This window comes from Anaerolineae bacterium (genome assembly GCA_013178165.1).
Classification (GTDB): Bacteria; Chloroflexota; Anaerolineae; order Aggregatilineales; family Ch27; genus Ch27.
The window spans coordinates 1-57,377 of the sequence record JABLXG010000023.1 but is presented as its reverse complement, the minus strand read 5'-3'; the positions used below and the strand labels follow the sequence as shown (position 1 = coordinate 57,377).

General features: G+C 65.1%; 55 protein-coding genes and 1 pseudogene (1 of these 56 running past the window's edge). 17 read left to right on the top strand and 39 right to left on the bottom strand.

Translation table 11 applies throughout. The annotated features are described in order from the left end of the window. The 4 genes and pseudogenes from HPY64_13075 to HPY64_13060 form a co-directional block, all read left to right on the top strand. Window positions 1-2,260 carry the 3' portion of a serine/threonine protein kinase gene (locus tag HPY64_13075; GenBank protein NPV68069.1) on the top strand. It extends 581 nt beyond the left edge of the window, so the window shows 2,260 of its 2,841 coding nt (coding positions 582-2,841); its start codon lies beyond the left edge, outside the window; its stop codon occupies window positions 2,258-2,260. 23 nt (window positions 2,261-2,283) lie between these two features. Further along, on the top strand, window positions 2,284-2,832 hold the full coding sequence (locus tag HPY64_13070; GenBank protein NPV68068.1) for a YkgJ family cysteine cluster protein: 549 nt from the start codon (window positions 2,284-2,286) through the stop codon (window positions 2,830-2,832). A 37-nt stretch (window positions 2,833-2,869) separates the two neighbouring features. Beyond that, window positions 2,870-4,001: pseudogene (locus HPY64_13065) on the top strand (ISAs1 family transposase). Between the two features lie 155 nt (window positions 4,002-4,156). Then, window positions 4,157-4,492, top strand: coding sequence for a hypothetical protein (locus HPY64_13060; GenBank protein ID NPV68067.1), 336 nt, complete (start codon window positions 4,157-4,159; stop codon window positions 4,490-4,492). Window positions 4,493-4,583: 91 nt separating this feature from the next. Here the strand turns inward: HPY64_13060 and rny are convergent, their stop codons facing one another. From rny to HPY64_12975, 17 genes are all read right to left on the bottom strand, one after another. Continuing rightward, window positions 4,584-6,113, bottom strand: coding sequence for a ribonuclease Y (gene rny / locus HPY64_13055; protein NPV68066.1), 1,530 nt, complete (start codon window positions 6,111-6,113; stop codon window positions 4,584-4,586). 5 nt (window positions 6,114-6,118) lie between these two features. Then, complete coding sequence (locus HPY64_13050; protein ID NPV68065.1) at window positions 6,119-6,781, bottom strand: RecX family transcriptional regulator; 663 nt, start codon at window positions 6,779-6,781, stop codon at window positions 6,119-6,121. Between the two features lie 787 nt (window positions 6,782-7,568). Continuing rightward, window positions 7,569-9,665: a DUF5050 domain-containing protein gene (locus tag HPY64_13045; protein ID NPV68064.1), complete on the bottom strand. Its 2,097-nt coding sequence runs from the start codon at window positions 9,663-9,665 to the stop codon at window positions 7,569-7,571. Window positions 9,666-9,756: 91 nt separating this feature from the next. Further along, entirely contained in the window at window positions 9,757-10,902 is a 1,146-nt protein-coding gene (locus HPY64_13040) for a hypothetical protein (GenBank protein NPV68063.1), read from the bottom strand. Window positions 10,903-10,925: 23 nt separating this feature from the next. Beyond that, the gene (locus HPY64_13035) at window positions 10,926-12,464 is read right to left on the bottom strand and encodes a hypothetical protein (protein NPV68062.1); all 1,539 of its coding nucleotides are present in this window, start codon (window positions 12,462-12,464) and stop codon (window positions 10,926-10,928) included. A gap of 37 nt (window positions 12,465-12,501) precedes the next feature. After that, window positions 12,502-12,738: a hypothetical protein gene (locus tag HPY64_13030; GenBank protein NPV68061.1), complete on the bottom strand. Its 237-nt coding sequence runs from the start codon at window positions 12,736-12,738 to the stop codon at window positions 12,502-12,504. Window positions 12,739-13,123: 385 nt separating this feature from the next. After that, window positions 13,124-14,080, bottom strand: a complete 957-nt coding sequence (locus HPY64_13025) for a response regulator (GenBank protein NPV68060.1) — start codon at window positions 14,078-14,080, stop codon at window positions 13,124-13,126. Continuing rightward, window positions 14,077-14,544 (bottom strand): chemotaxis protein CheW, encoded by a 468-nt coding sequence (locus tag HPY64_13020; protein ID NPV68059.1) that lies wholly within the window; start codon window positions 14,542-14,544, stop codon window positions 14,077-14,079. The genes HPY64_13025 and HPY64_13020 overlap by 4 nt, the downstream gene beginning before the upstream one ends. Next, complete coding sequence (locus HPY64_13015) at window positions 14,541-14,984, bottom strand: hypothetical protein (protein NPV68058.1); 444 nt, start codon at window positions 14,982-14,984, stop codon at window positions 14,541-14,543. The genes HPY64_13020 and HPY64_13015 overlap by 4 nt, the downstream gene beginning before the upstream one ends. A gap of 24 nt (window positions 14,985-15,008) precedes the next feature. After that, entirely contained in the window at window positions 15,009-15,383 is a 375-nt protein-coding gene (locus HPY64_13010; protein NPV68057.1) for a response regulator, read from the bottom strand. A 138-nt stretch (window positions 15,384-15,521) separates the two neighbouring features. Beyond that, window positions 15,522-16,592 carry a chemotaxis-specific protein-glutamate methyltransferase CheB gene (gene cheB, locus HPY64_13005; protein NPV68056.1) on the bottom strand — a complete coding sequence of 357 codons (1,071 nt, stop codon included), beginning with the start codon at window positions 16,590-16,592 and terminating at the stop codon, window positions 15,522-15,524. Then, window positions 16,589-18,838 carry a hybrid sensor histidine kinase/response regulator gene (locus tag HPY64_13000; protein NPV68055.1) on the bottom strand — a complete coding sequence of 750 codons (2,250 nt, stop codon included), beginning with the start codon at window positions 18,836-18,838 and terminating at the stop codon, window positions 16,589-16,591. The genes cheB and HPY64_13000 overlap by 4 nt, the downstream gene beginning before the upstream one ends. Window positions 18,839-18,864: 26 nt before the next feature. Next, entirely contained in the window at window positions 18,865-20,178 is a 1,314-nt protein-coding gene (locus tag HPY64_12995; protein NPV68054.1) for a methyl-accepting chemotaxis protein, read from the bottom strand. Between the two features lie 20 nt (window positions 20,179-20,198). Beyond that, window positions 20,199-20,768, bottom strand: a complete 570-nt coding sequence (locus tag HPY64_12990; GenBank protein NPV68053.1) for a hypothetical protein — start codon at window positions 20,766-20,768, stop codon at window positions 20,199-20,201. Window positions 20,769-20,963: 195 nt separating this feature from the next. Continuing rightward, window positions 20,964-21,836: a hypothetical protein gene (locus HPY64_12985; GenBank protein NPV68052.1), complete on the bottom strand. Its 873-nt coding sequence runs from the start codon at window positions 21,834-21,836 to the stop codon at window positions 20,964-20,966. Window positions 21,837-21,881: 45 nt separating this feature from the next. Further along, complete coding sequence (locus HPY64_12980; GenBank protein ID NPV68051.1) at window positions 21,882-22,250, bottom strand: hypothetical protein; 369 nt, start codon at window positions 22,248-22,250, stop codon at window positions 21,882-21,884. A 105-nt stretch (window positions 22,251-22,355) separates the two neighbouring features. Further along, entirely contained in the window at window positions 22,356-23,978 is a 1,623-nt protein-coding gene (locus HPY64_12975) for an alpha-amylase (protein ID NPV68050.1), read from the bottom strand. Between the two features lie 17 nt (window positions 23,979-23,995). On the opposite strand from HPY64_12975, the gene HPY64_12970 reads away from it, so the two are divergent. After that, window positions 23,996-24,139, top strand: a complete 144-nt coding sequence (locus tag HPY64_12970) for a hypothetical protein (protein ID NPV68049.1) — start codon at window positions 23,996-23,998, stop codon at window positions 24,137-24,139. Here HPY64_12970 and HPY64_12965 read toward each other — a convergent pair. The 10 genes from HPY64_12965 to HPY64_12920 form a co-directional block, all read right to left on the bottom strand. Continuing rightward, window positions 24,136-25,098 (bottom strand): sugar ABC transporter permease, encoded by a 963-nt coding sequence (locus tag HPY64_12965; GenBank protein ID NPV68048.1) that lies wholly within the window; start codon window positions 25,096-25,098, stop codon window positions 24,136-24,138. The genes HPY64_12970 and HPY64_12965 overlap by 4 nt on opposite strands. After that, complete coding sequence (gene malF / locus HPY64_12960; GenBank protein ID NPV68047.1) at window positions 25,091-26,686, bottom strand: maltose ABC transporter permease MalF; 1,596 nt, start codon at window positions 26,684-26,686, stop codon at window positions 25,091-25,093. Before malF ends, HPY64_12965 begins: the two co-directional genes overlap by 8 nt. A gap of 4 nt (window positions 26,687-26,690) precedes the next feature. Further along, window positions 26,691-28,187, bottom strand: coding sequence for an extracellular solute-binding protein (locus HPY64_12955; protein ID NPV68046.1), 1,497 nt, complete (start codon window positions 28,185-28,187; stop codon window positions 26,691-26,693). A 256-nt stretch (window positions 28,188-28,443) separates the two neighbouring features. Next, on the bottom strand, window positions 28,444-28,872 hold the full coding sequence (locus tag HPY64_12950) for a MarR family transcriptional regulator (GenBank protein NPV68045.1): 429 nt from the start codon (window positions 28,870-28,872) through the stop codon (window positions 28,444-28,446). 209 nt (window positions 28,873-29,081) lie between these two features. Beyond that, window positions 29,082-29,744, bottom strand: a complete 663-nt coding sequence (locus HPY64_12945; protein NPV68044.1) for an LON peptidase substrate-binding domain-containing protein — start codon at window positions 29,742-29,744, stop codon at window positions 29,082-29,084. A 211-nt stretch (window positions 29,745-29,955) separates the two neighbouring features. After that, window positions 29,956-31,335 carry an SH3 domain-containing protein gene (locus tag HPY64_12940; protein ID NPV68043.1) on the bottom strand — a complete coding sequence of 460 codons (1,380 nt, stop codon included), beginning with the start codon at window positions 31,333-31,335 and terminating at the stop codon, window positions 29,956-29,958. A 101-nt stretch (window positions 31,336-31,436) separates the two neighbouring features. Then, on the bottom strand, window positions 31,437-32,009 hold the full coding sequence (locus tag HPY64_12935) for a cytochrome c (GenBank protein ID NPV68042.1): 573 nt from the start codon (window positions 32,007-32,009) through the stop codon (window positions 31,437-31,439). 220 nt (window positions 32,010-32,229) lie between these two features. Further along, window positions 32,230-33,192, bottom strand: a complete 963-nt coding sequence (gene corA, locus HPY64_12930) for a magnesium/cobalt transporter CorA (GenBank protein NPV68041.1) — start codon at window positions 33,190-33,192, stop codon at window positions 32,230-32,232. 25 nt (window positions 33,193-33,217) lie between these two features. Continuing rightward, window positions 33,218-34,468: an MFS transporter gene (locus HPY64_12925; protein NPV68040.1), complete on the bottom strand. Its 1,251-nt coding sequence runs from the start codon at window positions 34,466-34,468 to the stop codon at window positions 33,218-33,220. Window positions 34,469-34,499: 31 nt separating this feature from the next. Beyond that, window positions 34,500-35,273, bottom strand: a complete 774-nt coding sequence (locus HPY64_12920; GenBank protein NPV68039.1) for a class I SAM-dependent methyltransferase — start codon at window positions 35,271-35,273, stop codon at window positions 34,500-34,502. Window positions 35,274-35,451: 178 nt separating this feature from the next. On the opposite strand from HPY64_12920, the gene HPY64_12915 reads away from it, so the two are divergent. From HPY64_12915 to hisA, 3 genes are all read left to right on the top strand, one after another. Next, entirely contained in the window at window positions 35,452-35,742 is a 291-nt protein-coding gene (locus HPY64_12915; GenBank protein NPV68038.1) for a DUF503 domain-containing protein, read from the top strand. Window positions 35,743-35,757: 15 nt separating this feature from the next. Next, window positions 35,758-36,369, top strand: a complete 612-nt coding sequence (gene hisH, locus HPY64_12910) for an imidazole glycerol phosphate synthase subunit HisH (protein ID NPV68037.1) — start codon at window positions 35,758-35,760, stop codon at window positions 36,367-36,369. Between the two features lie 97 nt (window positions 36,370-36,466). Beyond that, on the top strand, window positions 36,467-37,198 hold the full coding sequence (gene hisA / locus HPY64_12905; GenBank protein ID NPV68036.1) for a 1-(5-phosphoribosyl)-5-[(5-phosphoribosylamino)methylideneamino]imidazole-4-carboxamide isomerase: 732 nt from the start codon (window positions 36,467-36,469) through the stop codon (window positions 37,196-37,198). A gap of 7 nt (window positions 37,199-37,205) precedes the next feature. Here hisA and HPY64_12900 read toward each other — a convergent pair whose 3' ends face one another. Further along, entirely contained in the window at window positions 37,206-37,829 is a 624-nt protein-coding gene (locus tag HPY64_12900) for a hypothetical protein (GenBank protein NPV68035.1), read from the bottom strand. A 566-nt stretch (window positions 37,830-38,395) separates the two neighbouring features. Continuing rightward, window positions 38,396-39,133, bottom strand: a complete 738-nt coding sequence (locus tag HPY64_12895) for an SIMPL domain-containing protein (GenBank protein ID NPV68034.1) — start codon at window positions 39,131-39,133, stop codon at window positions 38,396-38,398. A 193-nt stretch (window positions 39,134-39,326) separates the two neighbouring features. Here HPY64_12895 and HPY64_12890 point away from each other — a divergent pair, with 193 nt between their 5' ends. The 5 genes from HPY64_12890 (at window position 39,327) to HPY64_12870 (ending at window position 43,249) form a co-directional block, all read left to right on the top strand. After that, window positions 39,327-39,653 (top strand): hypothetical protein, encoded by a 327-nt coding sequence (locus HPY64_12890; protein NPV68033.1) that lies wholly within the window; start codon window positions 39,327-39,329, stop codon window positions 39,651-39,653. A 234-nt stretch (window positions 39,654-39,887) separates the two neighbouring features. Beyond that, window positions 39,888-40,934 (top strand): hypothetical protein, encoded by a 1,047-nt coding sequence (locus tag HPY64_12885; GenBank protein NPV68032.1) that lies wholly within the window; start codon window positions 39,888-39,890, stop codon window positions 40,932-40,934. A 362-nt stretch (window positions 40,935-41,296) separates the two neighbouring features. Further along, entirely contained in the window at window positions 41,297-41,824 is a 528-nt protein-coding gene (locus HPY64_12880) for an NAD(P)H-dependent oxidoreductase subunit E (GenBank protein NPV68031.1), read from the top strand. An 85-nt stretch (window positions 41,825-41,909) separates the two neighbouring features. After that, window positions 41,910-42,368: a GNAT family N-acetyltransferase gene (locus tag HPY64_12875; protein ID NPV68030.1), complete on the top strand. Its 459-nt coding sequence runs from the start codon at window positions 41,910-41,912 to the stop codon at window positions 42,366-42,368. Window positions 42,369-42,406: 38 nt separating this feature from the next. After that, window positions 42,407-43,249, top strand: a complete 843-nt coding sequence (locus HPY64_12870) for a hypothetical protein (GenBank protein ID NPV68029.1) — start codon at window positions 42,407-42,409, stop codon at window positions 43,247-43,249. A gap of 3 nt (window positions 43,250-43,252) precedes the next feature. Here HPY64_12870 and HPY64_12865 read toward each other — a convergent pair whose 3' ends face one another. The 5 genes from HPY64_12865 to HPY64_12845 form a co-directional block, all read right to left on the bottom strand. Further along, a complete protein-coding gene (locus tag HPY64_12865) occupies window positions 43,253-43,762 on the bottom strand; it encodes a hypothetical protein (protein ID NPV68028.1) in 510 nt (169 codons plus the stop codon). Continuing rightward, window positions 43,759-46,155 (bottom strand): hypothetical protein, encoded by a 2,397-nt coding sequence (locus tag HPY64_12860; protein ID NPV68027.1) that lies wholly within the window; start codon window positions 46,153-46,155, stop codon window positions 43,759-43,761. The genes HPY64_12865 and HPY64_12860 overlap by 4 nt, the downstream gene beginning before the upstream one ends. A 12-nt stretch (window positions 46,156-46,167) precedes the next feature. After that, on the bottom strand, window positions 46,168-46,521 hold the full coding sequence (locus HPY64_12855; protein ID NPV68026.1) for a hypothetical protein: 354 nt from the start codon (window positions 46,519-46,521) through the stop codon (window positions 46,168-46,170). Window positions 46,522-46,602: 81 nt separating this feature from the next. Continuing rightward, entirely contained in the window at window positions 46,603-47,616 is a 1,014-nt protein-coding gene (locus HPY64_12850) for an NAD-dependent epimerase/dehydratase family protein (GenBank protein NPV68025.1), read from the bottom strand. A gap of 22 nt (window positions 47,617-47,638) precedes the next feature. Then, entirely contained in the window at window positions 47,639-48,073 is a 435-nt protein-coding gene (locus HPY64_12845) for a rhodanese-like domain-containing protein (GenBank protein NPV68024.1), read from the bottom strand. 269 nt (window positions 48,074-48,342) lie between these two features. On the opposite strand from HPY64_12845, the gene HPY64_12840 reads away from it, so the two are divergent. From HPY64_12840 to HPY64_12825, 4 genes are all read left to right on the top strand, one after another. Then, window positions 48,343-49,440 (top strand): ABC transporter permease, encoded by a 1,098-nt coding sequence (locus HPY64_12840; GenBank protein ID NPV68023.1) that lies wholly within the window; start codon window positions 48,343-48,345, stop codon window positions 49,438-49,440. 5 nt (window positions 49,441-49,445) lie between these two features. Beyond that, the gene (locus HPY64_12835; GenBank protein ID NPV68022.1) at window positions 49,446-50,393 is read left to right on the top strand and encodes an ABC transporter permease; all 948 of its coding nucleotides are present in this window, start codon (window positions 49,446-49,448) and stop codon (window positions 50,391-50,393) included. A 147-nt stretch (window positions 50,394-50,540) separates the two neighbouring features. Beyond that, on the top strand, window positions 50,541-52,445 hold the full coding sequence (locus HPY64_12830) for a BMP family protein (protein ID NPV68021.1): 1,905 nt from the start codon (window positions 50,541-50,543) through the stop codon (window positions 52,443-52,445). A 179-nt stretch (window positions 52,446-52,624) separates the two neighbouring features. Then, entirely contained in the window at window positions 52,625-53,626 is a 1,002-nt protein-coding gene (locus HPY64_12825) for a GNAT family N-acetyltransferase (GenBank protein ID NPV68020.1), read from the top strand. A 16-nt stretch (window positions 53,627-53,642) separates the two neighbouring features. Here the strand turns inward: HPY64_12825 and HPY64_12820 are convergent, their stop codons facing one another. The 5 genes from HPY64_12820 to HPY64_12800 form a co-directional block, all read right to left on the bottom strand. Then, window positions 53,643-54,014 (bottom strand): DUF2304 domain-containing protein, encoded by a 372-nt coding sequence (locus tag HPY64_12820; GenBank protein NPV68019.1) that lies wholly within the window; start codon window positions 54,012-54,014, stop codon window positions 53,643-53,645. Between the two features lie 70 nt (window positions 54,015-54,084). Then, window positions 54,085-54,897, bottom strand: coding sequence for a hypothetical protein (locus HPY64_12815; protein NPV68018.1), 813 nt, complete (start codon window positions 54,895-54,897; stop codon window positions 54,085-54,087). A 71-nt stretch (window positions 54,898-54,968) separates the two neighbouring features. Beyond that, window positions 54,969-55,733 carry a glycosyltransferase family 2 protein gene (locus tag HPY64_12810; GenBank protein ID NPV68017.1) on the bottom strand — a complete coding sequence of 255 codons (765 nt, stop codon included), beginning with the start codon at window positions 55,731-55,733 and terminating at the stop codon, window positions 54,969-54,971. After that, the gene (locus HPY64_12805) at window positions 55,730-57,031 is read right to left on the bottom strand and encodes a glycosyltransferase (protein ID NPV68016.1); all 1,302 of its coding nucleotides are present in this window, start codon (window positions 57,029-57,031) and stop codon (window positions 55,730-55,732) included. The genes HPY64_12810 and HPY64_12805 overlap by 4 nt, the downstream gene beginning before the upstream one ends. 80 nt (window positions 57,032-57,111) lie before the next feature. Further along, window positions 57,112-57,377: transposase (locus HPY64_12800; GenBank protein NPV68015.1), on the bottom strand; the 266-nt coding region annotated here is incomplete at its 5' end.

Below are 57,377 nucleotides of genomic sequence, written 5' to 3'. Positions count from 1 at the left end.
GAGCCTGGGCGTGGTGATGTTCGAGATGCTGGCCGGGCAATTGCCTTTCTATGGGCGCACTGAGATGGCGACCATGCACGCCATCTGGAATGATCCCACGCCTGACCTGCGCGAGATCCGCCCTGACCTGCCGCCCGGTTACGCCGCCATCATCGAACGCTGCCTGGAAAAGCTGCCGGCGCGGCGCTACAACCTGATGCGCCGGGTCGCCGCCGACCTGGAAGCCGGTCAACCGGCGGACGGGGTGACCAAAAGGCGGGATGGCCGCTTCCCGGCCTATCATCGCTGGCGGCGGCGGTTGCTGGCCCTGGCGGCGATTGTGGCCGTTGTGCTGATCGGCGCGGGCGGGCTGTGGCTCTCCCGCCGAGGGGCTGAGTCGACCCCGACAGCTGCAGCATTCGCCGCCACGCGGACACCCCCGCCAACCTTCACGCCGCTGATCGTCACCGCCACGCCGTTCGGCGGCGCGGTAGCAGTGCCAGCCACACCGCGCCCGACCCTGACGCCATTCATCGTCACGGCCACGCCAGAACCGACGCTCACGCCCAGCCCGTCGCCAACACCGACCGCTTCGCCGACGCCGACGCTTTCCGCCACGCCAACTGAGACGCCGACGCCTTCCGCCACGTCATCCCCGACAGCGACGGCGACACCCACCATCACGCCCACAGCCACGCCAACGGCGACGCCCAGCGCCACGCCGACCGCTTCCGCCACGCCGACCGCAACAGTGACGCCGACGGCCACGCCCACGATCACTAACACGCCACGCCCAACCCTGACGCCATCCGATACGCCCACCAGCACGCCGGACGTGCCCGCCACGCAGCAGGCCATCGTGCTGGCGACTCTGGCCCGTCTTTCCACCGAAACGGCGCCAACAGCCACGATCATCCCATCCCCCATCCCGACGGTCACCCCTTCGCCGGTCCCGGTGGACTGGCCGGAAAGTGTCCGCGTGCTGGATGATTTCAGCGGCGGGGCGGGACGCTGGGAGTTGCCAGCCGGCTGGCGGCTGGACATGGCCGAGGGCAACATGGTTCTGTGGGCGGGGGTGGTGGGCAGCGGTCGCCGCCTGGACGCCGCTGACTGGGGCCGGCACTTCTCAGTTCAATTCAGTTTTCTGCTGGGCCAGGGCGGCGCGTTCAGCTTTGACCTGTTCGGCGACCTGACCCGCTGCCAGAGCCTGCAGGCCAGTGTCAACGAGGGCGGCATCACCATCCTCTACAACAACCAGCCGCCGGTCGGCGGAACCTGCCAGCGGCAGAATACCCTGCTGGGAGAATTCAACCAGCCGATCAGCGGCTTTGTCTGGCACACTCTGCGTCTGGAAGGGCGCGACCGCCTGGCGATCGTGCATCTCGATGGCGTGCGGCTGGGCGTGGTGGCCAACCCGTTGCCCGAATCGATCGGCCCATCCGGTCTCCTGACGGTGGCGGAGGGATCGGCCCTGCCCATCCTGTTTGACGATTTCGTGGTCAATCTGCTTAGCCCGCGCGACGACATCGATCTGGTCTGGCGGCTAGGCGACGCTTACTGCCTGCAGGACTTTGCCACCGGCGAGGAAGGCGTGGCCCTGGAGGCAGCCATCGACGGCACCTATGTCGACGCGATCTGGGCGGTTGGCCCCGCCGATGTGGCGGAGCAATCGTACATGCTTTCTCCACACCGGGAGACAGGGATGCCCGCCCGCCATTTTGTCTATCACGGTTACGGGCGCTCGCTCCTGCCGGGCAACTACACCATGATCCCGCTGCACAATGGCGTAGAGGTAACCGGTCGCCGCCTGAGCATAGCGCATCGCGGCCAGTACCGGCTGACCGGCGCGCCGCGCGGTGTGACCGCCACACTGACCGAACAGGGTATCCTGCTGACCTGGGAACCTGCGCCGTCGGTCGAGGGCGGTTTCAACCCTGGCGGCGCTTACCTGATCCGCATCCATAGCGCCCTCAGCAGCGCCATTGACCGGATGTTCAACCCGCTTTATGAGGATCGCGGTGCGGCCAGCGTGCCCCGCTATGTGATCCCCTGGGGACGTCTGTACCGCCCGCCGGACGCCCGCGGCCTGAGCCTGGAAGAGCTGCCCGATGGCGACTACCTGATCGAGGTCTGGGCGGTCAGCGCACGGCCTTCCACCGGCGACGAATGCCGCGCCATTGACTCGTCGGAAGTGCTGGGCCTGCGCATCCGCGAGGGGCAGGTGTGGATCACCATGCGCAGCGGTCAGATCGTTGGCCGCCTGGGGCAGGCCGCGCCCTGATTGCCCGCCCCGTGGAGGCTTCCATGAGCACCCTGGAAACCGATCTGGAGCGCATCGCCGCCCTGGCCGCCGCCCGGCGGGATGAATTCGAGGTGCTACGCTACACGCTGGAACTGCTGGAAGATGAACTGCCCGATCCGGCGCTGGACGCCCTGGTGGAAGCAGTGGCCGCGCCGATCGTCGCCGCCATCGACTGCACGCAGTGCGCCCACTGCTGCCGGACGCTGGATGTCTACCTGACTCCGGCAGATGCTGCGCGGCTGGCCGAAGGATTGGGCCTCCCGGTTGAGGAAGTCATCGCCCGGCACATCGACCGCGATACAGCGGCGGTAGACGAATGGGGCAAACTCAACTGCCACCCCTGTGCCTTTCTGGATGGCCGGCTGTGCCGGGTTTACGCCTGGCGCCCGGAATCCTGCCGTACCTATCCGGCGTTCACCCCTGACTTCCGCTGGACACTGGCCGATACACTGGCGGGGGCGGGCAGCTGCCCGATCATCTATCATGTACTGGATGCGCTCAGCCGTCGCTTCAATGGCGACCTGTTAGGGCAATCGCATGTGAAACTCTAATGTAGGACAATGGCAGCCAAACGACAAGGAGGCTGCCATGCTACCCGAAACGAGCTTGCTCGCATACTTTGCAGACCTGGAAGACCCGCGCAATGACCATAATGCACACATCCGCTGATGAATATCATTGTCATCGCCATCCTGGGGGTGATTTGTGGAGCCGACAACTGGGTAGACATCGAACGGTACGGCAAGGCGAAGCAGGGGTGGCTGGCAAGCTTCCTGGACTTGAGCCATGGGATACCGTCGCATGACACCTTTGGCCGAGTGTTTCGCTGGCTAGACCCGGAAGCGTTTCAAGCCCGGTTCATCACCTGGACACAAAGCCTGTGCCAACACACGCAAGGTCAGTTAGTCAGTGTGGATGGCAAGAAGCTACGGCGGTCGCATGACCGGCCCCATGGCCGAGAGGGCATTTGGATGGTGAATGCCTGGGCAACAGCGAACCGACTGGTGCTGGGACAGCGGCAGGTGGAGGACAAAAGCAATGAAATCACCGCCATACCGCCGTTGTTAGAGGCCCTGGACATAACCGGGTGTGTGGTGACGATTGACGCCATGGGCACACAAAGTGCGATTGCCGAGGCTATCGTGGCGGCAGATGCCGACTACATCCTGGCGGTCAAAGAGAACCAGGGCACACTCTACGAAGACCTGGAGATGTTATTTGAGGGTTTTGAAGACACCGAATATGCCGATGCGCTCTACGATGACTACAAACAGGTCACCGAAGGGCATGGCCGCCGTGAAATCCGGCACTGTTGGGTCGTGGCCCACCCCGATTACTGGGCCTACCTGCGCCGTGCGTCCACCTGGCCACGCCTAACCAGCCTGGTCAAACTGATAACCGTGCGCACCATCGGTACCAGGACGGAAATCACAACCCGCTACTTCATCAGTAGTTGGCGGGCTTCCGCCCGGCAGTTCTTGCAGCGCATCCAGGCCCATTGGCAGATTGAAAACGGCCTCCACTGGGTGCTGGACATCGCTTTCCGTGAAGATGAAGCCCGCCTTCGCAAAGACCATGCCCCCCAGAACATGGCCGTGCTCCGCCACATGGCAACCACCTGCTCAAACAGGATAAATCCGTCAAAGTGGGTATCGCGGCCAAACGCAAGATGGCCGGCTGGGACAATGACTATCTATTCCGCGTGCTATGCCCAGATTAGAGAAGCACATGCGATTGCCCTAGCGACCTGTTCGGTGTATAATGAGAGTGATCGGGTGTCTGTCATCCCCGCTTCATCGCCTTACCCCCTGACACTGCCGCGCCGCCTTCCCCGGCGGCTCTCCCGTCCGAAGCAGTCCGTTCGGGAGGCAGATCATGAGCAAGCGCCTTGTACCGATCCTCGTCTGCGACGGCTGCGGCACCGAGATCACAGTCGATTTCTACATCACCCGCCAGCCCGGCAATCAGAAAGTCATCCAGCGAGACCGCCATGCCTTGCCGGAGCGTCATTTTTGCTGCGCTGCCTGTGAAGGCTGGTGGGATGCCCAGTTCCCGCCCCAGGGTCCCTGGGGACCGGCCTGGGATGAGCGCGACTGGTGGTGCGAGCATGTCGGCCCCTGCGCGGAGCGCGCCCGTGTGCGCACCGTCCACAAGGAAGAGCCGCTCGTCGACCTGGAGTTCCACGACCGCGATCCGGAGCCGATTGGCTGAGGCGGCCCTTCCCAGCCAGGGAACAAAGAAATGAACAGCGGAGGCGTCCGGGTGGAGCGCCTCCGCTGGCGATGCTGTTTCGAGCTGGCGATCAGCGGGCGTAATCCGTTGAGCGCGTTTCCCGGATGACCTGCACTTTGATCTGGCCGGGGTATTGCATCGTCTCTTCGATCTTGCGGGCGATATCGCGGGCCAGCCGCAGCGCAGCCAGGTCGTCGATCTCTTCCGGGCGGACGATGATCCGCACCTCACGCCCGGCCTGCAGGGCGTAGCATTGCTCCACACCGGGGAAGGCCGCCGCCAGGTCCTCCAGCGCCTTGACGCGCTTGATGTACGATTCCAGGCTCTCCCGCCGGGCGCCGGGCCGGGCGCCGCTGATAGCATCGGCGGCCTCCACGATCACGGCTTCCACGCACGTCTGCTCTTCCTCATGGTGGTGGGAAGCAATGCAATTGACCACCTTCTCCGGCACTTTATAGCGGCGGGCCAGTTCCGCACCCAGCGCGGCGTGCGTGCCTTCCATGTCATGGTCAACGGCCTTGCCGATGTCATGCAGCAGGCCGCCCATCTTGGCAACGGTGACATCGGCGCCCAGTTCGGCAGCGATGATCCCGGCGATATGGGCGGTTTCGATGGCATGGGCGTGCTGGTTCTGGCCGTAGCTGGTGCGGAACTTGAGCTGGCCGACCAGCTTGATCAACTCCGGGTGCAGGCCGGGCAGGCCGACTTCGTAGACGGCGCGCTCGCCCTCTTCCTGGATCACCCGCTCGACTTCCTTGCGCGAATCTTCCACCAGTTTTTCGATCCGGGCCGGGTGGATGCGACCATCTACAACCAGCTTGGCCAACGCCCGCTTGGCGACCTCGCGCCGCACAGGGTTAAAGCTGCTGATGGTGACTGCTTCCGGCGTGTCATCGACGACAACATCGACGCCAGTAGCCTGCTCAAAGGCGCGGATGTTGCGCCCGTTGCGTCCGATGATGCGGCCCTTCATCTCATCGGAGGGCAGGACCACCACGCTGACCGCGGTTTCGGAGACATGCTCAGAGGCAATGCGCTGGATGGCCAGCGAGATGATGTCGCGGGCGCGGTCATCGGCGGTAGCTTTTAGCTCGGCCTCGACCTCGCGGATGCGGCGGGCCATATCCTGGCGGGCTTCCTGTTCGACTGCGTTGAGCAAATGCTCGCGCGCTTCTTCGACAGTCATCTGCGCCACGCGCTGCAGTTCGTCCAGATGCTGCTGGTGCAGGGCTTCGATCTCGGCAGCCCGCTTATCGATCTTGCTCTGACGTTTATTCAGGGCCTGCTCGCGCTGGTCCAGGCGCTCGATGCGCTGATCCAGGTCTTCACGGCGCTTTTGCAGGCGGTCTTCTTCCCGTTCCAGTTCGCGCCGGCGACGCTCGACAAGCTTGCTGGCCTCCCGTTCCACTTCCAGCGCGTTGCTTTTGGCCTGGTCTTCGATCTCAAGGGCGCGGGCTTCGGCCTCCGCGATCAGGCGGGCGGCTTCTTCTTCCGCCGCCAGCCGTCGCTTGTTGGAGCGGCTGTTGGCGTAGTACCACACCGCCCCGCCCCCGATGATCAGGCCTACCACAGCGGCCACGATCACGGCGAATACTTCCATGCTGTTTACTCCTGCCATTCGTCATCATCAATCCGGTCGTCAGCGGGCAACTCAAGCTCCGCCAGCAGGCGATCAAGCACTTCCCGGCAGGTTTCGGTCGGGAAGCCACGGCGGGCCAGGTAGGCGTACAGCTTTTGCCGGAAGACCTGGCGGTTCAGGCTTGTCCAGCGGGCCGCCTGCGCCCTGGCCGCCCGGTAAGCGGCCTCAGCGAAGTCGACTTCGCCGAGCACCTGAGTGATGATCGAGCCTGAGATGCCCTTTTGCTTAAGCTCCTGCCGCAATGCCAGGGGGCCACGTGGGCGGAATTCGTCACGGTTCTGCACCCAGTAGCGGGCGAAAGCCAGGTCGTCCAAGTAACCCAGGCGTTCAAGCTCGGCGATGACCTGATCGATCACCGGTGGTTCGACGCCTTTTTCCTGCAGGTTGCGGCGCACCTCGCTGATGGAGCGAGGGCGGTAAGAGAGGAAGCGCACGGCCCGATCCAGCGCGGTAGCGACTGCGTCACGCGCTTTCAGTTCGGCGATCTCCGCTTCGGTCAGCACCTGGCCACGTCGCAGGCGGGCCGCTTCTACCAGTGGCAGCGCAAAAGCGTATTCGCCGTCAAGGTAGACATTCACCCGCTCCTTGTTGCGGGCCTGGACTTCCAGGGCGGTGATCTGGCCGGGCACGGGCTGCCCTCCTCAAAAAACACAAAAGCCGTGGCGGGTTCGCCACGGCAAAGCTTGGCGGCCAGTGTATACAACCGGCGCAGCGACAGAACAACGGACTCAGGCGCGGAAAACGATCAATTCTTCAGGTCAAGATTCCCTGAAGAACCTGTTGATTCCAGATCGACGACTGATCCCCGCAGGCGATCGGAAAACAACCTTCGGGGCCAAGGTTTTTCGTCAATCGGGTCAGTAAACCGAATGGCGGGTTTTCACCCATCTATCCATCTCCCCGGAATGGGGTTGTGATCTTCGGCTGTCCAGGGCCGCACCGGCCCGCTACCTGTCACGTCCGCCTGGACGTTCCCGGCCCTTGTGTCGGGTCGGGAACCCCGCGGCAGAACCCGGATGCCACTGCCTGACTTTTTTGTCTTTAGCCGGGTTCCGCCCGTCAATCCTGAACGGCGGAGTCAATTGACCAGACTGGTATGTTCTATCGGATGCAAGCTTTGCGCGTGGCGGAAAACCACGCTCATGACACAAATTCTTAACATCTATTATTATGCGCTGTTGCATCCGATTATGCAAGAAAGAGACCGGGAGAACAGGAGGCCAGGTCGGGAGACCGGGAAATTACCGGGAGATATGGCGGTACTGCGCCCGAAGATTAACAGGGTGCGCGGGCGCCCCGCCACCGCTGTACCCCGCTGCTTGTTCCAGCGTAGCAGTTTACAGCGACGACAGCATGTGCAGGGGCCAGGAGGCCGGGAGCAACATCTGCGCTTCTCCCGGTCTCCTGGTCCCTTTCCTACCAGTCCGGCTCCAGCCCGCCGGAAGCTAGCAATGTCTCCCCGGAGCCATCGCGCCAGGCGCGGTAGACCGCCCATGAACCGCCGTTGTCACGGTAGTACACCACCCAGTTAGCGTCCCCCGACCAGGCTGGCCAGCGGTTAGGCGGGCTGTTCACCAGGCGGGCCTGGCCGGAGCCATCACCATTCATCACGAAGATGTCAAAGCTCCCGCCATCGCGGTTCGAAGCAAAGACAATCCGCCCGTTAGCGCCCCAGTCGGGTTCAACGTTGGCGCCGCTGGAAGTCAGCTGCTGCTCCCCGCCGCCGTCGCTGGCCCGGATCGAGTAGATCTGGGTGCTGCCGCCGCCGTCGCGCTGGAAGGCGATGCGCTGCCCGTCCGGCGAATAGGTCGGGTGCTGGTCGCTGACGAAATTGCTGGTGAGGCGGGTGGGGGATGCGCCGCTGGCCTGCATCCGCCAGATTTCGGCACTGTCGTTGCGGTCAGAGACAAAGGCGATGAAGTTGCCGTCCGGCGACCAGGCCGGCTGACTATCAGTAGCCGGGTCAGCAGTCAGAGCGGTCACGCCGGAGCCATCCACGTTCATCACGTAGATGTTGGCGTTGCCATCGCGGTTGGACATAAAGGCGATCCGCGAGCCATCCGGCGAGAGGGCTGGCTGGCGCTCATCCGACGCTGGCGCGTTGGAGACGTTGGTGATGCCGGATCCGTCAGCATTCATGGTGTAGATTTCCCAGTTCCCGCTGCTGTTGGAGGCAAAGACGATCTTGCCACCTGGCGGGGGCGGGGTGACATTGAGCGTGATCGTGCCCTGCGCATAGGCCGGGCTGCTGTCCGTCACGCTCCAGACAAACTGGGTTGTGCCGGTAAAGCCCGCCGGTGGGGTGTAGTAGAACTTGAACGGGTCAATGCCGTCGGGCGTCAGCGTGCCCTGCGCTGGCGAGGTGACGATGGTCACCGTGGTATACGGCGGCACGCCATTGCGGGCCTGCAGCGTGATCGGGAAGTTGACCGCATCCAGCGGGACGCTGATCGTCTGACTGACCGCCTCCAGCGGGTTAGAGCCGACGGTCACGCGCACAATGCCCACATCGGACTGCCCGCTGCTGTCACTGGCCAGGTACGTAAAGGTGTCATTGCCCAGGAAGCCCGCATTGGGCCGGTACTCGACAGTCTGGGCGTCCAGCACGATCAGCCGCCCGTTGGCAGGGTTGCTGTTGATCAGGAAGCGGTAAGGCGGCGTGCCATTCACGGCAGCAAAGGTAACCCGGATGGGCGTCTGGTAAGGCGTGGTCAGGTCAAAGTCGGCGGCGCGGAAGGCCAGCGGATTGCCCCCGCCGCCAAAGACGGCCAGCGCGGTAGCCGTCAGAGCGTTGGTGGCAGCAGCGGCGGCGGTAGCGTTCAGCGCGTCAACATCGCATTCGGCGATGGTGATCTGCTGCGGGTCGGTGGTGACCCATTTGCCCCAGTTATCGGCCATCGACAGCCAGTAGGCCACCTGCCCCGGCTGGTCAAAGGGACCCAGTTCGGCGGTGTACAGGTTGCCTTCCTGGTTGACCATCAGGATGACCTGCCCCGGCTGGGTGTTGTAGACGTAGTTCAGGCGCAGCGTGTACAGCCCCACGCTGGATTCGATGTTGGCCGTGATCGTGGTTGTGGTAGGCAGGCAACGCGGATCGCGCGGTGTGACCAGGCCCGGCACATCCGGCGCCACCGCCACCACCACCGGGGCGGGCTGATCCTGGGTCGGGGTGAAGGTCGGCGGCGGGGAGGGCGTGAACGTGTTAGTGGGGGTTGGCGTGTTGGAAGGCGTGTAGGTCAGGCTGGGCGTATAGGTGATTGACGGCGTGTAGGTGGCGATAATGATATAGGGCGTCCAGGTAGAAGACGGCGTCAGAGTCAGGCTGGGGGTTAGCGTGACAGTTGGCGTCACGACCGGCGTGACGGTCGGCGGCACAGGCGTGTCCGTCTGGGTAGCGGTGGGCAAAACAGCCACACGCGGAATCTCCGGGGTAGGCGTGGGCTGGCAGGCTGCCAGCGTCAGCAGCACACCGAGCAGCGCCAGAACCGCCCTGCGCATCTGCACCTGACTCATGGGTCAACCCTTCCCTGCCAGTGGTTAGCCACCAAAACTAACGCCATGATACCACAACTGCCCGTCGCCGATGGCTAGGAAAGGGTGGCTATCAGTCGCCCGCCATACTGGCTGGCTGGCTCACGCTCAGGCGGTAAGCGCCCTGCCCGGCAGCCAGGTAGGCGCGCACGCGCAGGGTGTACGTCCCGGCGGCAGGCAGGCGCAGGACCGGCAGGCGGCTACCTCCGCCCCCGCCGCCATCATCATCGCGGGCCAGCAGGACGCCGTCCGGACCGATCACGTCCAGCAGCGTGTCCAGCGCCCCATCGATCCCTTCAAGCCGTACATCAAGCTGCAGCGGCCTATCCACCGTCAGCGTCCAGAGGTGCATCGTCCCGGCGGGCAGCAGACCGTTGACCACCTCACCGGGGGCGATTGCCCCGATCTGGCTGACCGGCGGCAGCACCTCCAGCACCGGCGCGGGAGTCGGGGAGGATGCAGCAGGGAGGGGAGCCGGAGTGTGCACCCCTTCCATCAGATGCAGGGTATACGGCCCGGTCGAGGTATGGCCCCAGGCACGAGCAACGATTACGTATGGGCCGGCGGACGGCAGGACGAAGCCGCTGATCAGGCTGTTACGCCCGCCGCCTTCATCGTCGCTCGTTGCCAGCAAGGAACCATCCGCCGCCAGTAGCTCCAGCAGCGGGTCGAGGCCCGAACCCGGCGCAGCATCCAGGCCGATGCTGATGACCTGCCCGGCGACGCCCTCAAACAACCAGCGGTCGACCTGCCCGAGGGCGCGAATCTCCCCTGTTGCCGTCTCTCCAAGCGCGATCGGCGTGCTTTCGGCCAGCATCCCGGCGCGGCGGCTGGAGACCTCCAGCGTGTACGCGCCGCCGCCCCGCCGGCCATAAGAACGGGCCACCAGCGTGTAGACGCCGGGCGCGGTCAGCGGCACGTCGACCAGGGCTGCGTCGCGCTGACCGGGGGCTGCGTCATCGCTGAAGGCGATCAGCGTACCTGCCGGGTCATACAGGACAAGAACCGGATCAAGCGCCGGGTCAGTCGTGGTCATGGCGGCGCTCACCCGATCCTGGCCTTCGCTGCGGAAGGTGTAGGTATGGATCGCGCCTGGCGGCAGGATGGCTTCGATCGGCTGGCCAAAGGTCAGGGGGTCGCCCTGGGCCTGCACAGGCTCGACCGGGGCACCGGTAGTCACAAGAGTGAGCAGACAGATGAGGCTCAGGCGTCGGATCATCGTCATCCCCGGCGGATGGCCTGTCATCCACCGTCCACGCGGAACAGCAGCAGCCGGTACGGGCCGAACGTCCGGGAACGGTAGCTGGAGGCCACAATCCGGTACGTGCCATCCACCGGCAGGGGCACGCGCTCCAGACGGGCATCCAGCGAGCTAGCGCCGCGCAGATCATCGTTGGCGGCGATCTGCGCACCGGTGGGATCGAACAGTTGCAGGTAGGAGTCGACCCCGGCGCCCTTCATCATGATGGTGACCCGGTCGCCAGCCCATCCCTCGAATGTCCAGACATCTTCCTGGCCGGGGAAGATCAGCGCGCCGCTGACGCCCTGGCCATAAGCCAGCGGCCCGCCGCTTGCCCCGGTGGTGGAATCCACCCGGTTGATCAGCAGCCGATAGGGGATGAAACGGCTTTCCACGCCCAGCACGCGGAAAGTGTACTCGCCGCGCATGCGCAGAAAGATACTGGGCAGGTACACCACCGAGGACGCACCGTTGTAATCTACCAGCATCTGGCTGCCGGAAACCGGCTCGGTCAGTTCCAGGTAGAGGTTGAGTTGTTCGTTCAGCGCCTCCAGCAGGATTTCCACCGCCAGCGGCTCTTCCACGTACAGGCGGTACATGTCGCCGCCAACATGGGGCCGCAATTCCGCCTCTACCGGTTGGCCCAGGGTGAGGAGGCGGATGAACGGTGTGGGAGAGGGGCCGGGTGTAGGCGGCAGGGGGGTGGGCGTAGGCGGCTGGCCCGCCTGTAGCGCCAGCTCGTAAGCGCCGATGCGGCCGCTCTGGCTGCTGACGCGCAGGGTATAGGCGCCGCTGCGGGTCAGGAGCAGGTTGGTGATGCGGGCGTCCAGCCTGCCGCCGCTGTCATCGTCGATGCGCACGACCAAGCCATCGGGATCAAGCACTTCCAGATAGGGGTCAAAGGCGGTGCCGCTGACCGCCCGCAGATTGATGGTGACATACTGGCCAGGCCGGGCGGAAAATTGCCAGAGATCGGCCTGTCCGGAGGTATTGATCGCCCCTCGGCGCGTCTGCCCGATGCTGATCGACCCGCCACCGGGAGGCAGGGTTGGCGTGGGGGTAGGCGTCGGGATAGGCGTCCCCAGGCTCAGGCGCAGGCCGTAACTGCCGAGGCTGGCATGGTTGAAACCGTACGCCAGCAGGGTGTACTCCCCGCTGACCGGCAGGATGAAATTGTCAATGCGGCTATCAACGCCGCCCCCGCCGTCGTCGTTGACGACCAGCGTCGCGCCGTCCGGCCCGCGCAACTCCAGGTAGCTGTCCAGCAGACCGCCGGGCGGGGCCTGCATCACGATCGTGACTGCCTGGCCAGCCTCAGCGTGGAAGGTGTAGCGATGCTCCTGGCCCTGCGTCTGGATCGCGCCGGCCATTGGAGCCTCCGGAGTCAGGATAATCGTCTCCGCCCCGCTGACCGGCGTGCCCGGCGGCGGGGGAACCGTTGGCGCAAAGGCAGTCGACGCCACCAACAGCGGTGACGATTCGCAGGCGGTCAGCAGTAATCCGCCCAATGCGATCAGCACAATGACGCCCGTGCGCCTCATATCCCCTCTCCTGTAGCTGTTCCCGGCAAGCGGGGCTTTACACCTTCCAGTGAGCCAGCCATTTGCTGCCGGTCACCGCGACACCGGCCATCATCCCGAATGCTGCGCCCCAGGCAATGGCGTTCATCCAGCTTTCCGGGCGGACGCCGATCAGGATGGAGAAGACCAACAATCCCAGCGCCCCGACGGCCGGCCCCAGAATCAACCAGTGGCCGATATCCCAGGCGGCGCGTAGAAACTGCGTCGTATCCGTGCTGTCCGGTCGAAACCACATCGCCGCCATCCTCAGACTCGCTGACCGTTGTCCTGATTATACCCTACCGGCAGGCGCGGTCAGCCGGAAAGCCAGAGTAGTGTATCGAACCCCGTTGAAATGCGAATTGGCTGTGCGCTGGGCCTCACCCCCGCTGCGCTACGCGCAGATCCCCCCATTGAACGGAAAGGGGGGCGGAGCCAGGAGGCCCGTAGACAGGAACAGTCATGGTTTGTGGTCGCGAGATGTAGTCAGGGTCGCAGTCACAGTCGTTGACAGCAGCTGCCCTGGGAGTGTGGCTATGATTCTCCGGGTCGCCAGACGCCATTGACGGTAACCACAACCCAGACGACCTCGACGCCACAGATGACAGGGCCGTACCTTGGCCGGGGTGAGGGTGCCAGCTTCAGCGTGAGGCCTCCTCATCCGGCGGGGAAGCCTCCGGAGAAGAGTCTTCAGGTTGCAGGTTGGGCACCGCGCGAGGGGCCGGTATGGACTGCAGAATTTCGTCAATTGTGGCGGCGGTGCGTTTGCTATAGAGCCAGACCATGCCCGGCTTGACATCCACCGGGCAGATCACTGCCAGCGAGACCAGGTAGGGCCGTCCGAACTCGATGATATAGACACCGCTGTGCTCACCCTCAAAGTAGGTCGAATGGAAGCGGTTCTCATCCAGGATGGCCGCCAGCGACTTGGTGGCGTCGTGATCGATGGCCAGGGCTTTGGTCAGCAGCGTCAGGTCGTAGTCTTCCAGTGTGCCCGCCGCGCCGATCATGTTGCCGTCTGCATCCACCAGGCCGACGAAATTGGCCCGTACATGGGCGCGCAGCCGGTTGAGTTCAACGGTGATGCGCTTGAACTGGGCGCGGTTGAGCATCAGGGCGGCGGCGCGGGTGTCGGGGTTGAGCCGTAACTCGCGGTTGCGGGGCGTCACGTGGCGCGGCGGCTCCGGTGGCGGCGGGACAGCGCGGGCGCGTTTGGCCATCATCTCCCGTTCAACCTGCATGAGGATAAATTCCAGGTTGACCGGCTTGTACAGGTAATCCACCGCGCCCAGGCGGAAGGCAGCCACGGCTGATTTGGCTGACAGATCGTCGTCAATCATCATCACCGAAATGCCGGGGCGCAGCCCGCCGACTACGGCCAGCAGGTCCATGCCACTCAGGTCGGGCAACTCGGTCTCGGTGATCACCAGGCTAAAATCGCTAAGCAGCAGTTCGCTCAGGGCCTCCTCAAAGCTGGTGGCCTGACTGGTCAGGTAGCCGCCAGCGTTCTCCAGCGTATCGACCAGCGCTTCGCGCAATTCGTCATCCCTGGCGACGATCAGGATGCGTTCGTGGCGCTTGAAGTCTTGCTCGGTCATGCCATCCTCTCACCGATCAGATCGGGCGGCGCGTAAGCGCGCAGCAGCGCCGCAACATCCAGCACCAGCACCGGCACATCATCGACGATCGCCATGCCGCGCACGAAAGGGCCACCGGTGGCAGGGAGTTGCCTGGCTGTCGCCGGCAGGTGGATCACCCCGCGGATGTCATCGGTGATCAGGCCGGCCATCCGTTGCCTGCCGGTGCTGGCGTCGGGCGCCTGCACCACGACAAACAGGGTAGTCAGGTCCAGCGGGCGGGCCGGATGCCCCAGGCAGCGGCGCAGATCAAGCAGCGGCAGGGCCGCCCCGCGCCGGTTGACCACGCCGACGATTTCCGGCGGGGCGGCGGGCAACGGCGTGATCGCCACCAGCGCCGCCACCTCCAGAATGTCGTCCACCGGCAGGGCGTAAGGCCGCTCACCGGCCATACAGATCAGCACAGGGATCGATTCGACGCTCATGATTCCGGCTCATCCAGCGGCGGGTTTTCCGTGTCCCTGATCTCCCGTGGCGCGGTAAGCCACATGGTCAGGGTGATCACCGGCGGGGCGTTCCCGATCAGGGCGATATCATCCACCAGATCGCCCAGTTTGGCCCGCAGGGCCATCTCCACATTGGCGGGAGAGACGTTGGTCAGCCAGCGGGCCTGACAGGAGATCTGGATGCCCACATCCCTGCCGCGTTGCACACCTTTGAAGTCGATCTCGTGCAGCGTCCCGGTCTTGAGCACCAGTTCTGCCAGCGCACCCGCCGCGCCCGCCAGTTGAGCGCGGAAGGCCGGGGCAAAGCCAAGCAGACCGGCGGCGCGCCGGGCGGTATCCCGCGCGATCATGATGTCCATGCTATCTTCGACAGGGACAGTGAGCACCGGCGGGATGACGACATAATCGTCCTTGGCCATGGTTCAGGTTCCTCAGGGGTGGCCCTACTCCAGTACACCCAGTTCGCGCAGGGTGGTGATCAGATGCTCCGAAGCAAAGATATCCTTCGGGATGTAATCGTCGGCCCCGGCCTGCAGGCCGGACATCGTGGCCTTGGCGCTGGCCTTTTCCGTGAGCATGATGACCGGGATGTGCTGGGTGGCCGGGTGACGCTTTAACCGGCGGCAGACCTGAAAGCCGTCCATCGTGGGCAACTTGACATCCAGCACAACAAGCGCCGGGGGGTTTTCCAACGCCTCGCGGAGACCTTCCGGGCCATCATAAGCGACGCGCACCTTCAGCCCCACGCTTTCCAGCGTCTCCTTGATCTGCGCCGCCTGGGTGCGGCTGTCCTCTACCAGTAATACTTCGGGCGCCATGCCTGTGCTCCTTACCCCCTCTGCGTAGCGATCGACGGCCTGCTGGCAGCGCTGGCCGCCTGATCATCGCTGGTGTGCCAGACCTTTTCTTCAGTGTATCACGGCATTGAGGCTCTCTACTGCCATAGGAAGAAATTCTTACCGCGGTTGAACGGTTTGTGCCAGCGTCAGCAGAGCCGGGGCGATAGCCTTCAGCGGCAACACCTGCTCCACTGCGCCCAGTTCCACCGCCGCACGTGGCATCCCATACACCAGGCAGGACTCTTCGTCCTGCGCGATCGTCCGCGCGCCCCGCTGGCGCATCTGCAGCAGCCCGTGCGCACCGTCATCGCCCATGCCTGTCAGCAGGATGCCTACGGCCCGCGGGCCAAAGCCCTCGGCAATCGAGGCAAAGAGACGGTCAACGGACGGCTGGTAGGGTGTGGGGCCGCGCTCAGTATCCACATAAGCGCGGGCGCGGTCACCAACACGGTGCAGCGTCAGATGACCGGCGCTACTGGCGACGGTCACTTCACCCGGCTGCAGGAGCTGTCCCGGCTCCGCCAGCCGGACGCGCAGCCGACTGCTGCCGTCCAACCAGCGCACCAGCCCTTCAATGAAGCCCTCGGCCATGTGCTGCACCACCGCGATCGGGATCGGAAAATCGGCGGGTAGCGCGCCCAGGATGGTGTGCAGGGCCATCGGGCCGCCGGCGCTGGCGCCAATGGCGATCACCAGCGGCGGCGCAGCGCGGGGCAGCGTCTCGCCGGTCGGTGGGATCGGCCTGGTTTGCCAGCGGCGCACCACACTCACGGCGGCCATCGCCCGCAGCGTGCCCAGGAACTGGTCGCGGGCGGCGGGATAGTCGGGATGGCTGGCGGCTGGCGGGGTCTTGAGCACGGCCAGCGCCCCGGCCTGCAGGGCCAGAAAGGCCAGATCGACCGTCTTCTCGTTGCGCTCCAGGCGGCTGCTGACGATCACGATCGGCAGCGGTTGCTGCCGCATCAGCAACTCGGTGGCCGCCAGCCCGTCCATCACAGGCATCTGGATGTCCATACTGATCACGTCCGGGCGCAGGCTGGCGGCCATGGCCACAGCTTCCTGGCCGTCACGCGCTTCGCCGACTACCGTCATGTCGGGCGTGCTGTTAACCAGGTCGGAGAGGAAGCGCCGCACGGTGGCGCTATCATCAACGATCAGGACGCGCAACTTCCTGTCCACAGCTGTCATACCACCATCTGCCCGATGATTCGCAGCAACTCATCCTGGTCAAATTCGGACTTAGCCACGTAAGCGTCCGCGCCAGCCTGCAGGCCGCGCTCCCGATCGCCGGGCGAATCGCGGGAGGTCACCAGGATGACCGGGATATCCCGCCAGCGGGCATCGGCCTTCAGGCGGCGGGTCAGGTCGAATCCGTTCAGGCCGGGCATCTCGATATCGGATACGATCACGTCGATTGGGTGCTCAAGCAGCACGCGCAATGCTTCGTCGGCGTCGGTTGCCGTCCGCACCTGAAAACCTGCTGCCTCCAGGATGTTCTTTTCCAGCGTGCGCGTGGTCAGCGAATCGTCAATGATCAGGATGCAGGGTCGGCCCGGCGCTGCCACCTCCGGAACGGCAGGAATCTGGGAGGCGCGGGTGATGGCGGCCCGCGCCCGGCGGGCGCTCTTGATCAAGTCGGAGGGGTTGAGCACGATGATCACCTCGCCGGTGCCCAGGATCGCCGCGCCAGCCACGTTGCGGACATGCCCCAGCTCTTCCCCCAGCGCTTTGAGCACCAGTTCCTGCTCGCTGACCAGTTCGTCGATGATGAAAGCCGCCTGGCGATGTTCGGTGGAGTGCAGGATCAGAATCGGGGAGGCGGAGGAAAGCGGCGCGGGCGGATCGGGGCGTTCCAGCACTGTCGCCAGGTGGGTCAGGGGAACGGGCCGCCCATCGACCTCGATCATCGGGCGACTTTCTACCGCAAAAACCGCCGCCGGATCGACAGTGATGATGCGCGTCACGCTGGTCAGGGGGATGGCGTAAGTCTCCGGGCCGATGCGGGCCAGCAGGCAGCGGGTGCGTGTCAACGAAACGGGGACGATCAGGTGAAAGGTCACGCCCTGGCCGGGGCGGTTTTCCACCCACAGCCGCCCGCGCAGCGCCTCCACCCGCCGGCGGACGACATCCAGCCCCAGCCCCCGCCCGGAGACGGGAGTCACCCGGCTGGCGGTGGAAAAACCCGGCTCGAAGATCAGGGCGGTGATCTCATCATCGGATAGATCTTTGGCGTCCACTTCGCCGATCAGACCGGCTTCCAGAGCGCGCCGGCTGACAGCTTCCGGGTCGATACCGCGCCCGTCGTCGTGCACAGCAACGTGAATGTCGTGCCCCCGCGTACTGACGGTCAGCCGGATGGTCCCGGCGGGAGGCTTGCCAGCAGCAACGCGGACGTCAGGCGGCTCAATGCCATGGTCGACAGCGTTGCGCAGAATGTGCATCAGCGGGTCCTTGAGCATTTCCAGGACGTGCTTGTCCAGCTCGACCTGTGCGCCCTCCACAGCCAGCGCGACCTCCTTGCCATCGGCGCGGGCCAGGTCGCGCACCATGCGCTGGAAAGCGCCCAGGATGGTGGCGAAGGGCAACATGCGCACACTGGCGATATCGGCCTGCAAAGCGTCCACCAGCGCGGTCAGGTGCAGGTTATCCTGGGCCAGCGCCCGCCCCAGCGCCGCCAGATGGCGGCCAGACTCGGCCAGGTAATGTTGGGTGCTATCCAGAAAATCCAGCAGGGCGAACAGGTCGGCGCTGCCCTCAGCGGGAGCGCCGGGGGAGCGTGAATCGCGCAGGCGGCGGGTGGCCCGGATGTAGGCGGGGCGGGCCTGCCGCCACAGCCGCCGCCAGCGGTGGTGCTCTTCCAGCAGCGACTGGACATCCTGACGGCGTTGCTCGCTGTGCATGCGGGCCAGCAGCAACTCGCTGGTCTGGCCCATGAGCTGGTCGAGCTTGCTCAGGCTGACCCGTACCGTGTCATCAGTCGCATACGTGACCGCCGGCAGGACTTCCGACGGCACGGCAGTCAGTTCAACAGTTTCGGCGGCGGCATGGCTGCTGGCGGCGGTTTGCAGGCCATGCACGGCCTGTTCCACCAAGTCGGGGGAAACGGCTGAACCTTCCGCAAAGAGCTGGATCAGGTCCAGACCGTCATACAGGGCGTCGCAGACCGCCGGGGTGAGTACCAGTTGACCGGCCAGCGCCAGGCCAAAGATATCCTCCATGTGGTGGGCCAGCTTTTCAATGGCCGTCTGGCCGACGGCGCGGGCCGCGCCCTTGAGGCTGTGAGCGATACGGGCGACCTCGCGCAGGCGGGAGGCGGCATCATCGCCGGGGGCAGTCACCTCCAGCTGGAGCAGAATGCGGTTGAGCGCCTCCAGATAGTCGGTGGCTTCCCCCCAGAAGATGGCGAGCAGGTCATCAGACGGTGTGGTTACCACGGCTCCCCGGCCCCTGGAATGGGCGCTTACACGCGGTAGCGGTTGAGGCTGGCGCCCATGTGGGCGGCGATTCCCCGCAGCTGCTGGACATTGCGTTCCACCTTCATGGTGCTTTCGGTGGCCTCGACAGTGGCTTCCTTGATGGTGTGCATGGCGTTGGTGAGTTGATCCATGCCGACGGCCTGCTGGCGGGTGCTGGCCGCGATCTGGACGGCAGCGACGGCGTTTTCCTCAATGGTGCTGGCCAGCTCCTTAATGGTCTGCCCGGCGCGGTCAACCAGGCTGACGCCCCGATCGACGCCTTTGGTGCCCTCCTCGGTGACCATGACCGCCGCGTTGGTGGCCCGCTGGATTTCGCTGAGAATATCGCGGACCTGGGCGGTGGCCTCGCGGCTTTGCTCGGCCAGGTTGCGGACTTCCAGGGCGACCACGGCGAAGCCTTTGCCCTCTTCCCCGGCGCGGGCGGCTTCCACGCTGGCGTTGAGGGCCAGCATCTTGGACTGGTCGGCGATGCTGTTGACAGTGGCGATGATCTCCCCGATCTGCTGGGTGTGTTCGGAGAGAATCAGGATGTTATCGGCGATATCTTCCACCTTGCGGCGGATCAGGTGCATGCCCTCGATCGCGTCGGCAACGGCCTGCTCCCCGGAACGGGAGACTTCGATCGAGGCCTGGGCGTTTTCCGCCACGTGCTGGGCGCGTTCGGCGGTCTGGGTGACGGTGGCCCGTACCTCGTTGACAGTGGCGGTGGTCTGGGCAACGACGGTGTCCTGCTGGGTGGCGGCGTCGATCTGGCGGGCAGTGGCGTGCAGGATTTCATCCGCCGAAGCGGAAAGTCCCTGGATGGCCGTGCGGACTTCGATGGTCATGCGGTGGATGCCGTCGGTCATCACATTGAGCGCCTCGGCCAGCTTGCGGAAGCTCAGGTCGTCATCCGGGCGGGCGGCGAGACGGGCGGTCAGATCGCCGCTGTTGACCTGCCCGACGAAGTCCATGATCCGCCGGAGACGCTCATCTTCCGCCTGCTGCTGGCGACCCCGTTGACGCGCCGCCAGCACCATTACCCCGAACAATGTCGCCAGGGCCACCACCAGCCCCATGCTGGCGATCTGGCCCGGCAGGTCAGCGGCCTGCTGCCTGGCAGTGGCGGGCAGATCGGCCTGGCTCAAGCTGGCAGCCAGGGCGTTGGCGGCCAGCAGCGCGCCGAGCGCCAGCAACGCCAGCGGCAACAGGCTCAACAGGCCGAGCGCCAACACCTGGCGGTTCAGCAAGGGTCGCGGGGTGGAGGCCGCAGGGGCGGCCCGCTCTGGCAGTTGGGAGATTACCCTGTCTTGGCTCACGGCAACACCTGTCCAGCTTTCTACAGCTCGTCATGCACGTTAAGGCGGGGATCGGCGGCCAGGCTGGCCACATCCACAAGAATCGTACCGTCCGGGCTGAGGCCCTGAACATGGGCCAGCCCGATGCCAGCAGCGAGCGGAGGGACGATCGCGCTGAGCGGGATATGTGCAATTTCCAGAATGTCGTCCGCCAGCAGGGCCAGCATCAGCCGGGCAGCCTGGATAACGATCAGGCGCGGGTTGGGCGGGTCCCGATCCACCGGCAGACCCCACAGGCGCGGTAGATCCAGCACGGAGAGGATGCGCCCGCGCAGGCTGATCACGCCCCGATAGCAGGGCGGCACGCCGGGTAGCGGCGTAACCCGCGCCGGCGCCGCCCCGCGCAGTACATGCGCTACCGGCAGGGCGTAGCGTTCACCGGCCCGGATGAAGACCAGGGTGCTCAGCGTCGCCTGATCGAGCGGAGCGCCCTCCTCCACCAGGCGGGCGTACTTGGCGGTGCGCTGGGCAAGGATCTGGTCGGCGTAGCGACGCTCCTGGCGGTCCCAATCCAGGCGGCGCCAGACGTCCTCCCATTGAATGTCCGCCATGCCTTACCTCATCCTCAAGACTGACCCTATCCTTAGTATACTCAGCCCGTTCGCCGGGGGATAGCCAGGCGAGGAAAGCAGGTCAGGCCTGTCACAGGCCGGAAGGCTGGAGGCAAATGCTACCAGAAGCGGGGCCAGGAGACCTGGCAGGCGGCGCTCCCCTGCAGAGTCCCCGCGTGGTTTTGCTTTCCATACCTAACTGCGGCGGAAGACCACGCGGTAGGAGGTGGTGGAGCGTTCACCGCTTTCGGTGGTGCACGGGGAGGCGGCCAGCGGGTTGCTGCGGCGGCTGCGGTCCGGCAATTCGACGGTGTAGGATCGGTTGGCTTCCATCTGGAAGTCGGCGTAACCGGCCCCACGCTCCGGCTTGAGACCGGTGAAGAAGCGATCCTCGCCGCCGTCCCAGGCGACACGCACCGGAATACCCGGCTGGTCGCCTACGCCCGGCCACTGGACATAGACTTCGATCACCCCGGCCAGCGTCACGCTGCAGAATGTCTGGATGTTGGCGATGATGTAATCGTCAACCTGGGGGACTTCGGTCGGTGTGCGGGTAGGAGCGACGGTCGGCGGCGTCAGCAGTAGCGGGACGGCTGCCGTGGGTGTCTTGGTCGGCGGTGGGACGAGCGTCGGCGTGACCGGGATCGCCGTCGGGAAGGGCGTTGGCGTGGCCAGCGTCACCAGGAACAGGCCGCTCTGATCGGCACAGCCGGAACGCCCTTGCGGGCTGTAGAGGGCGATCATGGCTTCGATCGTGTTGCGCTCGGTGTTATTGTCCACCCCCTGCAGGAACAAATCGCAGGCGGCGTTGGCCACGGCCTGGAAGGGATCGCCCGGCAGGCGCAGTTCCACCAGCCGCTCGACAGCGCGACGCAGGTCGCCATCGGCGCGGTAGGCCAGGCTGATCGCGATCAGATAGTCGCGGCGGGCTTCGGCGCTCAGCTGGTAAGGCTGGGTGTCATATTCCACGACCGGGTCGATCAGCCAGGCGTAGGTCAGCCCCAGGGCCAGCCCGATGATCAGTCCCAGCAGCAACCCGACCCACGAAATGCGATAATTCCTCGCCATGTGGTCGTCCGTTAAGCAGTGTGCGGGTCAGCCACGCGTCGGTTATCACGGAGCCGGCGCGCGGTAAGCCTCCATCAACGGCGTCAGGCGGCCCATCGCCTCAGCCAGCGCCACCAGACGGCGAATGTCGGCCACGTTACGACCCTGCGAGATGTAACGCTCGGTCAGGGCCTGCACGTAGTCGGGCACGCTGGCAACCTGCAGCCGGCGCAACCGCTCGACAGCGCCGGTCAGGTCGCCATCAGCGGCGTAGCCATAGGCGATCATGACGGTGTAGTCGTCCCGGTGAGGCTGGTCGAGCATGCTCAGCGGGCTGTCCACATATTCGACCGGGGCCTGCACCCAGCCGATGTACAGCCCCAGCCCGATTCCCGCCGCCAGGCCGATCAGGAGGGAAACCACAATGCGCGTCATATCCGTCGTATCCGTTGCAGGGTCAATCGCCAGCGGGCGGTCTTCCGCCCGCGCCTGTTTATTGTAGCAGCTTTTGGGCGTGAAGACCTGATCGATGAACGTCTGTCAGCGCCCCCGGCGGGCTTTGCGCCCGGCGATGATCTCCCGGTAAAAGGCCAGCAGGTCGCGGTCCTGCTCCGCCCCCCAGGGCATCACCGCCCGGCTGACCTCCAGCCCCAGGCCCTGCTTACTGCGCTCCTGGCTCAGCCCGACCTCCGTGCCGTAGTAGATTACCGGCGGCGCGGGCAAGCGCATCTGCGCAGCGGCGGCCCGCCGCAGGGCATCTTTATCCCCGCCAGCGATGAACAGGAAGCGGTCAGTATCGTGGTTATCCAGAAAGGTCGGCATGATAAACGTCTCCGGGAAGTAGTCCCGGTGCCGCGCCAGGAAGTGCTCTAGCTGCGCCTCCGACCACGTCCGGTAACCATACGTCCGGCGCAGGGCAGCTTCTACGTGAAAGTCCAGGTTGCCATCCAGCCGGCCCACATAGCGGCGAATCTCGCCTGGGGAATCGATGATCTCCCCGAAGACAAAACAGTCCGCTTTGGCCGCCTTGCAGGCGCGGGTGAAATCCGCCCAGAAGTCCGGCCCTGGCCCCAGGGCGTAGTCCAGCCGGTAGCCGTCTACGTCAAATTCCTTCAGCCAGTAGACGGCGTGGCCGATCATCCATTCCCGCGCCTCAGGATGCTGCAGGTTGAGCTGTGGCATCTGCCTGACGCCGAAGAACGACCGGTAGCCGATCTTCGAATCGTTGAAGGTGAACCACTCCCGGTAGCGGCTGTGCGGATTCTTGAGCGCCTCCACGAATATCGGATGCCGGTGGGAGACATGGTTGCACACCAGATCGAGGATGATCCGGATGCCGCGGGCGTGAGCTTCCTCAACCAGCTCATGCAGGTCATCCTCACTGCCCAGGCGTGGCTCCACCCGGCGGTAATCGGTCGCGTCGTAACCGTGATGAGTCGGGCTGGGAAAGATCGGAGTCAGCCAGATCGCGTTGGCGCCAAGATCGGCCACATAATCCAGCTTGTGGATGATGCCCCGCAATGTCCCGCCACAGAAACTGTTCATGTCCGTCGTCTGTCGCCAGGCGCGCCCATCGCCGGGGTAGAAGCGATCCGGGAAGATCTCGTAGATCACGGCATCATAGGCCCAGGCCGGCGGGGTGAAGCGGTCAACCGAATAGGCGAAGATCATCCCCGCCGCCGGATCGCCGGGCGGGATAACCGGCGCGGGTCGCTGATGGAAGAACGCCTCCGCCGAAAGCTCAACCGTGATCTGGGGGTCGGGCCAGTTGGCGAAGACTTCCGGCGCGCCTTCCGCCCAGGCCCCGATCCGGTAGCGCACCAGGGTTCCTTCCGGCTGGGCGGGCAGCGTCGCCTGCCAGATTTGCAGGTAATCCCAGACCAGTGAATCCCAGACGGTTTCCACCAGCGCAAACGGGATGGCCGCGCCATGCTCCGCTACACCGCGTGCGCCAGCGGGGATACTGCCGTCGGTGGTGTAGTAAGCGGCCATCGCCGTAACCGCCAGTTCCGGCCCGACACAGACGGTCAGGGTAACCGGCTGACCGGGCAGCGGATCGGCAGGGCTGAGGGCGTGCCCGTGCTGAAGACCGCGCCGCATGGCCCGGTGATGGACCAGTTTCAGATCATCAGTCGCGTATGTTCCGAAGATGTGCTCTTCCATAAATGTTGTGTCCCAGCATGATGGCACGGCAAAGGCCGCCCAACCCGATGCGCAATAGCGCGGCGCAAAATAGCCCGCTCAACCTGCCCGCCAGGATCGGCACGGCAGGCTCACGGGCCTGTTTCTACCTGCTGGCAGGGCGGCCAGCCGCCCTGCTCTAGCCTTTGACTGCCCCCTGGGTCAGACCGCCGACGATCTGATCCTGGAGCGCGATGTAGAGGATGACGATCGGGGTCGCGCTGATCAGCGCGCCCGCCGCAAACTTGCCCCAGTCGCGGGCGAAGTTATCACTCACGTAGTTGTACAGGCCCACCATCAGCGTCCACGTGGTCTTATCGCGGAGCATAACGCGGGCCAGCACAAATTCGTTGATTGTGCCGATAAAGGACAGGATCGCCACCACCGCCAGGATAGGCCGCACCAGCGGGAAGATCAGCATCCAGAAGGTCTGCCAGTGGCTGGCGCCGTCCACCTGCGCCGATTCGTCGATGTCCCGCGGGACGGAATCAAAGAAACCTTTCATCAGCCAGGTGTTGATGCCCATCGCCCCGCCCATGTAGACCAGGATCAGGCCGCCCAGGCTGTTGAGGCCGAACAGGGAGAAAAACGACCAGTTGATCCCTTCCAGGAAGGGCAACGCCTGCGGGATGTATTCCGGCAGCTTGCCGATCTGCTGCAGGATCAGGAACAGGGCGACCATGGCCAGCATGTTGGGGAAGACCTGGATCAGCAACACCAGCACCAGCAGGTTACGCCGCCCGGCAAAGCGGAAGCGGGAGAACGCATACGCGCTCAGCGCCGCCACTATCACGGTCAGGATGGAAGTGATGCTGGCGACGAAGATCGAGTTACCCAGCCAGTTCCAGAAGGGATGGATCTCGACATCCTCAACCAGCAGGCCGCGGAAGTTGGTCAGCAGTTCGTCCAACGAGTCCACGCCCTGCGGGATCAGGGTCTGGTTGGCCAGGTTGCCTGTCGGATTGAAAGCGGCGGAAAAGATCCACACCACCGGGAACAGGGCGAAGGCGACGGCAATAACGATCACCACCCAGCGCAAGGTCAGCTCCAACCGCTTCTCCCAGCTACCGACCACCATGCGGCTTTCCGTGTGACTAGACATTTTCCGACACCTCCTCCCACTGCCCGGTAAAGCGGAACTGGAGCAGCGTCACGCCAGCCACGATGGCGAAGATGATGATCGTGATGGCCGAAGCCAGGCCGTAGTCCGCACCGCGCCCGGATCCGAAAGCCAGGCGGTAGGTGTAACTGATCAGGATATCGGTATAGCCAGCCGGGGTCAGCGTACCGGGGATGGGCGGGCCACCTTTGTTGAACGCCTCCACCACCACAAAGTTATTGAAATTGAAGGTGAAGGACGCAATCAGCAGCGGGCCAACCGTCACCAGCAGCAGCGGCAGGGTGATGCTCCAGAAGCGTTGCCAGGGATTGGCCCCGTCCACGGATGACGCCTCATAGATGTCGGTCGGGATGGCCTGAAGTGCGCCGCTGCAGATCAGCATCATGTACGGGTAGCCCAGCCACAGGTTGATCAGCAGGATACCGATCTTGGCCCACAGCGGGTCAGAGAACCAGGGCGGGTTGATGCCGAACGACCGCGCCAGCACGCCCAGGTTGGGATTCATCATCCCCTTCCAGACCAGGATGCTGATCACGCCAGGGATAGCGTAGGGGATGATCAACAACGAGCGGATGACTTTGCGGCCAGGGATGTCCGGGCTGTTGAGCACCAGAGCCATGATCAGCCCGGCCACAAACGTGGTCATCACGGAGAAGAAGGCAAAGGCCACCGTCCAGACGAACACCTGCACCAGCGGCCCGCGCAGCGCCGGGCTTTCCACAAAGCGGCGGAAGTTATCGAAGGCAACGCCGACCCAGTAGCCGGGTTGCAGCTCCTGCTGCTCCGCCCTGCCCTTGTTGGCAATGAACGAGCCGGTCTCATCATCAGCGGCGTAGAAGAGGCCAGTCTGACGATCTTCCAGGCCGTTCAGTTCTGCGTTCCAGACGTAACGCTGCAGGCTGCGGGCTGCCACACCCCGCGCCGCGGAGACCACCGTAACGGTATTCGGCTCCTCGCCAAACTGGGCCTTCTCCAGCACGCTCAGGGCGGCGACCAGCTCACGGCGCTCCAGTGGCCGGTAGCCCTCATATTCCTCCGGCGGCTCCGGATCAACGCCCTCCAGGATCACCAGCGGCTCGCCTTCCTTGGCGAAGATCACCTCGGTTCCGGCGTCGCCTTCCCGTGTCAGCCAAAGGGCGTAGTCGGTCGGGTCAGCCTTGTTGACGTAGGGGGTGAAACGGTAAGTTGGCGCATCTTCCGGTGTAAAGGTGGCCTTGCTGTGCAGGGCGATGGCCTGCTCCTTGCTGAACAGGTGGCCGTCGCTGTAATTGGTGAAGGCGGTGCTGATGGTGAACAGCAGCGGGTAGATGACCAGCAGGATCATCAGCGCCAGGCCGGGCGACATCCAGCGGAGGGGGTAGAGACGCGGCACAAAGATCACCACATTCATCCCGATGGTGATGACGGCGATGATCAGGGCCAGGGCGGCATTGCCGCTGTACCAGAACGCATAAAACAACAATAGCCCGAACGCATCCAGGATGGCTAGGCCGACCAGTTTTAAGATCTGTCCTGATATGAGGGCGGGGAGCCCCTTCGGGCCCCCCGCATTGGTGCTCAGCGCACTCATGGTTTTATTCCCCGATGGTCACGGTCACCAGGTGGGTTGCGGAGTCGTAGGTGAAGGTCACGACCGAGTCGGCTTCCAGAACCAGCGAGTAGTTGCCGCCATCGCGGACACCATCGACACCGTAGTTCTCGCCCCAGCTACCGCCCAGGGCGGCCTTGTACTCATAGCTGCCAGCCGGGATGTTGAACGTACCGGAGAAGGTACCGTCGCCGTTGTCGGTCAGGGCGGTCACCTTGCAGGCCGGGTCCCAGTCGCTGGCGCAACCTACCGCCGCCTGCCAGGAGCCAGGGATGTTGACCATGCTGCTCAGGTCGGTGGCCAGCAGCTCGCGCACCTGCGCCGCGGCGTTGGTCAGGGCAGCCTCAGCGCTTTCGGTCTGGCGGATGATCAGCTCCATCGCGTTGCCCCAGGCCGTCCAGACGGAGGCCATCTCCGGGATGGCGGGCATGGCCGCGCCATTCGCCCCGGCAGCCACGAAACCGGCGATGTCTGGATCAGTGATGGCTTCCCGCACGGCCAGGTAAGCGGACGGGCGTGGATCGGCGTCGAAGATCTGCTGCATGACGTCAGCGTTAGCCACGTAGTCCAGCAGGAAGATTTCCGCCAGCATCTGGTTCTGGCTGAAGGCGCTGATCATGAAGCCCTGTACGCCCAGGAAGGGGCTGGCGGGTTGAACCTCGCCGGGGATCATGGTCACCGCATACGGCACGCCGGAGGCCTTGATACGCGGCAGTGCCCAGGGGCCAGTCACGATCATGGCCGCTTCGCCGGTCTCGAACATGGTGTGCTCGATGTCGTAGTCAATATCGGGGACCAGCAGGCCTTCTTCGACCAGGCTCTGCAGGTAAGCGCCAGCCGCCAGCGCGCCTTCGCTGTCCAGGCCGATATCAGTGGGATCATAAGCGCCCACTTCATCACGCCCAAAGACATAACCGCCAAAGGCGCTGAACATGGGCATCCAGTGATAGGGGTCGTTGGTGCGGATGATGTAGCCGTACTTGGCCGCGCCGGAAGCCTGGATTTCAGCAGAGAGTTCCTTCACCTCGGTCCACGTGGTGGGTGGGGTTTCCACCAGCTCAGGGTTGTAGATGAAGGCCAGGTTTTCCATCGCATAGGGCATGCCGTAGAGAACGCCGTCATAGGTGAAGGCGTCCACCGCCGGCGCGAAGAACTCCGCCGCCTTATCGCCCAGGTCGATCGGGGCCAGCAGGCCGTTGATCACCAGCTCGCCCAACCAGTCATGGGCGCCGATGATGATGTCCGGGCCTTCACCCGCGGGGCCGGCGACCTTGAGGCCGTCACGGATATCGCCGAAACCCATCTCCTGCACGATCACCTCCACGCCGTATTCCTCGGTGAAAGCCTTGCCGACTTCCGCCAGGATCGGCGCGCGGGTGTCATCCGCCCAGATCACCAGCGAGGTTGCTTCCTGCGCCAGCGCCGGAGCCAGGCTGCCCAGAATCAGGATGACGATAGTCAACAACATCAGGTGCTTCTTCATGCTCACTCCTCCGTAACACTCAGGCACTGCGAAATTGACGGACGGTTGCGAAACGCGTCAACCGATTGCCACAGGTATTTTTGTGTTTGCCACCTCCTTCCTGTGTGCAAACACTTGCTTAATCATTCTGGAGCCAGTTATCACCTGAATACTTCCCTACAAAAACGTTCTAGAATGCTCCGGGCAAGAGGCTTAAAGCTATTTGCCTGCGGCCTGGCAATATGCAGGGGGCCGACGGTCCTGTCGCCTTCCGTTGCTACTCCTCTCTACAGCCCAGCGTGTTCAGCGTATCCACCAGCGAATCGTGCAGCTTGGTCAGCAGCTCGGAAAACCGGGCCTGCTCACCAGCATCCAGCGCCTGATTGAAGCGGTAGGCCACGGCTTCTTCATGCGCAGCGCGGGCCGCCTGTAGCAACTCGACCCCGGCGGGAGTCAGCGCCAGCCGCCAGGCGCGACGATCGTCTGAATCCGAAGCGCGAGTCACCAGCCCATCGCGCTCCAGTTGATCAACAATGCGGGTGATCGTGCTCTTGGCCCGCAGCAACCGATCGCTCAGCGCGGTCAGGCGCACATCGCGCTCCTCAGCCAGTGCTTTGAGTACCCGATACTGGGGCAGAGTCAGGCCAAAACGCTGCAGTACACGCCGATCGCCGTCATCGAGGAGGACATAAATGTTGTGGATCATACGGTACTGCAGCTGAACCGAAGTGCGTGCCCCGGGAGATACATGATCCAAGACCAGCTCCTTATTAAGCAGGGAGTAACAAGGGCACTGATCGTCACGCAGATTGTTCGGGCTGCAACGATTGCGGTTGCAATTATTTTATGCCGGATGGCCCCGATCGTCAAGTTGAACAAAAGCTCACTGGATGATTCGCACAAGTCAACGCCTGATCAGTTGAGGCGGAAGTTCTCCGCCCGGCGGGAGTCGCCCGGTTTTTCCAGCAGGGCGGCCAGCAGGGTGACCTCGCGGCGGTAGAGGACATTCAGGTCGGTCACCAGTTGTAGGGCATCGGGCGCGGCCAGGAGGGCCTGCTTTTGCAACGGGGGGACCTGAAGCAATGTGGCGGCCAGATAGGCAAAGGCCAGCGGGTCCCGGGGCAGATGCTCAATGGGGACAGTGTCGATCTGCCCGGCGCGCTTGAGCGCTTGCAGGTAGCGTTCTACCCAGCCGCGTAACCGGCGATCGGCCCGCCGCAGTGCCGCCGTGTCCTCGCCGGGCAGCGGGATCAGGCTGACCTGGCCGATCAGGTACGGCTGGGTCTCCGCATCGAGCGTTTCGATCAGGAAGCGGCTGCGCCCCAGCGCGCTGATGTTCAACCGGCCCTGGCTGAGCGTCTCCACCTCCAGGATATGAGCGGTGCAACCGATGCGGTACGGCACGGGCAGCGGGCCGAGCGCTTCCGCGCCATGCTCGATCAGCACAACGCCAAAGGTCAGCGTCTGCTCCAGGCAGCGCCGGATCATCAGCTTATAGCGTTCCTCAAAAACGTGGAGGGTCAGCGGCATACCGGGGAACAGGACGGTGTGCAGCGGAAACAGCGGAAGCTCAATCATGATCGTCCGGCTTCTACTCAGGTTTTCGGGCGGGCGGCGGTGATGTTACCTTTACCATAGCACAACTTTCGCCCAGGCCCCATACGCGCCAGCAACGGGCAGAAGAAGAGGCAGGAGGCGGGAACAGAGGCCGGGAGGCCAGATGAGGGGCAATTCCTAGCTTACCCCCCCATCCGGCCTCCCGCTTCCTGATTCCCTGCTCCCCGCTTTTCTATTGCACCGTCACCATCGCCTGGTATTCCAGCGTCCGGTTATCGATGGTATAGACGCGCAGAATGTAGGTCGTGGTAGCCAGTGGGCATTCCTGGCGCGTGCCGTTCGGCCCGACAGGCTGCCCCTGGTAGTAGATCTGCACCGCGCCGGAGGTGTTCCAGATCAGGTCGACGCACTGACCGGCGGAGATCAGGGCCGGGTTGGCGTAGAAGGAGATAATCACCTGCTGGCCGGGTTGCGGGCCGGAATAAACCGTGATGGTCAGTTCGCGGTCGATGGTCTGCCCGGTCAGGGTGACAGCCCGCAGGCGGTAGGTGGTCGTCTGGCGCGGACATTCCTCGCGGGAACCATTGAGGGCCACTGGCGCCGGTTCGCCGTTGTAGTACACCCGGTCAATAGCCTGGGTTTCCCAGCTCAGGGTGACACACTGGCCAAGCTGGATCATCTGAGCCGTGGCCCGGAATTCAGCGCGGGCCTGGGTGATGGCCACCGTCACAAAGCGCTGCTCGATCCGGTAGCCGGGCCGGACGACCGTCAGGCTGTAGCGGGTGGTCTGGGTGGGGCATTCCTGGCGCGCGCCCTGGCTGGCTACCGCCCGCGCCTTGTAGTAAACCGAGCCATCGCCCTGCACGGCCCAGCGCAGAGTGGTGCACTGGCCCGGCAGGATCGCTGTCGAGTCGGCGACGAAGCCGATCCCGCCCTCATCGATCGGCACAGAGGCGATGAACGGCGGCGGCACCCGCCCGCCGACGGCGTTCAGGTAGCGCCCGCGCACCCAGCCGCGGTAGGAGCCATATTCCACAAACACCCACAGCCCATCCGCACTGATCGAACGCGCTGAAACCGTGCGCCCGGCGGGGATAACGGTGATGACATTGGTCTCTTCAAATGTGGTGGCCGGGTCGTCCTCCACCACTTCAGGATCAGTGCGCAGGTGGACATCAACCAGCGCCTCGACGATGACATCGCCCAGGCCCAGCATCGGCGAGGGGGAGATCACCGCCGGAGGGACGTGATCGCTGGAGATGGGCAGCGTCGCCACGTCGCCGGATTGCAGCTCCAGGTACTGGCGGGCCATCCAGCCACCCTGGCCGTTATAGGTCACGCGCAGCCAGTTGAAGTTGGGGCTGATGGCCGTAGCGGTCACGGTTGTGCCCTGCGGAGCGGTGTAGTAGATGGCCGAGGCCGTGCTTGGCGCAGCACGCAGATGCAGATTGGCCGTCGTGACCAGCACAACCGGCGCGCGCTCCTCCTGAGCGGCAATCCCTGCCGCGCCGCTGAGCGCCAGCGCCAGCCCGGCCAGCAAGGCGATCAACAGCGCCAGCCGCCCCAGCCCGCTCCCGATTCTTCCACCGCGCAAATTCACCGCCGTGTGCATGGCCCGTGTCCTCTCCTGCCGCTGCTCTCCATGCCTGTAGCTCCATTATAGTGAAGCCGGGCCAGCGGGGCTATCCAACCCTCGTAACGGGTCGGAACGTCTTAGCCGCTCAGCGACAGCAGGTAAGCCATCAGGTCGCCGATCTGCTCGTCGGTGAACAGCTCGCGGTAAGTGCGCGGCATCAGGTTATCCGGGAAGCCTGGCACCACATAAGCGCCTGGATCGGTGATCGACTGGTACAGGTATTCCTCCACGCTCAACCCAGGAACATGCCCGGCGGCATGGCTGGCCACGTTGAGCAGGCCGGGGCCGACCAGTTGCTCCTCCGAATCGACCCGGTGGCAGGTGGCACAGGCAAAGCCAACCTCGCTGAACATCGTGTTGAACAGTTCTGCGCCCCGGCCTGGATCGCCCAGCGGGACGGGTAGCTCGGCGGGCTGGGCGGATCCCACAGCAGGATGCATGTGCCCGCCGCTATCGGCGTCAGTTGCTGCCGGGGCGTCTGCTCCGGCTGTTTCTCCGCTGCCGGAGGTCGATTCCTGGCCTTCAACAGCAGCATGGCCGTTGTCGCTCACCCCGTGTTCGCCCTCGCTGATATAGGCTGGCGCGCCACAGGCTGCCAGCAGCAGCACTGCCAGGGCGAGGAGCGCCGCCATACGTAAGATTCCGGTCATGGTCTTCTGTCCCTTGCTCCGGTAACTGTGAAAAACGCAGCAAACGAATTGGATTATAACAGTCTGGAAAATGACTGGCAAGCAGGCAAAGGAGGCCGGGAGACCCCCGCTGAGGCATGGTATGCCAGCCGCCTGCCCTGTTTCCACCCACTGTTCGCGGCTCTTTGCGGCCTGCCGACGGGCTGGCCTACCGGTTTCTCCTGTCGCTTATTGTCTGCCTCTACAGGTAACCGCGCCGCCGGAACTCCCGCAACAGTACGGCCACCACCGCCGCCATCATCAGGATGACAACCGGCACCCCCCACCAGGCCTCAAACGGCGGCCAGGTCTGCAGGAAGTTCATCCCGTAAAAGCCGCCGAAGACAGTCAGCACGCCGATGGCAACTGTGATCACCGTCAGGCGGTTGACGATGACGTTCAGGCGGTTGGAGGTGGCCGACATGTACAGGTCGATCAGGCCGGTGATCATGTCGCGCTGGACGCTCATCATATCGGCCAGCAGGGTCAGGTGGTCGATCACATCGCGCATGTAGTAGCGCAGATCGGTGCCGCCGCCCTGGATATCCCACTCGTGGGCCAGATCGTTGAGCATCTCCCGCTGCACCCAGACCAGCCGCCACACTTCCGCCCCCCAGCGTTTGAGCGTGAACAGGCGGTTGAGGCTGCTCTGATCCGGCTGGGCCAGGACGATATCGCTGAGGATTTCGCTCTCCTGCTCTATCGCGTCCATCACCGGGAAGATATGGTCGACCAGCACATCGGCCAGCACGTAGCACAGGTGGCGGGCAGAAGCGGCCAGCTGCGCCGGGGCGCGGCAAACCCGGCGCAGCGCCTCCTCCACCAGCGGTTCCGGGGCGGCATGAACAGTGACCAGGAAGCGCTCCCCCAGAAACACATCCAGTTCACGGGTGGCAAATGTCTCGTCCCCGTTCAGGGTTACCGCGTTGAAGATAATGAATGTCTCGTTCGCGTAGGTCTCAACCTTGGGACGCTGTTCCTGGTTATGAGTGTCCTCAATAGCCAGCGGGTGAAAACGGAACACTTCGCTGAGGACATGCAGGTCTTCGTCTGTCGGGCCGGTCATATCAACCCAGAAGAGCGTGCCATCCGTCGCCAGCAACGCGGGCAACTCCTCTGGCGCGGCCTCGCGGACCACCCCCGGCGCAAACACCGTGATCTTCATGCTCGCCCCCTGAACTGCCTGCTCGCTAACGGTCGTCTGCTGGTGGGGTCAGCCCGATCCGCAGCAGGATCACCGCGATCAGGGCCAGGACCGCCCCGAACAGAAACGGCGCCCGCGGTCCGAAGCCCGCCCAGCCGCCGATCCCGCTCCACAGCAGGCCGGCGATCACGCTGGCAGGCAGGGCCAGTACGCCCACCGCCGCATTATACACGCCGTAAGCCGTGCCGCGCTTTTCCTCCGGAACCAGGTCGGCGACCAGCGCACGGGCGTTACCCTCCACCGCCCCATAGTAAATGCCGTACAGGCCGTACAACGCCCACATCTGCCATGCCTGTTCCACCAGGGCGAAGCCCAGGTACAGCAGGCCATAGACCAGCCAGCCGCCGACGATCAGCCGGTAGCGGCCGATCCGGTCAGAGAGCACGCCCGCCGGGCCGGAGATCAGCGCGTAGATCAGGTTGAAGGTCAGCACCATCCCCATCACGCCGGCCACAGTCAGCCCCCGTTCCTGAGCGCGCAGGATCAGGAAGGCGTCTGCCGAATTGCCCAGCGTGAAGACCGTCACCGCCAGCAGAAAGCCATAGAAGCGCCGGTCAAAACCGCGCAGGGTCAGGCGCGGTGCTTCCGCCTGGCTGGTAACCGGCACATCCTGCGCCCCGGCGGCCAGGACGATCACGGCCAGCACCGCCGGGATGATGCTGGCGATCACGACCACCTGGAAGGTCTCCCGGCTGAGGGTCAGGCCGCCGGCCTGGGTCGCCAACACAATCAGCAGGGCGATCAGGATGCCAGTCGCCGCGCCGAGCGTATCGCCCATGCGGTGCAAGCCAAAGGCCAGGCCGCGGTGATCGGCGTCGATGCTGGCGGCGACCAGGGCGTCACGCGGGGCGGTGCGGATGCCCTTGCCGATGCGGTCCGTGACGCGCACAGCCAGCACCCCCCACCACGACGTGACGATGTACAGAAACGGCTTGGCGACGGTTGAAAGGCCATACCCGGCCACTGTCAGCCACTTGCGGGCGCGCAGCCGGTCGGAAAGCCAGCCGGAGAAAATCTTGAGCAGGCTGGCGGTTGTCTCCGCGATGCCTTCGATCAGGCCGATGACGTTGGTCTTGACGCCCAGCACGTTGGCCAGGAAGAGCGGCATCAGGTCAAAGAGCATGTTGCTGGAAACATCGGTCAGGAAGCTGGTGGCGGTGACCACCCAGACATTGCGCGGCAGGCTCCGCCAGGCGGGGCGGGAAGCTTCGGTACGGGGGATGGTGGTCTGAGACATATGAATGGCGCTATTTCCCTTTCGGTGCAGATCACAGCGCTTTGCGAACAATGAGCAGCAGGCGATGCTCGTTGGTGGCGATGCCGCGCGGCGTAGTATAGGCGGCGGCGATGTGCGCCACCTGCTCCCAGTGGCGGGCCATGTCGAAGTCTTCCGGCAGGGGAACCGCCTGCAACCAGAAAACCAGCGAGTTCAGGTCGGCGTAGTAGTACGGCACGTTGTACTCCGCCCGGCACACGATCGCGCACCCGCGAGCCTGGAAGGCCGCCGCCACGCTGTCCGGGTCCTGCCCGGCCACTGCGCGGTACTGCCCGCTCGCCGTACAGCCAAAGACGCGGGTGATGTTTTCGGCGTTACGCGGGCCGACCTGCTGGGTGATGAACAGGCCGCCGGGCCGCAACACGCGCACTGTTTCGTCCACATGGATGATGGCCTGGCGGTTGAGCACCACGTCAAACGACTCGTCAGGGAAATGCAGGTCGTGGATGGGCATCGTCAGGAAGGCGATCCGCCCCGCCAGCGCAGGCGGCAGGTTGGCCTGGGCCGCCTGGATCAGCGCTTCATCCGGGTCGATCCCCACGCCACGGGCAAAGAAGCGGGCCAGGCTCAGGAATTGCCGCCCGCTACCTGTACCAATATCCAGCACGCTGTCGGTCGGGCGCAGGTAGCGGCGCACGATCTCGGCGTAATACCAGGGCACGGGGTCGCGGGTGGCGCGTACGCGGGTATAATCCCGACGATGCCACCCCCCGACCCGCGCCGCCACCGCCAGCAGGTGCTCGCGAGAGAGCGGGTTGCGGTTCACGGCTCCGGCCCTCCTCCGGCCTCTTACATTCCGGCATACCGCTCATTGCCAGTGTTATCCCGGCGGGGGAGGTCTGTCAAGCGGGCCAGGTATGTTTTTGTGTGCAATTTGCGCCGGGGATGGTATGCTGGCAGCCTGTACGCAAAGGGTGATCCGGCGTGCCACCGGGGGATGAGCTATGGTCGTTGCCACCTGCCAGATCGAACTCACTTTGCCGGGCGTCAGCTCGCTCAAGCAAAAGCGCAGCGTGCTCAGAGGCCTGATCGCCGGCGTGCACAAGAAGTTCCATGTTGCCGCGGCGGAGGTCGACCTGCATGATGTGTGGCAATCCAGCACGATCGGGCTGGCTGCCGTCAGCACCAGCGCCAGCCATGCCGAGCAGGTGCTGGAAAACGTCGTGCGCTGGATCGAAGACTACCGTCCTGACCTGGAAGTTGTGGACTACGCCATCGAAGCCATTCATGTTTGAGGGACGGCGAGGACTATGATCGCAGTCATTGACTACGAAGCCAGTAACCTGCGCAGCGTGCTGCATGCCCTTAGCCACCTGGGCGCGGCGGCCCGCGTGGCCGCTGTACCGGACGATCTGGCAGGCGCGCAGGCGATCATCCTGCCGGGGGTGGGCGCTTTTGGGGCGGGCATGGCCCGTCTGCGGGCGCGCGGCTTTGAACCGGCCATCCGGGAAGCCGTCGAGCGCGATGTGCCGCTGCTGGGCATCTGCCTGGGGATGCAGTTTCTCTTTGAGGTCAGCGAGGAACAGGGCGAACATGCCGGGCTGGGCCTGCTGGCCGGGCGGGTCGTCCGCTTCCCGACGCTGCCGGGCCTGAAGGTCCCGCACATGGGCTGGAACCAGCTGCAGCCCGTCCAGGAGTCACCGCTGCTGGCCGGGATCGCCGCCGGTGATTACGCCTACTTCGTCCATAGCTACCTCTGCGCTCCGACCGATCCTGCTGACGTGGTGGCTACCTGCGATTACGGGGTGGCCTTCCCGGCGGTAGTGGCGCGGGACAACGTCTACGGCGTGCAATTCCACCCGGAAAAGAGCCAGGCGGTCGGCCTGCGCCTCCTGCGTAACTTTGTGGCAATGGTGGGCTGAGCGCCTATATTGGATTGAGTGTCTATCCGCCGCCTGGGCTGGATAACGAGGGGTTTAAAACCTTTTGTCTGGGCTCCAAAACGGATTTGCAGACAGGTTGCCTATGATTCTCTACCCTGCCATCGATCTGCGCGGCGGGCAGGTTGTCCGCCTGCAACAGGGCGATCCCGCCCGCCAGACCCATTACAGCGCCGACCCGCTGGCCGTCGCCCACCGCTGGCAGGAGGCCGGGGCAGCCTGGCTGCACGTGATCAACCTGGACGGCGCTTTCCAAACGGCCAATGATAACCTGGCCGTCCTGGGCAGGCTGGCCGGCCTGGGCATCCCGATTCAGTTTGGCGGGGGCATCCGCTCACTGGAGGACGCAGCGCGGGCGTTTGACGCGGGCGCAGCGCGGGTGATCCTGGGCACGGCGGTCGCTCAGGACCCGGCGCTGGTAGAGGCGTTCGTGGCCCGCTGGGGAGCGGAGCGGCTGGCCGTCGCCCTGGATTCACGCGGCGGGCAGGTAGCCATCCATGGCTGGCAAGCGGCTTCCGCCTGGACGCCGGTTGAACTGGGGCGGGCGCTGGCCCGGCGCGGGGCGGTACACGCCCTGTACACCGATATCGTCCGCGATGGCGGGCTGCAGGGAGTGGACGTGGCCGGTACGGCCCGCCTGGCGGTGGAAACCGGCCTGCAGGTCATCGCCTCCGGCGGCGTGGCCAGCCTGGAAGACATCCGCGCCTTGCGGGCGACCGGTCAGGTGGCCGGGGCAGTGGTGGGCAAGGCGCTGTACGAAGGCGTCTTCAGCCTGGCTGACGCCCTGCGCGTCGCCGCTGATCTGTCCTGAGCCGGGCTTATTCCCGCCCCGGCAGGCCAAAGCGGTAGGCCCGCCGCTTGGGGTCCATGGCGTCGGTTAGGGTAGTCTCGTTGCGCGTGCCCCAGGTCAGGTGGATGTCCTTAACGAAGGTAGCCAGCAAATCCAGCGCCAGGGCGACAAAATCGGTGTTGTCCATGTCGTCCTGTTGTTTGGGCCAGCCATAGCCCCAGGCAAACCAGGAACCATCGAGCAGGACAATCACATCGTAGAAAGCGGTAGCCTGCAGGTCGTCGCCCTGCAGGAGAAAGAAGGCCAGCCGCCCGCATGGCTCCTTGAAGGCCTGGCCGGGGATCATGGCCTCATCGTTGACGTTGGGCCAGGCAACACCTGCCAGCGGCACGGCGGCGATCCGCCAGTCTTCGATCCCGATCTGCAGGACGCGCCGCCAGCCACCTACGGGGTGCTTGGAGTAGCGCGGGGCGCTGATGTTCTGTACGCCCGCCTCGTTCAGGCGGCGGATGCCTTCCTCAAAACCGGCGAACAGCCGGGCGGTGAAAGCTTCCATCCGCCGTTCCAGCAGTTCCACCTGCAGCTGGCGGCGGGTCATGATCGTCTTGATCTCTTCCAGTGCGCTGGCCCGTGCTTCCTCATTCTCGCGCATAGGTCTGTGACTCTCCCTGTCACCGGTCGGATTGGTGCCGACAGCGGCGCTGTCAGTGGCTGCACGGATTGTACACCGACCTCTGCGGCAGGGATAGCGGCCAGCGGGCAGGGGGCGCTCCAGCGGCGCTCCAGCATAGAACGCCCGCAAAAGCAAGCGGTCCGCCACCTGGACGGACCGCTGCACTTGAAACTGGAGCCAGCTGAATCGCTTCTTTCCGCGCGGTGGTGGGATCTTTTCCCCTGGCGGAGACTGCCCTCCCAAGGCGCCATTCCGGCGTACTTACAACGATCTGTTGTAGATGAGGCGTCCCGCGCCCGCTATCCCGACTGCCAGCCGTTGGCGGGTATTCAGGCGGCTCCCCCATTGGTGGCCCTGGCCAATGGGCATTGTTTGGTTACGGGCCGTTGTTATTTTCACTCTACAACGACTCAGGCCAGGGATCAAGCCTGCCTGTGCAACGTGCCTAATCCTGCCAGGCATGAATCACCGCCGGCAAGACGGCACAGGCGGGGTGCATCCGGCCCGGCGCGCCCCGCCTGTTTCAGGACTTGCTGCACCAGCTGTTAGCGCACCGTCGCAAAGGTGACCTGCACCTGCACCTGGACGCTGAGCTGGCCCTGCTGGATTCCGCCGCCCCCGCCCAGGCCGCGAGCCGCCATGTCCATGACCACGCCCTGGCCAAAGGAGTCGCCCTCAACCACAATCGTAGGCTCGCCCAGGGTCACGCCGATAGCCTCAGCGATCTGCGCGGCGCGTTCGCGGGCGTTTTCCAGGGCAGCCAGGCGGGCGTCGCGCTCCAGCGCGGCAGGGTCCTCCAGGCCAAAGGTTACGCCGTAGATGCGGTTAGCGCCGGCGGCCACTGCCGCATCGATCACGTTCTGCATCAGACTTGTGTCGCGCACGGTGATGCGCACGACATTGGTCACGCGGTAGAAGCGCGTCCCTTCAGCGGGAGTGCCTTCCGGAGTCATTGGTTCGTCTGACCAGACGCTGAAATCAACGGTCTGAATATCCTCGGCGGCGATCTCCAGGCCGCGCACGGCCTCGATTACGGCGTTCATCACACTGTTCGCCTCGCTCATCGCCTCGCTCAGGCTGGCGTTGCGCGTATCGACGCCCAGCGACACATAGGCGACATCAGGCGCGCCGCTGGCTTCTCCGAGTCCGCGCACGGTAATCGTGCCGGGGGCGGGACTTTGCGCGGCGACCGGCGCACCGATTGCGCCGCTGATGGCAAGCGCCGCCGCCAGAGCGGTCAGCGCCAGGGCAGCCATGCCGGTGATCATCCAGTGCTTCCTCATGGTGTAAAACTCCCCTCTACAGTATGGGCATCCAGAATATGATAGGTCGATGGCGGCGGGTCACGCCCGCCATACCCTATGACGCCTGTCGCGCCCCAAAAGTTCCCGGCTATACTGGAATGGCGGCGGGGATGGCACATCTGGCGGCCCCGCCGCAGGAAAGCACGATCACGTCAGGAGCATGCCGGATCATATGTCTGATAACCTGCCGCGTTTCCATCCGCGCCCCTACGACGCCGTCCACCGGTTTGCCGCCACGGTGCTTACCGCCCCTGGTCGGGACAAGACCAGCCTGCGCCAGCTCAACCGCTATGAGGACGGGCATTTCCGCGCCATCTTCAGCCTGGACTATTTCACCCTGGCGGAAGGGCAGAGCACACCGACTCGTTCGCAATGGAACAGCCTGAAAAAGAAACTCAAGCGGCACGACCGGCGCGTCTTTGTCTTTAAAGATCACGGCCTGCTCACCTTTCAGGGCGCGCTATGCGGCTACGTGGACTTCGGCTTTTTCGCCGGGTGAACACCCGGCAATATTGACACCCCTCGCCGCCTGCCGTTTAATAAGGGTAGAGGGTTCGCGTTGCCTCGCCTGAAGCACTCCGGCGATGGCGTGCTGGTTGTCTTGCGCTCCGGTCGTCTGCCGACCGGTGCTCCGTTGCTCCGCCCTTTCCGCTCCCATCACACCCCGGCGCCCCCCGGCAGCCGCTGCCGCAAGCTGCCTGCCTGCGGTAGCCTTCACCAAAGGAGGTAAGGTGTGATGCTCTATCGCCGTGTATTCACGCTTGCGCTGGCAGCGTTGGCCGGTTTGCTATTCCCCGCTGCCCTGGCCGCCCAGACCGGCGGAGCAGTTACGGAGGTGGTTTTTACGCCACGGGCCGCGCCCGTGCTGCTGCCCGGTCCGGCAGGGGCCTGGGATTCCGGCTTTGTCATGCCCGGCGATGTGATCTACGTGGACGGGCGCTTCCACCTGTTCTACACAGGCGGCACCTCCCTGGAGCGTGAAGCCTGGGCGGTAGGCTACGCCACATCGGAAGACGGCGTGATCTGGACCCGTTACGTCGGCAACCCGATCATCCAGCGCTGCCGCCGTCCTTTTGAGTGTGGTGTTTCCGTAGGGGCGGTCCTGCATGATGGCGGCTGGGTGCTGTACCTCAATCCTCACCCCCTGCCGGGGATCATGCCCGCTCGCTCGATCCTGCGGGCCACTTCCGCCGCGCCCACCGGCCCCTGGATGATCGAAAGCCAGCCGGTGCTGGAAGGCACATCCGGCTCATGGGATCACTACATCGCGGCGACCGACGCCGTCCGCCAGGATGACACGATCCTGCTCTACTACACCGGCTGGGATACCTACCTGCGGCCATCCATCGGCCTGGCCATCTCCCCGGATGGTCTGACCTTTGAGAAGTATGACGATCCGGAGGTGGAACTGCGGCCATTCATGCGCTACGACCCGGTGCTGGACGTTGGGCCGCCGGGTTCCTGGGATGGCGGCACGGTGCAAAAAGCCAGTGTATGGGCCGGGCCAGCGGGCTGGGATATGGTCTACTTTGGGCTGCCCTGCGCCCATGTAGAGGAGGCAGGTGTCTTGCCCGGCATCGGCTACGCCAGCAGCGCAGACGGCATCCACTGGACGCGCATCGGCGACGCGCCGATCGTGGCCCTGAGCGCCCTGGATGCGCCATGGTGGCCAACGCTGGTCGTCGTGGATGAAACATACTATCTTTACTATGGCATCCCTGCGGCGCGGGATACCAGCCTGTCGATCGGGCTGGCTACCGGCACGGTGACCCGCGAATAATCCTCCCTGAATGCACTTTTCCGCCTGCGGGAAGGTACGGCACGCCGACCGTACCTTCCCGCTCTGCTTATGGGACCCGGCGCAGGGTTAGGCAGGCTGCCTGTGGATAACCTGCCCGCTTATCCACCCAACCATCCCCAGCCATCCACAACTTCCGCCCGCCTTATCCACAATCTTCCCCTCGCTTATCCACAGATACCTGCCGGCGCTGCCGGGAGACTGCCCTGCCTCCCGGTCCCTTTTCCCGCTCGCTATTCCGCGACGACGAAAGGTCAGGGGCGAGAACCGCTGGCAGAGCAGACGCGATGTGTTATAGTTTGCTCCAGTGCCCGGCCACGCAATTCAAGAGGTAATGCGCGCTCATGCTCAAAGAGAAATATCCCGATCGCATCGAGGCGATCTTTGCCAAGTACCCCGACCGCCGTTCGGCGGTGATGCCCCTGCTTTACCTGGCGCAGGAAGAATACGGCTACATCACCGACGGGGCGCTGGTGGAGATCGGCGAGTTGATCGGCGTGGACCCCACCCAGGTGCGCTCCATCGCCGGTTTCTACACCATGTTCCGCGAGGAGCCGAAGGGCAAGTACTGGCTCCAGGTCTGCACCGATCTGCCCTGCGCCCTGCGCGGCGCGGAGGAGTTCTACCAGAAGCTGCTGGCCGAGCTGGGCGTGGAAGACGGCGGTACAACCGCTGACGGCCTGTTCACGGTCGAACGGGTGATGTGCCTGGCTGCCTGTGACAAAGCGCCGGTGCTACAGTGCAACTTCCATTATTATGAGAACCTGGACATGGCCGTAATCCGGGAATTGATCGCGGGCTGGCGCGCTGCGGCGGCAGCGGAAGCGTCAGCCAGCGCCGGGCAGCCGTCCGGCGACGGCGACGCCGGGTAAGACGCTCCGCCAGGTTGCCATCGACATCAGCACCAGGGGCGTATGATCTCCGGTACGCCCCTGCTGATTCAGGGGCCTAAAACCGATGACCGATACCATCACCGTCCGTATCCTGACCGCTGCCGACTATGACGCCATACGCGCCCTGTGGGAAGCCGCCGGGCTGCACATCCGCCCGGTAGGCCGCGATTCGCGGGAGGCATTTGCCGCTCAACTCGCCTCCGGTTGCCAGGTGGCGATCGGCCTGGAGGTAGGGCCAGAGAACGGGCAGAAACGGCTGGTGGGCGTGGCGCTGGCTACCACCGACAGCCGCCGCGGCTGGATCAACCGACTGGCTGTCCATCCTGACTACCGGCGGCACGGGCTGGGCCTGCGCCTGATCCGGGAATGCGAGCGCGTGTTGCACGATGAGCGCGGCCTGCACGTCCTGGCCGCCCATGTCGAGGCCTGGAACGAGGCCAGCATCGCCCTCTTTGAGAAAGCCGGCTACAGCCGTTTTGAGGGTGTGATCTACTTCACCAAGCGCGATCGCGAGGACGTGTAGCTGTTCCAGATCAGCCGCCCGGTCGGGAGACGCCCGCCATGTCCCTGCCCCTGCCCGCCATCCTGACCCACCTGCGCCTCAATGGCGCGCCGCCCGCGCCGACGCTGCCTTACCTCAACCGTCTGCTGCTGGCCTGGGCAATGCATATCCCCTGGGAATCGGCCTCGCGCATCGCCCGCCACCAGCAGCCCGGCGCGCCCGCCGATTACGCCCGGTTGCCGGAAGCGTTCTTTGCCGATGCGCTGCGGCTGGGAACCGGCGGGACATGCTTTGAGAGCAACCTGGCGCTCAAGGCGGTGCTGGACGCGATCGGCTTCCACAGCACGCTGGCCCTGTGCGACATGACCACGAAGACGATCGAGCCGCACTGCGCGTTGATCGTCACGTTGGAGGGAACGCGCTATCTGGCTGATGTCGGCTACCCGATCCCGACGGCCCTGCCGCTTGACCCGGACGTCAGCACATCCGTCGCCACGCCGGTCTACGACTATCACGCCGCGCCGGTGGCCGCCGATCGCTGGCTGGTCAGGCGCACCAGCCGCCAGTTTGAGCAGATTTCCTTTTGGGTCAACAGCACGCCGGTAGATCCGGAGCGCTTTCACGCCCGGCTGCTGCGCGACCACGCGCCGGATGGCCTCTTCCTGGATGAGGTGATCATCCAGAAACTGCGCGGCGGACAGTTCTGGCGCTACAGCGAGGACAAAGGGCTGGTGCGGCGCACCGTCGGACGGGAGGAGCCGGTACATCTGGCGGTCACGGCGGCCCGTCCGCTGCCGAAACTGCTCAGCGACATCTTCGGGATGGATCGGCGGGTGATCGAATCGGCGCTGAGCCGCACGCCGCCGGATGGTGTCTGGCCGCCAGACAACGTCTGGACCTGATCGCTACCAGTTGGCGTGGGGAGCAGAGGCCGTGATCAGCGCCACACGCAGGCTATCGCCAGCTGCTTCCCCGGCCAGGCAGACCAGCGGCGGCTGACGATCCGGGCGGTCGTGATCCGCCGGGCCGAAGCAGGTCGTCGCCGCCCCGCCCATCCCCAGCTCTTCCAGGACGGCCGGGCACGGATCAATGGCCGGGGGCGCGGCCAGCGGCGCCCAGCCCTGACCGATCAGGGTATCGCGGAAGATGGTCAATGCCTCTTCCCAGGTTGCCCCGCTGGCCAGCGTCGTCGCCTGCCAGCGTACGTCCAGAGCAGCGGTGCCATTGTTGAAGGTCGCGCGGGCGGTCTGGGCGGGACCCCAGGCTTCGCCTCCTGGCAGAGGAATATCCACCGTCACGTACTGCGGGCGCGTCAACAGGGTGAACGCGCCGTCCACCAGCACCACGACCAGGATCACCAGCAGAATCAGCGAAAGCAGGACGGCCAACGGCCCGCTGCGTAACAGGCGCATCATCCTTCACCTTCCTTTCCTGAGTCGGCCAGTATCGCCGCCAGCAGGTACAGCACGCCGCCACAGAGCAACACCACCGTGAAGCCCCACGACAGGGCTACGATCACAGCCAGCACGGCGCTGATCACCGACGCCCCGCCGTTGACCGCCCAGGCCCACGGCACCAGGGCCGGCGTGCCGCGCAGGGCGGCGATCCCGCGCGGGAAGGGCACGCCCATCAGCAGGCCCGGCGGCGCGATCAGGGCGATCACCGCCGCGACGCGCAGCGCCAGCGGCAGCGGCAACAGCAGCGGCGTCAGCAACCGGACGATCAGCGGGGTCAGGGCGATGATGACAGCCAGCGCCGCGATCCACCACCGCCCGGCCCGCTGGCCCAGCCGGGCGCTGCCGACGCCCGACCACAGCAGCAGCGCCCCGATCACGACCGCGACGGCCAGCGTCGGCTGGCCCAGCGTCAGCATGTACGTCTGGATCAGGGCGACTTCCACCAGCAGGTAAGCCAGCCCGATCGCGGCAAAGTAGACGGCAACGCGGGGCGCCCGCCCGCGTCCCGCCCCGCGCAGTGCCTCCCGGAAGCGCGACCGCAGCGCGACCGGGACCAGTACGAATAGCAGCGCCGCCACAGCAGCGAAGATCAGCAGCGCCAGCAGCACGAAGAATCCGCTCCCCCCGAACGGCTGCCAGCGCGTCCCCAGATTCTGCAGGACTTCCGGCGTCTGCCGCCAGCGGAAAAAATGGAAGAAGAACGGGTGATCGTCGGTCGGCGGGCGGATATCGAAGTCATAGGCGGCGTAGAAAGCGGCCCGGTCGGGCGCGTCGGCCAGGGTGGTGAGCGTCTCGTGGTAGATTGGCGTCTCCAGCCGGGCGAAGCGGTTGACCAGCCCGGCCATCCGCTCCGCCAGATCGGGCATATCCGGGGCCAGGACCAGGTCGTAGCGCAGGCGCTCGATGGCGTCCAGCAGCGCCTTGACCTCCGCCATCGTGAATGGCATTGGCTTGACAAGAAAGGTCGCCGTCTGGAAGGAGCGGAAAACGAAGATGTGATCGCGCGGGTCAGGGACGCGGTCAGCCAGCGCCTCCAGCACGAGCGCCAGGGCGCGCGGCGTCTCGCTGGGTGGCGATTGCAGCCAGCGGCTGAAGACCAGCAGGCCGTCCGGGTTGAGCAGGTCCAGATAGGCGCGGAAGGCTTCGACCGTCAGCGTGTAGTTTTCGGTCAGGGTGAACGCGCCGGAGGTGATCGGGCGGTAATTGTCGGCCAGCGTCAGCACCGCTATGTCGTAGCGGGCGGGCCGTTCCTGGGCGAACGTCCGGATTTCGCGGTGGAGGATATCCACATGCGGGTAGCCGGCGATCCCGGCCACGCCGCGCAGGTCGTCCGTCAGCGCATCGTAGACCAGGCGGTTCGGCTCGACAACTGTCACTGCCCGTGCGCCATTCACCAGCGCCGCCCAGGTCTCCATATTGCCGCCGGAGCCGAGCACGACGACGCTGGCGCCGGGGCGCAGGGCATAGGCGGGAGCTGTGGGCAGGGCGCGGGCCAGCGCCAGCGGCGCGCCGTGTGTCTCCATGACCGGCAACAGCACGTCGCCGTCAATCAGCAGGCCGATCTGCGATGGCAGCCCCCCAAGATAGGTCAGGCTGAGGCCTGGCGCAGAGTGGATGGTCGGGCTGGCGACGATATCCAGCCGGGCGTAGGCATTCTGGCGTGTGGCGACGATCGTGGCGTCCGGGTTCAGGCGGAACTGGCTGAGCCGCTTGTAGGGTGAAGGGTGGATCTGCAATGGGTCGGGGAGCGCCACCATTAGCAGCAGGATGGCAGCCAGACTCCCCCAGGAGGCGGTCCGCAGGGCGCGCCGCCCGCGTTCCACCAGGACGAGCGCCGCAACCGCTCCCAGCGCCGCGCCCAGCAGAACGGCCCGCTCGCTGCCCAGTGCGCCGATCAGCAGCGGGGCCAGCGCCGCCCCCGCCGCCGAGCCGACCAGGTTGGCGCTGTAGATTCGCCCGGCGCGGGCGGCTTCCGCGCTGAGCAGGGCGGCGATCAGCGCCCCGGCGAAGGCGAAGGGCACGGCCAGGGCCAGCAGGTTGGCCGCCAGCAGGGCCACCTGCGCCCGATCCCAGGCGATGCTGTACGAATCAAACGGCAGGAGGTTGACGAACAGGTAAGCGGCAACACTGCTGAGGGCAAAGCCCAGGGCGTGCCACGCCCCGCGCTCCGGGCGGCGCAGACCCGGCCACAACACCAGCAGCGATCCACTGGCCCCGAAGCCCAGCAGGGCCAGGCTGATCACCAGGAAGGCGAAATGGTAAAACTGGGCGATGGAAAAGACGCGGGTCAGCGCCACCTGCAGCACCAGCGCCGCTGCGGAAAGCAATCCCATGCCCAGCAGTGTCGCCATCGTCCGCCCTGTTCAGCAGGTGACGTGCAGGATGGCGTGCACATCAGCAGGGTCCATCTCGCGCAGCAGCTCACAGGCTTCTCCGGTGGACACAGCCACGATCTCGATGCCGCGCTGCGCTGCCTCCGCGTAGACTTCCGGCATGATCGGCAGCCGGCCCTCTGCGCCGGTGCCGATGATCAGCCTTCTGCCACCCCAGGGGATATCCTCCTGGGCCGAGAGGGGAGTGTGGTTGTACTGGTCGCGGAACGGTTTAGAGGGCTTCTTGCGCCGCTTGCTGACCACGCCAGCGGTGATCACAATGTCGTAGTCGTAGGTACGCCCTTCGATCCGGATTTCCCCAAATTTGACCAGCCTGGCTTTCATGGCCACCTCCGGAACCACCTCATCCATTGCCCTCATTATAGACCAGGCCGGGCGGCAGATGGCTGTGTGGGGGCGCGCGCCCTACAGGCCACGTAAGACCTCGTCCTCGGCCTCGTAGTGGAGCAGGCCCTCCGGCAGGGAGTCGGGCGGGTTGTCGCGCTCCCAGGCCACCGTCCGCCGGACGGCTTCCACCAGCGGCACAGCGGGGCGGTAGCCCAGTTCGGCGGTGATGCGGGCCGCCGAGGCCACCAGATGCTGGCTGAGGTTGGCTTCCGGGCGCAGCGCCGGGGGAAGCGTTTCATCCGGGCGGATGACCAGGCGGCCCGTCCAGCCGACCGCCTCCGCCACCAGACCGGCCAGTTCATGGATGGTTGGGCTGGCGTCGGCGACGTTGTAGACGCGCCCGGCGGCGCGCTCATCGGTGCAGGCCAGGGCGATTGCTGCCGCTACATTGTCCACATAGCCATAGGTAGAGCGCCAGGCGGCATAGCTGGCAGCCATAACAATGGCTGGCCGCCCATCCAGCATCGGCCTCAGGAAGGGCAGCAGGCGGCGCTGATAGTCGCGTGGGCCGATCACCATCGGCAGGCGCAGAACGGTGCCCGGCAGATCAGGATCGCCAAGCACGATCTGCTCGGCAGGGATTTTGTCGTAGTTGTAAAAGGGGTGATCCGGCGCGGGGGCCGTCGCCCGGTAAGGGTATCGCTGCTCTCGCAGCGGCGAGTCCTCGGTCAGCGGCAGCAGCTCGATCGGCCCTGGTTCCGAGCCGTGCAGGCGGCCATAGGCGCGGTAGACATCCAGGCTGCTGAGCATGACCACGCGCCGCGCCAGCCCCTTGCCGACGCGCATCAAGGTGGCGGCGTGCTCCGCGGTGAGGATCACATTGTGCAGGATGACATCCGGCGCAAAGGCGGCAAAAGCGTCCCGCGCCTCGTCCAGCGCGGCGATGTCGCCAGTCAGGCGCAGCACGCCGTCTGGCAGCGGGGCGGCGCTACGCCCCCGCGTGAAGACGGCCACGCGGTGCCCCGCCGCCTGAAGCTGCCACACTACGGGCACGCCGATGAAGCGCGTCCCGCCCAGAATCAGGATGTTCATCCGTACTCCTTATACCCGACGCTTACGGGGCCAGGGCGCAGGTGGCCACGTCGCACTCGATGGGCAGCCCCTGGCTGGCCCAGGCACGCATCCCGCCCTCAACCTCAGTCACACGGCTGAAGCCCTGCTGGCGCAGGAATTCGGCGGCGGGCTGGCTGCGGTTGCCACTGCGGCAGATGACAATGATCGTGTCGTTTTTATTCAGCTCGTTCACCCGCACTTCCAGCTCCTGCAGGGGGATCAGGATCGCGTCCGGGGAACGGCCATCGTTGGCCCACTCTTCCGGCGTGCGCACATCCAGCAGAACGGTATGCTCATCCGCGGCCAGCCGCGCCGCAGCGTCCTGCGGGCTGATCAGGCGGGGCAGATCGGCACTCTGCGGGGCAGCGGAACCGCAACCGGCAGCGACAGCGATCAGCACAAGCAACGCCGGGAAGAACCAGCGAATGGTGCGCATCAAGGCATCCCTCCAGTGTCACAGTCTGGGCGTTAAGAACTGCTCCACGCCAGAAGTATGGCGCTGCCTGGTTAGACGCGCCAGCCCGCCGGAAGTCGCAGGCGTGGCGAAAAACAGCAGCCAGAGCCGCTAACGGCTTTTCTCTGCGTCAGGCGGGCCAAATTCCTTGACAGCCCACTATCAGGTACACTAAAGTCAGACAGGCGAAGCGCATTTACGGCTTTGAGGCCCCTATGTCCCCTATGTCCTCTCGACCCAGGCTCACTCGTTTGTTGGGTGGCGACCCGGTGGCGACCCTGGCCCCGCTGGTCGCCGTGTTGCTGGCGCTTTCGGTAGGCGCGATCATCCTCCTGGCCCTTGGCAAGAACCCCATCGAAGCTTATAGCGCGATGCTGAATGGCGCCTTTGGCGACGACCGCAGCCTGTTCCGCACGCTAACCCGCGCCACGCCGCTGCTACTGGTGGCTATCGGCATCTGCATCGCCTACCGCGGCGGAATGATCAATATCGGCGCGGAGGGGCAGCTGTTCATCGGGGCGATCAGCGCCACCGCTTTTTCGCTGGCGCTGGCCGGACAGTTGCCGGGCGGGTTGCTGGCTATCCTCACCTTGATCGTGGGCGCGACGGCGGGAGCGACCTGGGGCGCGGTGCCGGGCATCCTCAAAGCCCGCTTTGACGTCAACGAGATTCTCAGCACCGTGATGATGAACGAGATCGCCATCCAGCTCCTGATCTACCTGCTCAGCGGCCCGATGATCGATCCGGAACAGGTCAAGCTGGGCACACGGGTGCCGCAATCCTCCGCCCTGCCGGAAGACGTCTGGCTGGGACGGCTGGCCCCGCCCTCCCAGATTCACATCGGCCTGTTTGTGGCGCTGGCGATGGCGGCGATCGTCTACGCCCTGCTGTGGCGGACGACGATCGGCTATCGCATCCGCGCCGTTGGCGAGAACCGCGACGCCGCCCGCTACGCTGGCATCTCGGTGCCGCGCTATATGGCCCTGTCGCTGATCCTTAGCGGGGCGCTGGCCGGGCTGGCTGGCGCGGTGGAGGTCACCGGTGTGACCCACCGGATGGTGGAAGGCTTCGCCGTCGGTTACGGCTTCTCCGGGATTGTGGTGGCGCTCTTCGGACGGCTACATCCGATCGGGGCAGTGCCATCGGCTATTCTATTCGGGGCGCTGCTGGTCGGCGCGGACCGGATGCAGCGCACGGTGCAGGTGCCCTCGGCAACGATCGTCGCTCTGCAGGGGCTGGTGGTGGTCTTCGTGGTCAGCAGCGAAATCTGGGTGCGCCGCCGGTCGGCTCGCCGTCAGGTCAGCGCGGCAGAAGTGACCCCCGTCGCCCGGCAGGAGGCTTCCGCATGACCGACATTCTGGGCGTTATCTCCGAGATTGTGCGGCTGACACTGCTCTTTGCCACGCCATTTCTGTTCGCCTCCCTGGGGGAAGTCTTTGCCCAGCGGTCAGGCGTGCTGAACCTGGGTGTGGAAGGCATCATGCTGATGGGGGCTTTTTTTGCCATCTTCGTCGTTTCCGACAAAGGGCTGGCCCTTTCGCCCTGGGCGGGCGTGCTGGCGGCGTTGATCGTCGGCGGCCTGATGGGGCTGGCGATGGCCTTTGTCAGTGTCACCCTTAAGGCTCAGCAGGGCATCAGCGGGATTGGCTTCACTCTATTCGGGCAGGGCATGTCCAGCCTGTTGTTCAAGGTGCTGGCCGGCGGTGTAATCACCGTCCGGGGTTTCCAGCCGATCACCATCCCGGTGCTGAGCGGTCTGCCGTTTTTCGGCACGGCCCTTTTTCAGCACAACATCCTGGTTTACATCGCCTTCGCCCTGGTACCGATCTCGGTCTGGGTGCTCAACCGCACCAACTTCGGGCTGCAGGTGCGCGCCGTCGGGCAGAACCCCGCCGCTGCCGACTCGGTAGGCGTCAGCGTGGCCCGCGTGCGCTACATCACCGTCACCCTGGGCGGGATGATGGCCGGGCTGGCGGGTGCGTCGCTATCGATCGCTATCACCAATGTCTTTCAGGAGAATATGACGGCTGGCGCAGGGTTCATCGCCGTGGCGCTGGTGTACTTCGGGGCGTGGTCGCCCTGGCGGGTGATGGGCGGGGCGCTGCTGTTCAGCGCGGCCAGCATCCTGCAGAACTTCGTTCAGATCTTCAACAGCCTGCGGGGCGTGACGATCAATATCCCCCCCAACCTGCTGATCATGGTCCCTTACGTGTTGATTATTGTCGTGTTGATCTTCGCGCGGGAGCGCAAGCGTGTGGAACCGGCGGCGCTGACCAAGCCATTCGAGCGTGAGGAGGGCTAGCGGGCGGGAAAGCGGCGCGAATACTGCCGGCTTGACAGCCTGGCGGAACCGCCCCTACAGTGAGAGTCAAATATCGTTCTTGTTGTCCCCAGGCTCCGGCCTGTGCGGTCAAAGTTCGTTCATCTTAAGTTGAGGAGAGAAAAGCGGATGCGTAGACAAATGCTGGTCAGCCTGTTGATTGTCGCCCTGCTGGTGGCCGCTATGGGATCAGTTAGCGCCCAGGAGCCGATCAAGGTCGGCCTGATCCTGCCCAGCAGCGGCAATGACCTGGCCTGGAGCCAGAGCATGTACGAGGGCCTGCTGGCCGTCCAGGGGGCCATGGGCGGCGAGAGTGCGCTGCAGATCACCTATATCGAGGGCATGTTCGATGTCACCGCCGCCACCGAGGCCATGCGCGACTTTGGCGACGAGGGCTACGACCTGGTGATCGCCCACGGCGCGCAGTATGGCACCTCGCTCTTCGAGCTGGCCCCGGAATACCCGGAGACCTCGTTTGCCTGGGGCACCGCCTCTGACACCGGCGTTGATCGCGGGATCACCAACGTCTTCGCCTATGGCGCGCGGGCGCAGGAAGGCGGCTACGTCAACGGCGTGATGGCCGGGTTGCTCACCAAGAGCAACATCATCGGCATTGTCGGCCCCGTTCCCGCTGGCGACGCCATCCTGTACAACAACGGCTTTGTCCAGGGCGTCAACGCTTCCAATCCTGACGCCGAAGTGCTGATCACGTACACCGGCTCGTTTGGCGATACCGCCGCCGCGGCCAGCGCCGCGCAGGCCCACATCGCCGCCGGGGCTGATATCCTGACCGGTTCCGCTCAGCAGGTGCCCGGCGCGGTGGAAGCCATCCAGAGCGCCAAGGGCTACTGGTTCGCCACCGACACCAACCAGGCCGAGGTCTGGCCGGATACCGTGGTCGCTGCCCAGGTCTACAACTGGCAGCCCGTGATCCAGGCCATGCTGGATGCCCGCGCCAACGGCATCAAGGGCGGTATCGCCTTCCAGCCCACGCTGGGCGACGGCGCGCTGCAGATGGCCTTCAACGAGGCTCTGGAGGGCGTGCCCGCGGAGGTCTTCGAGGCTGGCCGCGCCGCCATGGCCCGGATTATGGCCAAGGAAGTCTACCCGCTCGGCACGCTGCCGGAGGAGCAGTTCCGTATTGCCATTGTGATGCCCAGCAGCATCACCGACCTCGCCTGGAGCCAGGCAATTTTCAGCGCCCTGCTTGAGCTGCAGCAGCAGCTTGGCGGACCGGAAAAGCTGGAGATCGCCTACACCGAGGGCATGTTTGACGTGACCGCCGCTGCCCAGGCCCTCCGCGACTATGCCGAGGATGGCTACGATCTGGTCATCGCCCACGGCACGCAGTACGGCACCTCACTCTTCGAGCTGGCCCAGGATTACCCGGAGACCGCCTTTGCCTGGGGCACCGCCTCTGAGACCGCCGAGAACATCTTCGCTTACGAGGCCAACGCCGAACAGGGCGGCTATGTCAACGGCGTGATGGCCGGTCTGCTGACCAAGAGCAATGTGATCGGGATCGTCGGCCCCGTCCCGGCTGGCGACGCGCTGCTGTACATCAACGGCTTCCAGCAGGGCATCAAAGCCAGCAACCCCGACGCGGAAATCCTGCTGACCTACACCGGCTCCTTCAGCGATACAGCCGCCGCCGCCGAAGCAGCCCAGACCCAGATCGCCGCTGGCGCGGACGTGCTGTCCGGCTCCGCCCAGCAGGTGATCGGCGCTATCGAAGCCATCCAGGCGGCGGGCGGCTACTGGTTCGGCACTCAGAGCGACCAGAGCGGCGCGTGGCCGCAGACGGTTGTGGCGTCGCAGGTCTTTAACTGGACGCCGGTGCTGGGCCGCATGGTCGAACTGGTGGCGACGGGTGTCTATGGCGGCGAAGCCTACAGTCTGACCTTCGCCAATGGCGGTCTGAAGATCGTCTACGGCGGCGTGGACATCCCGGCTGAGGTGATCGACGCAGCCAACGCGGCCATCGAGGCCATCAAGTCCGGCGAGATCGTCGTCCTGCAGCAACTGCCGGAATAGTGAGGGCAAGGGGGCAAAGCCCCTGCCTGAGCCTCTGAGAGCAAACTGCAGAGTGATTCCAGGCTGGTCCAATAGTGGATAGCGGGGGCGTCCCAGCCGGGGCGCCCCTTGCAATCCGGGGCTGAACCGCACAGCGAGACTGCCAGCGCTCTCGCACCGCCCGCCTGAAAGGATCGACAATGCCCATCCGGCCATTCCGCCTTCCCGCTGATGCGGCTACCCTGGCTGGGGTCCTGCCCTCCGCGTTTCAGTACCCTGAGCATCCCGAATGGTCACTGGACACTGACCAGCGCAAAGGGCTACTGGAATCGCTGCGCGGGCTACAACGTACGTGGCCGCTGCTGCGCCTGCTGGGACTCCTTCACCCGCCGCTGCGGGATATCATGCGCGGCTTTGTCTGGGAGGAGGACGGCCGCCCGGTTGGCGTGATCAATGTGACCCGGCAGGGCGCCTCGAATACCTGGTTGATCGGCAACGTAGCCGTCCTGCCGGAATACCGGCGGCGGGGAATCGCCCGGCAACTGGTGGAAGCGGCGCTGGCGCTGGCCCGCGCACGGGGCGCAACGCGTGTGATCCTTGACGTGGTGGAGGGGAATGTCCCGGCCTGTGCGTTGTACGAGCGCCTGGGCTTCATTCACTATTCGGGCAGCGTCGAACTGGAGTACCTGCCGGAGGATGGGCAGACGTTACCGGATCTGTTGCTGCCGGACGGCTACGCGCTCGGCCCGCTGGATCGCTTTGACTGGGAGACGCGCCTGGCGTTGGCCCGGCGGATCACGCCGGGGGCGGTCAAGCGCTTTGAGCCGGTGGAACCCCGCCGCTTCCGTATGCCGCGCTCACTGCGCGTTGCCGTCCCGCTGTTTGAGCGTCTTTCCGGCCAGCACGCCCTGCTATTCGCCCTGCGCACTCTGGACGGTACGACAGTCGCCCTGGGTGGATGCAGCGTCCGGACTCGTCCCGGCGGCACCAATGCGCTCAGCGTGCAGGCCGATCCCGCCCATCCCGCGCCGCTGGCGGCGCTGCTGGCCACCTTGCTCCAGGAAACGATCTGGGCCAGCCCTGGGCAGCGGATCGAACTATCGATTGCCGCCTGGCAGCCGCCACTGCTGGCCGCGGCCAGGATGCTGGGCTTCCGGCAGCGGTGCGTTTACCGGCGTATGGGCCTGATCCTGCGGGAATGAGCTACCCGCCGCTGCCTCAGCCCTCTGCAGGGGGATTTTCCTGCCCGGCGCGGCGCAACTGCTCGATCTCATGGCGCAGCAGCGCGATCTCCTGGGCCAGGTCTTTGTTCTGGTCAGCCAGGCGGGTCAGCACGGTGCTGTAATAGAGCAGTATCAGCAGGAAGAACCCCACCGCAATGACGAACAGCACCGTTGGTCGGAAGATGCCGGTCAGCGCGGCGAACCAGTCCAGCGGCGCGCTCCACAGGTTGAGCACGGTCAGGGCGATGGCGGTCAGGATCCACAGCAGCGAGTATTCCTCGCGCAGCCGCCGCCGGCGCACCAGTTCCAGCACCCCCAGCAGGATGCCCAGCGTGACAATCAGGCCTACCAGCGTTTGACGATCCATGGGATTTCCTGTTTCAGGTAGCGGTTATGGCGCTCAATCGATCCTGCTGGATTCACCGCCCGGCGCACGATCAGCCATCGCCGCTGTGCTGGCTACGCCGGAGTTGCTCCAGGCGGGCCATGGCCTCATCATACTCGCGCTCCAGCCGGGCGACGATCTCCGCCAGCAGGTTGCGGCCTTGCCGACGGACCAGCTTCTCTTCCAGCGACAGACGCAGCATGTCGCCATAGAGCAGGTCGGCCTTTTCCAGCTTGAGATCGGCGATGCGGCGCCTGAGCTGGCGGGCGATCTGCTCCAGTTCCTGCAGGCGCAGGGCGGCCAGCGGCTGCTCCGGGTGAGCGCCTTCCGGCTGGCGGGCCAACGCCTGCAACGCTCCCAGGTCGCGGGCAGTATAGGCAGCGTTGATGCGGGCCATCAGGTCGTTGCGGAAGGCGCGTTCCGCCGGATCGGTCGCCAGATCGGGGTGATAGCGGCGGGCCAGCTGGCGGTAGAGTTGCTTGATGCTCATCCCGGCCAGGTCGGTCGCCGCCGGGCGCACCGGCGCAGGCTCTTCCGGTGATGGCGGAGGAACCTGCCAGGTTCGCCGGTACTGCTCCTCCACCGGCACATAGCCTTCCGGCGGCTGCCAGGTATCTTCCAGCGGCCTGCCGCCGCCCAGGGGATGCGCCCGCCGCAGGTATTGCTGGCGTTCCAGTTCGGCGATGGCCGCCCGCGCCGCTTCCAGACGCACCTCAACCGGGCGGACAATGCGCTCGTACCGCTTCTGGAATGCGCTCACGTCGCGGCGTAGATCGGCGACCTCGGCTTCAAGATCGCTCAGAATGACCTGTTGATCCTCGATTTCCGCCTGCAGGCGGGCGATCTGCTGGGCGTAATCGTTCACCAACGCTCCCGGTTTCCCACCCCTGCACGGGCAAAGCAACAAAACGCCTGGCCTGCCAGTGCGGCTGCCGATCAGCCCTTCCAGCGCGGCCTGCGGATAGCGTCCAGCAGCAGGGCCAGCAGCACTTTGCTCATATAATACACCGATCGCGCCGTGGTGATCGATGACACGCCGCCCAGCCGTTCGCGCATGGCCGCCGGCACTTCCCGCACGCGCAACCCGGCCCGGTGCATCAGCACGCGGGCTTCCGGCTCCGGGTAATCGTGGGGGTATTCGTGGGCGCAGAAAGCGATTGCCCGGCGGTTGGCGGCCAGCAGGCCGCTGGTGGGGTCGGTCGGCGGCTGGCCGGTCAGCCAGCCGATCACCCAGGCCAGTAAGCGGATGCCAACCCGGCGCGGCAGCGTACCGCGGTAGGCGGCCGGTTCCACCGTCAGAAAGCGCGAGCCGATGATCATGTCTGCGTCGCCGCGCTGCAATGCCTCCAGCAGTGTCGGGATGATCTCCGGCGGGTGCTGGCCGTCGCCATCCAGGCGAACCGCCATGGCGTAATCATGACGGTAGGCGTAAAGAAAGCCGGTCTGGACAGCCGCGCCGATCCCAACGTTGAAGGGCATGTTGAGGGTGATGGCCCCGGCGGCAGCGGCGACACGCCCGGTATCATCCTTGCTGCCATCGTTGATCACGCAGATGGCGGCCCCCGGCACGCTGGCGCGCACCCGGTCGATGATCTGGGCGATATGGCCCGCCTCGTTGTAAGCCGGGATGATCACCACAACACGGGCGGCAGAATCGCCGGAAGGCGTCCGAACGGGGGCGGGAACCGTAGCCTGAATCATCGATCGCTGCGCCTCGTGGAGGGCATCCCGGCTGCGCGACTGGAGTCCGGGCAGGCGCCGCCGGACCTGTCATATTCGCGGATCAGCTGGCTGTAGAGGTCTTCGTAGGCGCTGGCGACATGCCCCCAGGTGTAGCGGGTCTCCACCAGGCGGCGGCCATGGTGAGCGATCCGGCGGCGCAATTCGGCGTCCTGCAGCAACCGGATTGCCGCCCGGCTGATCTCGGCAGGCTCCCTGGCGAGGATCACATCCCGGCCATCGCGGATATCGATGCCGTCGCAGCTCATCGGCGTGGCGACCACCGCGGTTTGCATGGCCATCGCCTCCAGAATCTTGTTTTTGATGCCCGCGCCTACCCGCAGCGGGCTGACGTACACATGGGCGTCATCCAGGTAAGGCCGCAGGTCCGGCACGCGCCCGGTCACGCGCACGCCGCCGCCTTCCAGCCGGCGCAACTCAGCAGGCGGATTATGCCCCACGATCAGCAGTTCCGCCTCCGGAATGGCCCGCCTGACCGCCGGGAAAATCTCCCGGATCAACAGCAGGGCAGCGTCCACATTAGGGGCGTAGTCATAATTGCCGGTGAAGATCAGCGTCGGTGTATCCGGCTCGTGCTCCGTCGGAACAAAACGCTCCAGGTCGACGCCGTTAGGGATGACGGCCACCGGCAGCCCTGGCGTCAGGCGACGCAGGGTACGGGCATCTTGCTCGGAAACCACCACCGCGCGCTGATAGCCGCTAAACATCCAGGACTCGTAATGGCGGGCCATGACCCGCTGCAGCCCTACCCGCGCCCGTTCAAGCGGATGGCGGGCCTGGGTCAGCGCCCGCTCCAGAAACAGGCTGTAGCTCTCGTAAGGCGCGATCAGGTTGGGGTAAGCGCAGGCCAGCGCCCGGAACTCGTAGACCTGCACGCCGCCGAACAGGTGCACCACATCCACCTTATGGGGCTGATTCCCCAGACGGTCGGCGATGGCATCCCACATCTCCGGTGACCAGCTCCGTTCCCGGCAGGCAGGAAAGCGGCGATCGGGGCGCAGGGCGCGTGTCAACAGGCTCAGGGGGCTGCGGGCTGGCTCCCGGATCAGAGTCACGCTGTCGAAGAACAGGCGGTAATGAGGCACATCGGCCATGTCTTCCGGCTGCTGATAGAAGGCCAGCAGGTCCACCCGGTGATCGCGGCGGGAAAGCTCCCGCACCAGATGGTAGGGAATCAGCCGGTCGCCCAGATGCAGCGGATAAGGTGGGCAGCGGGAAATCAGCAGGATGCGCAGGGGCCTGTCGCCGGCCAGGGGCACGGTTCACTATCCTCCCCGGTGGGATACAGCGGAGTCGATGTTAGCCGTTCGCGGCGGGATTGTCCAGGGGCCGCATTCTCTCAAGGCAAATGCGACTCAGCGAAACGAGCGGGCGTGAGCATGCCGAGTGAGAGATGGGGGCGCCGGTGGTGATAGTAGTCGAGAAAAGCATCGGCATACTGCTGGGCCAGCTCCAATTCATCGCCCCGGAACTTGAGAGCGCCAAACTCCTCACGGCGCAGCGTGCCGTTGAAGGCTTCAATGAAAGCCTGTTCGTTCTTCTTGTAAGCCCGCGCGATACGATGCTGATCCGCCCAGCGATGCATGCCCTCAGCGCACTCGGCTT

Coding starts and splice junctions, on each gene's coding strand:
- HPY64_12955 (NPV68046.1), bottom strand. CDS start 28,187: ATGAAGAAGCACCTGATGTTGTTGACTATCGTCATCCTGATTCTGGGC.
- HPY64_12855 (NPV68026.1), bottom strand. CDS start 46,521: ATGAAAGCCAGGCTGGTCAAATTTGGGGAAATCCGGATCGAAGGGCGT.
- corA (NPV68041.1), bottom strand. CDS start 33,192: ATGAAGATCACGGTGTTTGCGCCGGGGGTGGTCCGCGAGGCCGCGCCA.
- HPY64_13045 (NPV68064.1), bottom strand. CDS start 9,665: ATGAGTCAGGTGCAGATGCGCAGGGCGGTTCTGGCGCTGCTCGGTGTG.
- HPY64_13035 (NPV68062.1), bottom strand. CDS start 12,464: ATGAGGCGCACGGGCGTCATTGTGCTGATCGCATTGGGCGGATTACTG.
- HPY64_12865 (NPV68028.1), bottom strand. CDS start 43,762: ATGATGCGCCTGTTACGCAGCGGGCCGTTGGCCGTCCTGCTTTCGCTG.
- HPY64_13010 (NPV68057.1), bottom strand. CDS start 15,383: ATGGCGCCCGAAGTATTACTGGTAGAGGACAGCCGCACCCAGGCGGCG.
- rny (NPV68066.1), bottom strand. CDS start 6,113: ATGGAAGTATTCGCCGTGATCGTGGCCGCTGTGGTAGGCCTGATCATC.
- HPY64_13060 (NPV68067.1), top strand. CDS start 4,157: ATGAGCAAGCGCCTTGTACCGATCCTCGTCTGCGACGGCTGCGGCACC.
- cheB (NPV68056.1), bottom strand. CDS start 16,592: ATGACAGCTGTGGACAGGAAGTTGCGCGTCCTGATCGTTGATGATAGC.
- HPY64_12935 (NPV68042.1), bottom strand. CDS start 32,009: ATGACCGGAATCTTACGTATGGCGGCGCTCCTCGCCCTGGCAGTGCTG.
- HPY64_12985 (NPV68052.1), bottom strand. CDS start 21,836: ATGGCGAGGAATTATCGCATTTCGTGGGTCGGGTTGCTGCTGGGACTG.
- HPY64_12860 (NPV68027.1), bottom strand. CDS start 46,155: ATGGCGACACTGCTGGGCATGGGATTGCTTTCCGCAGCGGCGCTGGTG.
- HPY64_13030 (NPV68061.1), bottom strand. CDS start 12,738: ATGTGGTTTCGACCGGACAGCACGGATACGACGCAGTTTCTACGCGCC.
- HPY64_12900 (NPV68035.1), bottom strand. CDS start 37,829: ATGCGCGAGAATGAGGAAGCACGGGCCAGCGCACTGGAAGAGATCAAG.
- HPY64_12950 (NPV68045.1), bottom strand. CDS start 28,872: ATGATCCACAACATTTATGTCCTCCTCGATGACGGCGATCGGCGTGTA.
- HPY64_12945 (NPV68044.1), bottom strand. CDS start 29,744: ATGATTGAGCTTCCGCTGTTTCCGCTGCACACCGTCCTGTTCCCCGGT.
- HPY64_13040 (NPV68063.1), bottom strand. CDS start 10,902: ATGATCCGACGCCTGAGCCTCATCTGTCTGCTCACTCTTGTGACTACC.
- HPY64_12975 (NPV68050.1), bottom strand. CDS start 23,978: ATGGAAGAGCACATCTTCGGAACATACGCGACTGATGATCTGAAACTG.
- HPY64_13025 (NPV68060.1), bottom strand. CDS start 14,080: ATGACCGAGCAAGACTTCAAGCGCCACGAACGCATCCTGATCGTCGCC.
- HPY64_12845 (NPV68024.1), bottom strand. CDS start 48,073: ATGCGCACCATTCGCTGGTTCTTCCCGGCGTTGCTTGTGCTGATCGCT.
- HPY64_12875 (NPV68030.1), top strand. CDS start 41,910: ATGACCGATACCATCACCGTCCGTATCCTGACCGCTGCCGACTATGAC.
- hisH (NPV68037.1), top strand. CDS start 35,758: ATGATCGCAGTCATTGACTACGAAGCCAGTAACCTGCGCAGCGTGCTG.
- HPY64_12820 (NPV68019.1), bottom strand. CDS start 54,014: ATGGATCGTCAAACGCTGGTAGGCCTGATTGTCACGCTGGGCATCCTG.
- HPY64_12880 (NPV68031.1), top strand. CDS start 41,297: ATGCTCAAAGAGAAATATCCCGATCGCATCGAGGCGATCTTTGCCAAG.
- HPY64_13070 (NPV68068.1), top strand. CDS start 2,284: ATGAGCACCCTGGAAACCGATCTGGAGCGCATCGCCGCCCTGGCCGCC.
- HPY64_12810 (NPV68017.1), bottom strand. CDS start 55,733: ATGATTCAGGCTACGGTTCCCGCCCCCGTTCGGACGCCTTCCGGCGAT.
- HPY64_12825 (NPV68020.1), top strand. CDS start 52,625: ATGCCCATCCGGCCATTCCGCCTTCCCGCTGATGCGGCTACCCTGGCT.
- HPY64_12965 (NPV68048.1), bottom strand. CDS start 25,098: ATGTCTAGTCACACGGAAAGCCGCATGGTGGTCGGTAGCTGGGAGAAG.
- HPY64_12850 (NPV68025.1), bottom strand. CDS start 47,616: ATGAACATCCTGATTCTGGGCGGGACGCGCTTCATCGGCGTGCCCGTA.
- HPY64_12915 (NPV68038.1), top strand. CDS start 35,452: ATGGTCGTTGCCACCTGCCAGATCGAACTCACTTTGCCGGGCGTCAGC.
- HPY64_12895 (NPV68034.1), bottom strand. CDS start 39,133: ATGAGGAAGCACTGGATGATCACCGGCATGGCTGCCCTGGCGCTGACC.
- HPY64_12970 (NPV68049.1), top strand. CDS start 23,996: ATGATGGCACGGCAAAGGCCGCCCAACCCGATGCGCAATAGCGCGGCG.
- HPY64_12925 (NPV68040.1), bottom strand. CDS start 34,468: ATGTCTCAGACCACCATCCCCCGTACCGAAGCTTCCCGCCCCGCCTGG.
- HPY64_12870 (NPV68029.1), top strand. CDS start 42,407: ATGTCCCTGCCCCTGCCCGCCATCCTGACCCACCTGCGCCTCAATGGC.
- HPY64_12890 (NPV68033.1), top strand. CDS start 39,327: ATGTCTGATAACCTGCCGCGTTTCCATCCGCGCCCCTACGACGCCGTC.
- HPY64_13020 (NPV68059.1), bottom strand. CDS start 14,544: ATGAGCGTCGAATCGATCCCTGTGCTGATCTGTATGGCCGGTGAGCGG.
- HPY64_12990 (NPV68053.1), bottom strand. CDS start 20,768: ATGGCGGACATTCAATGGGAGGACGTCTGGCGCCGCCTGGATTGGGAC.
- HPY64_13015 (NPV68058.1), bottom strand. CDS start 14,984: ATGGCCAAGGACGATTATGTCGTCATCCCGCCGGTGCTCACTGTCCCT.
- HPY64_12940 (NPV68043.1), bottom strand. CDS start 31,335: ATGCACACGGCGGTGAATTTGCGCGGTGGAAGAATCGGGAGCGGGCTG.
- malF (NPV68047.1), bottom strand. CDS start 26,686: ATGAGTGCGCTGAGCACCAATGCGGGGGGCCCGAAGGGGCTCCCCGCC.
- HPY64_12980 (NPV68051.1), bottom strand. CDS start 22,250: ATGACGCGCATTGTGGTTTCCCTCCTGATCGGCCTGGCGGCGGGAATC.
- HPY64_12830 (NPV68021.1), top strand. CDS start 50,541: ATGCGTAGACAAATGCTGGTCAGCCTGTTGATTGTCGCCCTGCTGGTG.